Raw genomic sequence first — 57,671 nt, forward strand, 5'->3', positions numbered from 1 at the left:
TCCGATGTGTCGATGCCTTTGCTGCGAGGCAGAAAATGGATTAAGAAATGACCGTTGTTTGAGCCGCAGGCGAGTTTCGGGCATTTCCCATTTTTTGACTTGCAGCAAAGGGAACCCCCTTCAGGGGGCAGCGACGCCTCGGTCGCCTTCTTTGGCTTACTTTTCTTGGCGAGACAAGAAAAGTGAGTAGCCGCCGGTCTACCACCGGCCTGCAATCGTAGATTACGTGTGTAGGTATTAAGGGAGCAGATACGCAATCACGACGAATCTGAAATTAACTCGCACAAAGTTTGCCACTAACGCCGCTGGATTCCAGCCAAAAGCACGCTGAAATGACGTAGTAAAAAGAGCGACAACATTATCAATTTTTGCTTCGATAGAGGCTATGCGTACAAGGCATGGCACCAAGCGAGGCTATAGCCCCACCCAATCACAACCCCAACCGAATATAAGTAAACACCGCCATCCCAAAAAATATCGTCTGCAACATATTCTTGCGCACCAAAAAGAAAGCCGTTGCCAGCAAACCCGCCAATAAACGCGGGTTTTGCAAACCCACTTCGACCTGGCCATTGGTCAGCAACAAATCAGGTACGATAATCGCTGCCAGCGCGCAGGCCGGGGCGTAACGCAGGGCTTCCTGCACACGCTTGGGCAGGCTGATGTGGTGGCCGACCAGCCAAAAGCCGCTGCGGGCGATGAAGGTGGCGAGGGTCAAGAGGGCGATGACCAGCCAGATTTCCCAGTCACTCATACTTGCTCCTCTTCATTCTTGTCAGTGGCGGGTTCTTTTTTACCGTCCAGATATTCTTCCAGCATCATGGCAGTGCCCATGCCCAGCACCACAGCCAATAAGAGGCCCAGCTTGTAAGGGAAATTCACTGCCAGCAAGGCGCAAACGCCTGCCACGACGACACCGGCAAAGGCGGCGCGGTTGATGATGAGGGGCAACATGATGCACAGAATGGCCAGCGTGCCCGCAAAGCCCAGGCCCCAACTGGTAGGCACCTGGCTACCTAGCAAGATACCAATGACAGAACCGATTTGCCATGCTGCCCAGTTAGGGAATACCAGCGCCTTGAGATAGGCCAGCTTGCCTTTTTCATCGCCGAATTCAGGGTAGCGCTGCATGAACAAGCCGACGGAAATATCGCCCGTCAAAAAACCCAGCCAGGCACGGGTGCGCGCAGGCAGATATGAAAAATGCGGGGCCAGGATGGCAGAAAATATCAGGAAGCGCAGGTTCACCACCAGCGCGGTAGCAAAAATCACCCAGACCGGGGCATGCGCGGCAATCAGGGGTAAGGAGGCGAGTTGGGCTGATCCGGCAAAGACCAGCAGGGTCATGCCCATTGCTTGTGGCAGTGTCAGGCCAGCCTTGATCATGGCGATACCGACCACCAGACCCCAGGCACCAACCCCAAACCAGGTTGGCCCACCTACTCTCAAACCTTCCTTGAACGCGGCCTTGTCTGATTCAAATGACATGAGAGTGTAGATGTAGCGGGAAAGTGCATCATTGTAACGGGGAAACAGGAAGCTTGCCTGTGAGGGTGGATTTGTGAGCAGATTGATAAATCTCAATTTCCCTCCCGGCATCATGCATTCTCACTCGGCTCACTCTGAAGAGCCAGAATCCGTTAAAATCCCGTTGCAATGTCTAATTTGGAAGTAAACCGACGCCGCCAGCATGGCGCGCATGCTTCCTGCACCAATTTTATTTATGGAGTCTCCATGTCCACCACAGCTACAACCAATAACATCGTCGAACTGCAAGCCACGGATTTGCCTGCGCACTGCCCTAACCCGGCCATGCCGCTGTGGTCATCCCATCCGCGCGTTTACCTGGATTTGTCGCATGGCGGCACGGCCACTTGTTCTTATTGCGGCACGCAATACAAGCTGGCAGCTGGCGTTGTGCTCAAAGCCCATTAATCTCCTCCACAATTCATCATGGCCGCTAAAAAACAGTTGAATGGCAGTGCCGACGAAGTTGAGGCGGCCTTTTATGATGCTCTCAGCCGTGCTGACCTGGATGGCATGATGGCGCTGTGGGCCGAGGATGAGGAGATAGTCTGCATCCACCCGGGCGCAGCCAGGCTGATAGGCCATGCTGCCATACGCAGTTCATGGGAAGCTATTTTCGAGCGTGGCAGCGTGCAGATACGCCCTTTGCAACTGCATGCCACCCACAATATGCTGACAGCGGTACACAGCATCGTAGAAGAATTCCAGCGTCCCAATGACGGCAACCAGGATGTGCATATCCTGGCCACCAATGTGTATGTCAAGACGCCACGTGGCTGGCGCATTACCATGCACCATGCCTCGGTTGCGTCTGGCAAACCGCCGCTAGACATGTTCAAGGCCAGTATCCTGCATTAAGTCCCAACGTTTAAGTCACCAGCACTACCGGATTACCAACACATGAAATACTTGTCCCCACGCTGGTTACCAGGTGGCCACCTGCAAACAATCTACCCGGCCCTGTTTATCAACAAGCCGCACACACCCTTGCGGCGTGAACGCTGGACTGCGCCGGATAATGATTTTGTCGATATCGATTTTCTGGATGGTGAGCCGGGCAAACCTTTTGTGGTGCTGTTCCACGGCCTCGAAGGTTCCAGCGACAGCCATTATGCGCGCGCCATGATGGCCGCTTTACGCGCGCGCGGCTGGTCGGGCGCGATACCGCATTTTCGTGGATGCTCAGGCGAGCTGAACCAGGCACCGCGCTTTTATCATTCCGGCGATGCGCAAGAGATAGGCTGGATCATAGAGCGCCTGTACCAGCAATTCCACCACCAGCACGATGGCGGCAAGTTTTATGCAGCAGGTGTTTCACTGGGCGGCAATGCCTTGTTGCGCTGGCTGGGGGAATCACAACATCATGCAGATATCGTCAATGCAGCCTGTGCGGTTTCTGCCCCGCTTGATCTGGCACAGGGCGGTGCTTCGCTGTCCAGCGGTTTCAACATGATCTACACCCGCATGTTCCTGAAGACCCTGAAACCCAAGTGCCTGAAAAAACTCGATCAATTCCCTGGCCTGTTCAATAAAACCGCCATGCTGGAAGCCAGGGACTTGTATGAGTTCGATAATGTTGTCACCGCACCGCTGCATGGTTATCTGGATACTGATGATTACTGGCACCGGGCCAGCGCCAAGCATATACTGGGTGACATCACGGTACCTACCCTGGTACTGAATGCCAGGAATGACCCTTTCCTGCCAGCCCGGCATTTACCCCCCCAGGCAGCCAAGTGCGTGACGCTGGATTACCCTGAGCATGGCGGCCATGTTGGTTTTGCGGCAGGCAATGTGCCAGGTCATTTGAACTGGTTACCACAAAAAATCCTGAATTTTTTTGAGGCGAATAGCTGATGGATGAAATCGTCAAGGCAGCCATGGCCAAATGGCCCAATGTACCGCATTGCTATGGCTGGCTGGCACTTGACGCCCGTGGCAACTGGCGTATGCGCGACGACCGCAGCCAGGCGCTGAACCTGCCTGGCGACGTTATCCGCAACACCGCCCTGCTGGCTTTTATCACCCGTAACTATCAGTGCAGTGAAGATGGTTGCTGGTATTTCCAGAATGGCCCACAGCGCGTCTACGTCGATCTCGAAGCCACACCCTATATCACCAACACCACAGCAGATGGCCGCTTTGCCCTGCAACATGGCGAACAGTCCTTCACACCGGAACTGGCCTTCCTAGACCCGCAAGGCAGGTTGCAACTCAGCAGCGGCAACACCCTGGCACAACTCGATGACCGCGACCTGGCACTATGCCTGCCCTGGCTGACACTAGATGAGCAGCCAGTCAGTGACGAAGCATTATTGCAGTGGCTGGAAGATGCTGGCACGCCAGGCCAACTACAGTTGCGCCCGCCTGGTACGCCAGGCTTGAGCCTGGAAGTGCAGCGCTGTGAAGAAGGTCAATTGATGCGCGAATTTGGCTTTGTGCAAAAACCAAGGGCAGCACAGCAGGTTTGATCCTCTTGCAATGAGCTGCAATCAACTACGATCAACTACCATCCGCCTTCGCAGGTTTGTCGCCCGTGCCACGCACATTCATCTTGACGATACTTTGTAAAAAATCAAACCAGAACGGTGCACCCAGGCTGACCGCAAAGGCTGTGATCAGGCAACCCAGCAAAGCCATGCCGCAAGGAAAACTGGCAAAGAAACTTTGAAAACCAAACATGGTCAACACCTCGGCAGGCAATGCGGGTAAGGTATCCAAACCTTTTTCGACTGCCGCCGCAGCAGCGACTGAAGCCTGGTCCCTGAGTACCGGGCTACGCCATAAAGCGACACCAACAGCAAATGCGTCCAGCTTCATGCCCACCGCCAGAAAAGCCCCCAGGCCCAGACTCAGGTAACTGGCATAGCGCTTGTAGCGGCCAGACAGCCTGTCCATGGATTCATCAAACCAGGTGGCGACCTCTTGTTCCACTTTAGTGACATCACCCTGCGCACGGCTGGCGGCGAGTTGCAATACGCTTTTGAGGTTACCCGCAGGTAAATTGTCTATCGCAATATCAAGCCGGTTGAACTGGTCTTTTGAGGCATCGCCTATTCCACCCAGCACATGTATCGTGGCCGCAGCAAAGCTGGTGGATGAGATATACGACAATTTGCCATCCAGTGGTGACACCCGTGGATGATTGACGATGGCCTGTATCACGGGATCAAGATTCTTCTTTTGCTCCAGCAATTCATTGATGCCTGAAGAAAGTGTATTCGCCCTGAGCTTAAACGCAGTGGCAATAAACTCTTGCAAGGCCGTGACGAACAAAGACACCGCGAGAAAAAACAAGGCTATACCGATTGCTGTTTCTAATACCTGACTACCAAACATGATGACTTCCTTTTCTGGATGTTGCTGACGGGCTGGCGCAACAAAGCTGCATGCTGCACCTGCTTGTGCCAACCCGGCTTAATGGTGGTTATTCTTAACTACCGCGATTCATTTGGGATTGAGCAGTTTTGATTCCTGTATCGCGGCCTGTACCAGCTTGACCACCTTGTCAGCGGCCTTACTGCTCGCTATGCCTATCACCACTTTATAAGCCTGCCGCGCCAACCAGCCCGCGCTATCAACATGGGCAGCCACCCGCATCAAATTGTCTGCCCTTGCCTCTATCTGGTCTTCCAGGCTGGCAGGATCAAACTTGCCAGGTATCTCTGGTGCTGGCTGTTCCTGCAAGGCTGATCCATACAGGGGAATGATGGGTATTTCAAACTTACCGCTATCGGGCGGCGTCTCTACTGGTGAAGGTTTAAGGGCATTGAAGACGGCATTGTCCGGTTCCAGCGTCAACCAGGATTTTAAAAAAGCCTGACAATTCCTGCGCCCCAGCATGTAATCATGTTCGCGGTATTGCCTGGAAAAGAATCCCAAAAAAGCCGCCAGACCAGACGAGGCGATGGCATCGCCGCCCGTCAATGCCTGGCCTTTGGCATTCTTGCGGCTGGGTGTGATCAAAAAGCGGCTGAAGTCACTACCGTCTGAAAAAGCAGCCAGATCAGCCGAGTTGAAACGGTTGTTCTGGATCAGGCAATTAATGGTAGGGAAAAGGATGCTCACCAAATCAGCCTTGGGCAAGGCCGCAAAATTAGGGACATCGGTAAACGGGTCTATCAGCACGATGGCACGATTGACCAAACTGCCACTGGTTTCACGCGCGGGGGCTATACCAGCCAGCGCATCATGCGCGAGACCGATGGGGGCATTATCGGTGCAGCCACCATCAAGCGAAACAAAAGTATATTTACTGCCCGCATCACTATCGGGTTGTACAAACAGCGACCATTCCGGCCTCAGCCATTGCGGGCTATAGGTGCCCTGGCCAGTATTGGGCAGGATGTAGCGGTAAGCATAATGCCCGGCTGGCCTTGCCAACTGCACTGCTGGCAAACCCACAGGAAAAGCCGCCGTACCCAGCGCAAAGCTGGACATGGCAGACCAGGCCAACATGTCCTGTGCATCATTACCAACTTCAAACGTGTCTGGCGGCAAGGGGTATTTTGGCGTAGGCAATGCCCCCAGAATATCGATACCAAAACGCACATAGTCTGCATGGTTGACAAAATATTCGGCGCGGCCAGTCTGACCAGAAAACAGCTGCTTGTACGGGATGCCTGCGACATTCGTATAAGTCAGTATCACTGGCAAAGGATTGACTACATACTGCCGTGAGGCGGTCTGCCCGCTGTCAAATGAAGTACCGCTGGCTGCAGCCGCAGCGAGCGGCTTGCCGGACAATAATGAAGTAATCGTCGACGCACCAGCAAGATCATCCGTTGCCAGCAGGCCCTCAATAGAAATCGCATTCACCCAGATCTGGTAGAAAGGGTTTTTCGCCCTTAGCTCAGGCGCGGTATGAACACCAGCAGGTGGATACACATAACTCAGGGCGCGCGACAACAGCACGGCATTGACGCCACCGCCAGATGTACCAGTGACCACCCTGATCAAGATCTTGTGGCGCGGCACAGTCGGTGCACCTGGATGGTCTATATCGTCCTGCGCAATCGCCGCCGCCCACGCATCCAGTGCCTCGACCAGAAAATCCAGCACCCCGGCGGTATAACAACCCGCCGACACCGTGCCCCCAAGCACCAAGGCCAGCTCAAATGTATGTTCTGCAGGCGCAGGCTGCGTCAGCGGAAATATCTTGTCAACCGCCGGGTCACCGGAAATTGAAAAAGTCGTATCAGGCAAAATGCACTCCTGGATGATCAGCTCAGTGTCCAGCTAAAAAATAGCTGTATCTGGAAATATGCCTGACGCGATGAAGACAGCAAGCCAGCTTCACAGAAAAACATCAGGCACCGGGATACGCTTCACTATAAATGCCCGTCTTTTCAGGGAGATGACATTTTACAAATAAAGCAAACAAAAGATAGCATTTACTTGTGTAAAAGTCACTTGATTCAGACTTGATTCAAGATGGGTGTTGCATACATTCACAATTGGGAACTGTGCATGCTCTGGCTGATCATTGAAGGCTTATTGCAGCTTTTTCCAGCCCTCCTCGACGATCACCCAGGAAATATCTTCAGGATAGGCACTCGAGCCAGGGCGCATGGCCTGACAGGAAGCGATAAGTGCACTATTGCCGCGCCACAAGCCAAAGCGATTGCGCACGAGCATTCCCCAAAGAACGCCATAGTCTTTCAGTTCTGCATATTTTGTCTTGCGCAAAGCCTGCCCGCTGCTGTCATCGAGCTTCGCCAGGAATTGGCCTATGGCTTGCCCACAAGTTGCTGACCATGAAGGCGCATCCGGATAGGGGCGGCAAGTCTTGTCATTGACATCGTCAGTGCGCATGCACATTGCCGTTACCGGATCATAGCTGGGCCTGCCCGGCTCCGCCGTTGCATCCAGTTGCGCCTGTGCCGCGCCGGACAAAAACAGGGCTGCGATCACAGCCAGATACATCTTGCCAGTTCCTGTTTTCATGTTTATTCCTCCGCAAAAGACCAGAACTCATGGCTCGCAGGCTGATGACAGTGTCAGCCAGAGCAGCGCCGATAATAGCCATTAAACGCACGAAAAGCGCATGAACAACAGACGTGAAGAATAAGCATCATAGCAAACAGGCATCTTGCCCATGATGCTTGTTGCCAGTTGTTACATGCCGCTCATTCTTCCTGCCAGTGACCATCATCCCACCAGTCTTGCGCGAGTATGGTTGCGACGTCATAACTGCTACCCTTACTTTCCTGATACAAAGGCAAGCCCAAATCCGCAGCCAGCTCCTGATCATAGCTTTTGAACGCGGCCTTCAATTTTTGCGAAATGTTATCTGGATAAACTGCAAAGCAAACCAGTTGATCTGCTTCATCTATCGCCAGCAACTGACGTGCCACTACCTTACCCTGCGCATTACGCGCATACAGAACTTGCTTGTTTGCGTCCAGCAGGCAGGCGACCGCAGAATAATCACACAAGCCACCTATGCCAAGACAGCTTCCGGCATAGCTGCCTAGCATTAGCACCTCAAATGGATCATGTTCAAATGCCAGTGTTAAATCGCCTTGTTCCGTTTGCACTGTGCGCTGCAATCCGGCCTGCCATGTCGGCTGCCGTACACGCAGGTGCCTGCCATACCAAGCCCGATTAAGCGGGTGCTGAATATAAGACACGGTGTTGCCATCCCTGGCATGGCTGAGAAATCGTCGCAAGCCTTTGCGGTTACGACCAGAAAATTTGTCCAGACCCGCCAACAGGCGCAGGGCATGCCTGGTAGACGCAGACGTGTCACGCAAATTGAAAGAGCCATCCATTTCTACCCAAAGCGCAGCGTCAACAGCACGCAAACGTAGCGCTGGCAATCTAGACATACTCAGCCTGCAATGTCTGGCGATTTGCGATGGCGACAAACTCAGCCCGCCTTCAAGGTATTCGCGCAAGCGACGTGGCAAGGGACTATCCAGGCCAGCATCTTTACTCAGATCCAGCATGCGCTGGCAAGCCGCCAATGATGGCATTTCATGCCAGTCCAGCACAAACCATTCAGTATGGAGCAGTTTTTTCATGAAGAGTTGCCGACGCTCGAGATGCAAGCTCCCGAGCAAACTGCAAGTCTTAAAAAACCTGGCTGGCGCTGCCATCAAAGAAGTCCGTAAAAAAGCGGGGGCCACTTCAGCAAAGGAATAGCTACCATAGGTCAGCAAATTCATATTGTCTTCACGTCGGCATGCAAGTTCAAATTGCCGCCAGACGTTATCGTCGATAGCAATAATTTCCGCCCTTTTATCTATCGGCCAGGTCTCAACGATGTTCACAAAGCTATGACCATAATCAATTTCAGCCTTAAACGGCGGCAAACATAATTTATGCATCAGAGGCAAAAAGTCCTGCACAGCCTGCGGAAAACTCTGTACATCACCCCAGCCATCAATAAAGCGACGCCACATCAGCGCCAGCTTGTTTTGCCTGTCAGCGGGCAAATTGATCAGCACATCATGGCAGGCAGAGAACAGTGTTAAATACACTTGCCACTTGGCCTGCATTTTTTCTTTTTCATCTTCATTTATAAAAATGTAGAAGACATGAAGCCAGGTATCTGCGGCCTGCTCGTTCAATTTTTCCCATTGGGTTTCACGCAGATAATGTGCGAGACCAGGAAATTCGGCACAATAATCCCACAAGGACACCCGGGACTTTATGCCTGCGGCATTGCAAGCTTTTGCTATCGCGTCTAATGGCACATCCTGACAATCTTGCTTGGCCGCCAGCGCATAGTCGCTCAAGTCGCTGATATCACTCGTCTCATATAACATGCAACCTGTGATGCTATATTCCACACTGATTTGCCTGCCCAGGTTACGCAAAACATTGCGCAGATAGAATTCAAAGCGCGCATCGTCTTCTGTCAAACCATGCAGACGCATGAGCTGGTCGGCAGTCATCTGTTGAGGCGATAAGTTCCCCTGCACTTCCCGCATCAGCACACTCAAAAAAATAGCTTGCCGGTTTTCTGGCAAAAGCAAGGCGAGTTGTGCGGCATGAGTATTACCCGTATTCATTGCACAAAGGCGTGCCAATAGTGACAGTTTTTGCGAGCGTAAAACTTCATCTGCATGCTGGCTGCTGTACTGATGCCATATTTGCAGCCAGGCCAATTGCCGGTCTGCACTGCATGTACGCAATTGCCATAAGAAGGTGCGACGGAAGGTATCAGGAAAAACAGGCAAGTCTGGCGCAGGAGTTTGCCAATGATGGAAGTACAAGGCAGCACTGGTTGGCACTGCATCTGCTACCAGCGGCACCACCCGGCCTTGTGCGTCCAGTACAGGTAACTTAGTAAAATCATGCCGTGCAAAAAAGGTGTCCAGCAAGCGTGGATCAGCCAGCCACCGACACAAATCAAGCTCAGCCTGCGCGTGTTTGGGTGGCTGGTATTTTGTGCCGCGGTAAGCACGTGGATGGGCGGCAGTAGCTAGTGGTTTCTTTACCGCCTTGGTTTGTGGCACGGCCACCATAGCTGCATGCGCCGGATCAGGCACAGTCGCCCAGAACACCCGCCAGAATGCAGGCCAGACACTGTTCAAATCGGCAGCGCTTTGCAGGCTATGCCAGTCCACCAGCAAAGTGGCAGCTTGAGGAAATAAGTGTGCATCCAACTCAGCCAGATGCACCTGGCGCAGGCCTGGCTGCACCACGCCATCCACTTCATCGCTGAGCAAGGCAATAATGCCCCCAGGCTGGCGCAACAGGCTGACTAATATTGAATTAACGGATTTAACGACGGGCGGCTGAACCGCTGCCCTGGCCTTAACGGGATTAACGGGATTAACGGGATTAACTGATGGCATGTGACGATAAAATGAAAAAATCAGTAAATACGAAGAAGCGCAAACAGCAAGCGTGTCATTTATACGCGGAGCTGTCTGCGGCACTTCAACTGAGCGAACTGCAACTTGAATGCGCGGTTCAGTTTTTCATCTTGTATTTCACATGAGGGTAGTTTTTTTATGTTAGTTGTAGCATGCTTGGGGAAACTGCACTTGCTATTGCAAGTGAATATTATAAATTGCTATTACAGCTGCCTTCATATTATTTTTGAACAGATTGCGCGGTACCCTTCTCTACCTGTTCCATTGCCAGCAGTTTCCAATTCCTGTCGGGGTTCAAACCAATTTCCTTGATGAATTTTTTAACCTGGCATTGAAATTCAGAGGCGGTGAATATTTTGTACCATCCCATTTCTCTGACCCGCAGACAAAACAAATATCCAAACGGCTCACTAGCTTGTCACCATCGAAAAAACTCACCGTGTGATGTGGATCAAAAATGCATAAGGCAATTGCGTCTGGCATTTTATTAGGAACAGCGTTAACCATTTGTCTGAATTTGATTTTATCTTGCTCACTCAATGTCACCGTTTGATAAGTAATCTCTTCATGCTCTACGATTTTTCTGATTTTGTAATCAAAAAAATCGCATTGATTTGAGTGCTCTGTCACCACTATCCTGCCAGCCTGATCAATTGCCTTGATCAAATCACGCTTGCAAGCCGCACTCTCAACTGTTAATTCACTTGCCTGGACTGGTATTGCAGTTAAGCTGGCACACAAGGCCGCACATCAATATATAAATATTCTGAACATATCATATTCCTGCTTATTATTTCTCTGATCTGTATTCATAACTTCATTACAGCACATTGGTCATGATTTAACCCAATGTCAGCGGTTATCCAGGTATAAATTTTTAAAAAAATTCAACGTCTTTGCCTGACCAGATCCACCCATTCTCTTTCAGGATTTAATTTCACTGACTTGATGAATTGCTCCAGCCCTTCATAGATGGCTTCAGGCGGCTTATGTTTCGTCGCATTCCATTGCTGCTGCGAGCATTCAAAGCAAACATCGAGCTTGCTGCTCAGTTTGCCCTGTGCATAAAAATAAACCGTATGATGGGGATCAAAGATACAGGCGCTGACTAATTGAGAAGTCGCGTCAGATACTTGCTCAATCGCGGCGATGAAGTTTTCGCGGTCGCGTGAAGTCAATGTCACGCTGCGATAGACCCTTTCTTTTTGCGTGGCCGCTTGCCCTGCTTGTATGAAATCCATTTCGGACGAATGTTCGGTCACGACGATCTTGCTGGATTGTCGTATCGCATTGATCAAATCCGCCTTATAGGCTGCGCCCTCACCTGCATCACTCTTTTCAGGAGAGCAGGCGAATAACAGGCCACAAAGCAACAGCAAGAGAAATCGCTGAACCCTTAGTCCAGGCTGATGAAGTTGCCACATCATGCACTAGCGCCGCTTTTTCTCTTCCGCCAATTGTTCCTTGTGCTTTTCTTTCCATTCACGCTCACGGGCATCGATGACGGACAGTTCAAAATACTGCGCATCTTTTTCGCGGCGGGCGATGTCGAGTTGCTGCAGGGCGGCTGCGAGATTGCCTTCTATGCCATAAGCCTCAGCCAGGGCGACGTGCTGAGCGGCTTGCTTGCCTTGTGCAGCATAGACTTTGGCCAGCAGGTTATAGAGTTGCGCTTCTTGGCGGTACAGGACGATCTGGTCGCGTAAAAAGACGGCGGCTTGCTCTTCTTTGCTGTCTGCCAGCAAAGCTTCGGCATATTGCACGGCGACGCCACGTGAGAGCGGCAAATCACGCATGCCTTTTTCTGCTTCCTTGACGGCGGCTGCGGTTTGTTTGTCGCCGATCAAGATGTCGATGGACAGGTCGATATACATATTGCTGTAACTGAGCATGCTTTTATACGCAGGCACCTGTTCCAGCATTTTGCGCGATTGATCGAGCAGCTTGCGGGCGGTGACAAAGCCCAGACGTTTATAGGCGACAAAGGCCTGGCCATATTTGGCGGTGATCTGGTCTTCGAGTTTGCCGGTCTTGGCCTGGGTATCAAAAAAAGTACTGGCATCCATCAGGCCCTGCGTACTGCTGTCCTGCAAGACCCTGATCCTGGCCTTGGTAAGTAAAAATTCCAGGCTGTCGGCATGCTGGCGATAACGCTGGTCTGTCAGGCGCGATTGTATGTCGGCTATCCTGTCGCTGGTCAGGGGATGGCTGCGTAAATACGGCGGCAGGTTATCGTTATAGTTGCGCATGGAATTTTGCAGGCGGCCAAAAAAACTGACCATGCCAGACGGGTCAAAGCCAGAGTCCCGCAAAATCTGGAAGCCAACACGATCAGCCTCGCGTTCAGCGTCACGACCAAAATTCAATTGTTTTTGTATCGCCAGCCCCTGCCCGCCGGAGGCAATTGCCATGGCAGCATCGGGGCTGGATCGGGCTGCCAGCACGGCCAGCGCCAGTGCGGCCAACGGGATCAACGCGTCGCCGCGCTGACTGGTCAGCATGCGGGCAATATGGCGCTGGGCAACGTGGCCAATCTCATGGCCCATGACCGAGGCCAGTTCAGATTCAGATTGCGCTGCCAAAATCAGGCCAGAATGAAAACCGATAAAACCACCGGGAAAAGCAAAGGCATTCAACACCGGGTCACGCACGGCAAAAAATTCGAAATTGAAATTGGTTTCACCTCTGGCGTCAGGCCGGGCTTCGAGCATCTTGCTGCCGAGGCGGTTCAGGTATTCGCTGACTGGCGCATCGTCCATGAAATCCGGGTCGCGCCTGACCACGCTCATGATTTGCTCGCCCAGCTTGCGTTCAGCCAGGGGCGACAAATCTTCACGCGAGGTATCACCCAAAGTCGGCAGGTTTTGCGCCTGGACTAGTCCGGATGGCAGGTTCACGCTAGCCACACTGGTCAATAGCAGTACCGCCAGACGGATGGCCGGCAGGTGAAAAGCGCGTCGTAAAGGTTTCGCAATGCTATGATACTTGGACACTAATAGCTTCCTTATTTCGAGGGCTTATGCAAAATTGTTTCAACCTGGCATGACCAATGGTATGTGCCACTGGGCTGGAGCGATTTTTCTTAAGTCCTTATCTCTATTTTTATCTTTTTACACCATTATCTTTTTACACAATAATGAGCACAGATACAAGCAACCCCGGCAACCCCAGCAAACCCGAACTGCCTCAGGAATTGACGCACGAGCTGACCCATTTCGACGCAGGTGGTCAAGCCCATATGGTGGATGTTGGCAATAAAAACAATAGCCATCGCATCGCCATCGCCCGTGGCCATATCCGCATGCTGCCTGCCACACTGGCAATTATCCAGCAAGGCAATGCAAAAAAGGGCGATGTCATCGGCATAGCCCGCATCGCCGCGATCATGGCAGCCAAACGCACCAGCGACCTGATCCCGCTCTGCCACCCACTGGCACTCACCCGTGTCACTGTTGATTTTAGCATCGATGCAAGTAACAACACCGTTACATGCGAAGCGCAGGTTGAAACAGTGGGTAAAACCGGTGTCGAGATGGAAGCCCTTACCGCAGTGCAAGTCGGCCTGCTGACCGTGTACGACATGTGCAAAGCCGTTGACCGGGGCATGGTCATGACTGATATACGGGTGCTGGAGAAACATGGCGGCAAATCAGGCGACTGGGTGGCGGATATCGATAAATGATTGATTTTTATGATTGATTTTAAATAATGTTGTTTGTGCCTTAATGCTCATCTAGAGAAATGTACGAGCCGAGCCTACAAATGAAATTACCTAATTTCCCCGCATCAATAGAAAAGCATCGATTAATAGGCAATTGATCCACCAAATAAGTTCAATCGCAATGTCCACAATAACCAGCTAGAAATAGCACTGCACAAAGGCAAATAGTTATACCAATTCATGCCCTCAAGAATTACTACAATTCAAATCCTTTCCTCCCGAGTTTGTAAGGTGGTGCCCTAAATCACTTGACTCTCTGTTGAAACAAATAGAATTGACTATTTAAATCGTTCCGTTGTTTTCAAGGCATTTTTTGTTAAACATTGCATGATCATGAGCTTTGAGTATTTCAGATTTTACTAATAGGCCATATTATTAAAAAAATATTCAAAATACACACTCTTCTTCTGGAAATTAACTACGCAGTAATCCTATTGACGATGTCTAAGTGGAGGAGTTATGCAAAACAAAGAATTCGGCGTGTCATTTCGCTTCAAAAAAGGCGCGTCAATCGGAGAACCGGACGCAGAAAGTGACCATCGCTATTTAGCCGATTGTTTTACAGACACAGGGGACTTTGAATCACTCCGAGACTGTAATAACCCACAACGGATCATTGTAGGTCGCACCGGCACAGGTAAAAGTGCGCTGATTCAGAGACTAAAGCAATGCGAAGAGAACGTAATTGAGATAACACCAGAGAATCTTGCCTTAAACTACATTTCCAATTCGGACATATTAAATACGCTTGAAAAAGCAGGAGTTAAGCTGGATATTTTTTACGTATTACTTTGGAAACATGTATTTGCAGTTGAACTCATTCGGTATAAATATCATTTGTCAAATGAAGAAACAACTAAGGCGTGGTTCAGGAATTTCTTAAATATTCTTGAAAAGAAGGATAAAGGAAAAGAGATGGCGCTTGCATATCTCGGAGATTGGGGAGATAAGTTTTGGTATGAAACTGAATATAGAATTAGGGAAGTAACGCTGAAATTAGAGAATGATCTCAAGGCAAACTTGGGAACTAAACTTTCAATGTTGCATCAAGATTTAACGGTAGGAACCAAATCAACATCAGAAGAAAAATTAGAAGTAATTAATAAGGCTCAAAGTGTAATTAACTCAATTCAGGTTAGAGCATTATCAGATGTTATTCGTTTATTGGCTGAAGACATTTTCACCGATCCTAAGCAGAAATACTACATTGTAATTGACAAGCTAGATGAAAATTGGGTGGATGACAATTTGCGCTATCGTTTGATTCGTGCATTAATCGAAACTGTGAAAACATTCAGATCCGTGGGGAATGTGAAAATCGTTGTAGCATTAAGATTGGATTTAATTCGAAGTGTTTTTCAGAAAACCCGTGATTCCGGCTTCCAAGAAGAAAAATATCAGTCTTTATTTTTGCCTATCCGCTGGAGCAAAAAAATGCTTGAGCAAATGCTCGACAAAAGAATGGCAAAGCTCGTTAGCGAGCAATACACCACAAGGGCAGTGCAAATAAAAGAACTTTTTCCTGAAACGGTTTTTAAGTCAGATTTTATTGATTTTTTACTCGATAGAACCTTATGGCGTCCCAGAGACGCAATTGCATTCGTTAATGAATGTTTAAAGGGCTCCGACGGAAAAGGAAAGGTTACGTTGACGACGGTCACACAAGCAGAAGTTGAATATTCTGCGTTGCGCGTCGATTCCTTATGTTATGAATGGATGGCGCATTATCCTAGAATGAATGAATACATTTCGCTTCTGAACAAAAAATCGGCTCATTTTAAGTTATCAGCATTTAGTAAGGATGAAATAGATGAATTTTGTCTTCATCATAGTATGGCTAATGCAGAACATTCTCCCGACCCTGTGATAAGGGCTGGTTATGTTTATTTAAATGGTGGCTCACAACATGCTTTTATTATCTGTTTAGTTCAAGTTTTATTTGAGGTCGGGATTGTCGGTATAAAAACGGATTCATTCACATCGCAAAGTTGGAGTTTTCAGGATGCTCGCCCACCGTCAGAGGGCCAGATTAAACCATCCTCAGAAATTTATATTCATCCGATTGTTTGGAGTCGTTTTGGAATTAACCCAAAATAATATTGGCTAATATAAACAGTTTCTATGTCGGATTTTATTGTCAACGGGAGCACCGTATTCATTTCAGAGTAATGAATACGGTCAAGTCTAACATTACGACAATTCTATACTACAGAAATGCGTAAATATAAGACCCTCACTGTATTCGTTGAGGTGTTTCAGAAGCGATTCGCGCGTCGATTTGCCCCAAGAAAAACGGTCATAAATTCCTTACGACCGTTCTCGCCACAAACTAAAAAAACATCACTTCATCGTGAAACTCTGCTGCCCAGTATCGACTGCATAGTTTTTCGCGACGTCCCAATAAGTGAAGCTGTATTTCACCAGGTCCCCTGCTTTGAGTCCGCCAACTGCGTAGCTGTTGTTACCGTTGGATTGCGCCATGCGGACGTTTTGTTGGCCGCCAGAGTTGACCGTGTAATGCACGTCTGCCCACGACGAAGTGTTGATGCCAAACTGCAATGTGCTGGCGTTGATTTGTGTGGCACTGCTTGAAACCGGCGTGGGTGTTGGAGTCGGCGTTGGAGTCGGCGTTGGAGTTGGAGTCGGCGTTGGCGTTGGCGTTGGCGTTGGCGTTGGCGTTGGCGTTGGCGTTGGCGTTGGCGTTGGCGTTGGCGTTGGCGTCGGCGTCGGCGTCGGCGTCGGCGTCGGCACACCAGTGTCCCAGATAATATCGTCAACCGCCCACTGGAAAGTGCTGCCGGGCAGGCTGCCATCGACGCTGTAGATCTGGAAAAGATCAGACATCGATTGCAAGGCGATCAGATTACCCGCAAGTGCAGAAATGGGGATGGTCGCCGTGCCCCAATTGCCGTCGCGTACCAGGCCGTAGCTCGCCACGCTTGCGGGGAAAGTGACAGAACCCTGGTTGGTGTAGGTATCACCGATGCCAACTTTGAAGGCGACGTTGGCGGGTATCTTGATCTTGAATTTCAGCGTGCCATTTCTGTAGTTGCTCATGTCACGCACCTGGCGCGATTGTATGCTGCTGCCGAACCATTGGTTGGCAGCCGTGTAGTTCCAGGCGATGACATTGCTGCCTTCATACGGGGCAGTAGAGCCTGCCGACATCGATGCCTGGTTCCAGTTCCATACATCAGAGCTGACACCTGCCGTCTGTTTGTTATTGACTGCGGTGAGATCAGTGAACACGCCAAATTTGCCAACTTCAGGCACGTTGGGGTTACCCACTTTCACCGTGCCTTTGCCATCCAGTTCATAGACCCGCACATAATCGACATACATGGTGCCAGGCAAGGGTGTGGTCACTTGCGGTGGCGTTGCGGCGTCGGTGAAATTGCCGCCTACGGCAAGGTTAAATAATAAGTAGTACGGCGCTTGCAGCGAAGTTGAATTGACGGGCAAAGGGTTTTGATACATGTCGCGCTCTACACCGTTATCGATGACGGTAAAACGCATCTGTGCATCGGTCCAGTAAAGGCGGTAGGTGACGAAACGGTTGATCAAAGGTGTCGAAGCGATATACCAGTTTTTAGTCTGCCACGCGGTCGAAGCGGCGCAACTGGGGTTGCCCGGCACGCAAGCGGCTTCCTGATAGGTAATGACATTTGAGCCTACATAATTATTGATCGCCGGGTAGCCAGCCAGCGCTCTTCCTGCATTGCTATGCCCCATTTCCATGATGTCGATTTCGCCATTGCGCGGCCAGGTTTGCGGGCTGGTACCCAACATCCAGGCGGCAGGCCACAGCCCTGTGCCAACTTGTGGCGTGCTGATGCGCATCTCCACCATGCCGTATTGGACTTGTACTTTGCCTGCAGAAGAAATTTTTCCGGACGTGAAGACGTTGCTGCCAATGACCTGGTTTTTTGCCTGGATTGCCAAAGCGCGCGTACCAGGTTCAAACGGAACGTTTTGTATCGAGACATTGTTAGGACTGTAGTATTCCAGTTCCTGATTACCATAGCCGCACAAATTGATCTGGCAGCCATTGCCATCATAGGCGCTCCACAAGCCTGTGTTGAGGCTGGTACCATTAAACTCTTCGGACCAAATCAGCCTGCCTATCACAGGATTAGTGACGCTGGCATTGGCTTGCGCGCCATAGGCCAGCAAGATACTGGCAGCGATGGCTGTGAGTGTGCTGCTGCGTTTTTGTTTGTTGAGACGATAGTCCTGCCGTTTCATCATGCCTCCGTAATTTTCAATTTTAAAAACAGGAATTAGACGGATTGACATAGAAAAACACTGTCAACAACGTCTGTCTGAGCTATGTATAAAGACCATTGATATCAATTCCCGAACCTGCTCCCATTTAATTCACATCAAATTGGAAACGTTTCCATTCGAGAGTTTAAATATTGATATTATTTGTATTTTTTGTCAATGGGAATTTTTGCGCCTGAGTTTTATTGAACTTAAAGCAATGTTGGTGCACATGCGGGCAAAAGGCGCTAATTGTGTGAGCTGAGAATGGGCTACCAACGGAAAGCGATACTGGCAGAATAAAACAAAAAAGGGGTCGGGTCTTCATCCAGACATTTCTTTAATGTCGTAATGTAAGACTTCCCCCCTTTTTTGCACGATTCACGCAACCACACGTTGAAGCAAAAGGAATAACGGCATTTTGCAACAAGCGTGTGGTAGTGGGTAAATTTTATCGCGGTGTGTTGTTCGACTACTTGACTACCGGGGGCTAATAGGTGCCCCGGCTTTGGGCATTGTAGTTGACATCAAGCGGGTTGGTCGTCCTCTTGAAAGCTGATAGGCTCAGGTCCTTCAAATTGATACTTTCGATAGCCTTTTAAGGCCAAATCTTTTTCAATCGCATCATCTTTTTTCTTTCCACCATTGAAAAAGGTAATGCCACGCAAAGACGAGGGCATCTTTGCAGAACTAAATGCGTCATAATCCAGCGCCGTTCGAAAAAGCCATAATTGTTCCAACATAGGTAATCCTTCAAAGCCATCAATATGGGTCAATGTTTTGCATGTCGAGATATAAATGTCCTTCAGCAAAGGATTTTCGCCTAGCTTTAAACTATCTAATTGAATTTGATCTGATATTTCCAATTTTTCCAACTTGTGAAATCTACCTATATCCCCCAACTCTTTCAGTCCTCGTACTCTCAAAATTTTCAATTCTCTTAATTCTGGAGCATCAATTTCCGCAATTGATTCATAAGCTCCAAATTTAACTGATAGATCCTGTAAATTTCGAATTTTGGACACAAAGCTTAAGTCAAACGTATTTTTCATTTGGAATAATGACAAATTACGGAGTTCCGGCAATTGCGTGATGGCATCAATATTTTTGACTTGTCCTCCCGTACCAAAATCGCGTAACTTAAGATATTTTTTTAGATGAATCAAGTCAATATTTGATTTTTTGTTTTCGCCTATGAAGAGGGTATCTAATCCGTGAAGAGCTTCAATAGATAATATATCTGGAATATCAAACCCAGATGCGCCTAGGTTCAATTCTTTTAAATTACTCAAATATGAAAGATCACAAATGTTAATGCAATTATTCATATCATCAATAATGACATTTGTAGCGTCAGGAATAAAGCGCAGTATGGAGGCATTAAATTGCTCACTATAATGCCCCCAAAAACGTATCTGAAGGTCAGGGCCTATCAATTTCGCTACTTGATTTAATTCCGTAAGTAATTCAGGCGAGTATGACGACGTCGAGCCAAATTGAATGACGACACGCCGCCCAGAGGAAATCAAATTTTCAATCTCAGTTATATCAATTGCCTGAGGGCTTTCGATGCGATGATAGAAATACATTTTCATACTCCATGAAACCAAAAAATTACTCTCTGAATTATTAAAATTAGCTTTATTCCAAATAATTTAAGTTTTAAAAAATTAGATTTTTCTGAAAATTTATAAAAATTAATATGGTCAATTAATGCACTCATCACTCATAGATATTATTTTTTTAAAGACACTTAGCGCATCAGTCAGTTATCAATTTTCACCAAGGATCACATATATCTCACTGGAATCTTTATTTCCTCCCAACATATTTGATTCACCGCTTGCATCCGCAACTATCAGTTGCACCACTTGGGATACCCCACCTCGCCATGGCCGGGCCAATATAGAAAAAGTCACTAAAAATATTATCTGCTGCCCCACGAATTTTATTTCCCGAAGTGCCATTATTAGACTGAGCACGGCCATTTGCATCAATAAGAATTTGTTCACGACCTCTAATATCAAAGTAACTATCACTTGACTTATCAAGCACAGGATCTTTATAACCTAACCCTGTAAGTTCTGGCTCACTTTTCCCCCTATTTTGAACGTTAATTTCAGGATCTTCATATCCGCCGGTACGACCGCTATAGCACTTACCTGTTATTGGGTTATAACGTGTGTAAGTCTGGTAAGTATATTTTTCGTCATCGCGCATGCGATTGTCTATCCGAGTCAATATCCTATTAAGTCTCTCAGCCAAATTCTTTTGCGCTTGTGCTGAAATATCTGGAAAGCCAGGGTATGTTGGACGACGACCAAAATCTCCATCCATTTGCAGGCCAAACGAATCCAAATAACCGATTGGATCCCCCCCGACATACCCAAACGTATTGATGCCCCCTCTTAATCCAATCGGATCACTTTCGACATAACGACCCGCCTGCGGATCATAATCCCTGAAGTAGTTATAATGCAGCCCAGTCTCCTGATCATAATATTGCCCCGGAAACCGCTGATTAAACACAAACTTGGTTTGCTGGTTTGCTGGCTGCTCATTCGGCAAGGTCTCCCCAAACGGCGCACTATCCCAACGCCAGACTTCTGTTCCCGTATTGTCCGTAATCACCCTCGGTGTATTCAGATGATCCGCATGAATATCATACGCCTTCGGTGTATTCGCCGTCACTGCGACTGGCACTGCTGCTGAAGTCGTTGTTGCCCCCAGGTTGTCCGTAGCCTTTGCCGTCAGGCTGTAATTGCCCTGTGTGACGTTAGCCCAGTTCGTCGTGTACGGTGCCTGCGTGATTGTGGCAATGCTGTTGGTGCCATTCAGGAACTCGACTTGCGCAATCGTGCCGTCTGTGTCCGTTGCTATCGCATTCAGGATGATGGTTGCTGGTGCCGTGCCATTGGCCGGATTGGCTGTGAGGCTCACCGTTGGTGCGCTGTTGTTGATGACATTGACCGTCACTGGTGCCGTGGTTGCCGTGGCATTCTTGTTATCGGTCGCTTTGGCCGTGACGTTATAGCTGTTGGCCGTGACATTGCTCCAGTTGACGCTGTAGGTAGTGCCGTTTGCTACTGTAGGTGCTGTGGCTGTGCCTATCAGTGTTGCCCCCTGGTAAAACTCGACCTTTGCAATCGTGCTGCCGGATGCTGGTGTTGCAGTGGCTGCCAGGCTGATGCCTGCCGGGGCAATGAAGTTGCCATTGGCTGGTGCAGTCTGGGTAGTTTGCTTGAGCGCGGGTGTGAGGCTGACAGTGGGCGGTGTCGTTGCTGCAGCTTTGACCTGGACGCTGACTGCGGTACTGGTTTGTGTCAGGCTTTGGCTGTCGGTGACTTTGGCGGTAATGCTGTAAGTACCGATTGCGGCATTGGTCCAGCTGTAGCTGTAAGGGCTGGCTGTTGCACTGCCCAGCAGGGTTGTTCCATTGTAGAACTCGACTTTTGAGATGGTGCCTTTGCTGTCTGCTGCTGTGGCAGTGATGGCAATGGGTGTACCGACCGTGACACTGGCATTGTTGGCTGGTGCGGTAAGGCTAACAGTAATCGGGTTGGTGACGGTGATGCTGACCGGGGTGCTGGTCGTTGTGCCGCTGAGATTGTCGGTGGCTTTGGCGGTGATGCTGTAAGTACCTGGGGCTACATTGGCCCAGCTATAGCTGTAAGGTGCGACTGTGTCGCTGTTGAGCAGAGTGGCGCCGTTGTAGAACTCAACCTTGCTGATGCTGCCATCCGCATCTGTAGCGTTGGCCGTCAGGGTGATAGTGGCTTTGCCGGCAACACTGCTGTTGTTGGCAGGGGCTGTGATGCTAACAGTGGGGGCATTGTTGACGACGACGGCAATAGCTGTCGAGGTCTTGGTTTCATTGTGGCTATTTGTCGCTTTGGCGGTGAGGCTGTAGCTGCCTGTGACGACATTACTCCAGTTGTAGCTGTAAGGGGCTGTGGTGGCTGTACCCAGCAATGTAGCTCCTTGGTAGAACTCGACCTTGCTGATGGTGTCACCGGTGTTTGTCGCAGTGGCTGTCAGGGTAATGGCTGCGGGTGCACCGTAGCGGGCATTGGCTGCGGGGGCAGTCAGGCTGACGGTGGGTGCGACGGCCAGGGCCTGACTGCTGATCGTCAGGCCTGTCAGGCCAGTGAGACAGATCAGTGCTGCGCTGGTCACTGTCATGCGTAATCGTTGTTGGAACAAATTCTTCTCCCCTGCCATCAAGCCTGCTCTCGTGGGTAACTTGATGGCGGTATTTTTTCAGTAAAGTTTTTCTGGTAACCAGTTGGCGATTTGATTTAGCTATTCTGGTTGACCTGTCGTGTGCTGGTCAGTGGCGTCTTACTTGATCACTGCCACAGGCAAGTCACCGAGATAGATGTAATCGACATCGTTCTGTCCGGTACGCTCACTGATCAGTTTGCCACCCTGGTCGTAGTGATACAGGGTGCTGGTGGCGGGATTGCTGCCATTGGCGGGTACGTTCTTTTGTACGCGTTGGCCCAGGGGGTTGATGAGGTATTGCACTGTACCTATGCTGGTGACGGCAGTGGTCATGCGGCCACGGGTGTCGTAGGTGAACTGGTTGACGCCGTTGTTGGTGGTGCTGCCATTGGGGTCCATGACAATGGTTTTTGTCTGGCTGTCGGTTACCTGGGTGAGGCGGTTGCTGTTACCGGCATAGGTGTAGCTGGTGTTGGCTGCGCCATTGGTCTTGGTGTTGCGGTTGCCGACGGGATCATAAGTGAAGCCCTGGCTGACCTGGGGTGTCAGATAGCTGGTGAGGCGGTCGACGGTGTCATAGCCGTAGGTGGCCTGGCGGCTGGGGTTGTTGGTCTCATTGATGGCGGTGATGCGTCCTGCTGCATCGTAGCTGATGGCTTGTACTTTGTTGTTGAGGGTGTAGCTGGCAATGCGGCCTTCGTTGTCGAAGCTGCGGCTGGATGTTTGTCCGGCGCTGTTGCGGTAGCTTTGGACGCCGCCAAAGGGGCGGTAGCTGGCCTGACTGAGGATGGTCATGGCGATGCCGTCTTTGGTGGTGTCGATCTGGGTGATGCGGCCCAAAGTATCACGGGTGTAGCTGATCAAACGGCCATTGGGGTAGGTCGTGCTGCTGAGGCGGCCTGCGTTGTCGTACTGGTAGCGGGTGATGTTATTGGCTGCGCCTAACACGCGGGTCTCGGTCAATACGCGGCCACGGCCATCGTAGGTGTAGCTGATGGTGCCACTGGCGTCACTGATCTGGCTTAAGCGGCCTTTGGCATTCGTGCCCTGGTCGTAAGTGTAGGTGGTGACGCTGTTGTCGTGCCAGGTGATGCTGGTGATGCGGTCAATCACATCATAGGCATAGGTCGTGGTCTGACCTTTGGCGTCTGTCCTGGTCAATACATTGCCAGCAGCATCTACAGTTGTCGTGGTGGTGCCAGTGTCAGGACTGTTCAAGCTCAACTGATTACCCAGACCGTCTAAGGTGTAGAGAGTGCTGAAATTACGGGCATCGGTGACCTGGGTCAGTCGATTCTGTCCATCGTAGGCATAACTAGTGACCTGGTTATTAGCGTCTTTCTGGGTTTGCAGGCGATTTAACGCATCGTATGTTTGGCGTGTGGTTGCATTATTGCCATTAACGATGCTGGTGAGATTTCCAACTGCATCATATCCGTACAAGTAGACGGTCGATTGCGCCTGTGCCTGGGCAAACACGGTAGTGATGGCCACGGCCAGCAAGGCATTACGGAATGTCTGTTTCATAGTCTTGTTCATTGTGCTGCCCCTGTTACTTGTTGCAGGCGGTTCAGCGCGTCATAGATACGGGTGACCTGGAGCTTCAAATTGCCGCCGCCATCGGTGATGGTTTCATTAATGCGGTTACCGATGTTGTCCAGTGTGTAGTTGATACTGTTACCCAGGCTGTCACTGATTTTTGTGAGCCTGTGGGCGTCATCATAGGTGTAGCTGATGTAGCTGTTGTCTGGCAGGGTAACCTTGGTCATCTGGCCTACACCGTCATAATCATAGGTCGTGGTTTCTGATATACCATCCGCTGTGATGACACGCTGTTTTAACCAGCCGCGTTCTGTGTAAGTGAGGGTAGTAACAGCCCCATTCGGGTCAGTGATCTGGCCGGGTTTGCCATTGCCGTCATGATTCGTCAACGTCGTCACATGGCCTGCACCATTGCTGACGCTGACCAGGTTGCCCTGTGTATCGTAAGTATTGGTCGTTTTATTGAGCACATCAGTACGTGGGTTGGTGATAGTCAGCACTTGCCCTGCACTATTGTAAGTGTAAGTCCAGGTGCGGGGACTGCCAACAGGGGTTGCACTCGCGCCCTGGCTGCCGTCGGCATCAGTGGTTGCCTGCAAGCTTCTTGTCAGGATATTGCCGTTGGTGTCGTAGGTATAGGTCGTCCGCAATAAAGCTTCATTGACTTGGGTTGGTATATTCAATGTCGGGTGCCAAATGGTCGACACTGTTTGCTCCTGCGCAGTGCCACTGGCGACGACGCGCTTTGTCTCCAGGTTGCGTGCCAGGTTATAGGTATAGGCCGTCGCATTGCCTTTGAAGTCACTCTCGGTTTTTTTATTGCCGTTGTCATCATAAGTGATACTGCTCGTTGCCGGACCGCTGCCATAACCAGCAGGCTGACTGATGTAAATAATTTTAAAGTCATCTAGCACTGGCGTGAATGAATAAGACCTCATTGCGCCCAGTGGATCGGTGACATATTTTGTATACTGTCCGTGACTATAATCGACAGAGTATTTATCTATGCCAGTAGCATGTTCGCTTGAAATTGCCCGGCCCAGACCATCATACTTATAGGTGGCAAAACGTATCCCGTTTTCATCAACGATCCCCGTCAATGCATGTGGGAAGCTGGGGTTATCATAGACGTAGCTACGGATTTTGGCGTCAGGGTAAGTCACCGATGCCAGGTTGCCATTGGCGTCGTAGGCATAGGTGTAGATTTTGTTATCTGGCGTTGTCAATTGACTGAGGCGCGATTGCTGGTCATAAGCAAACTGCAATTGCCGGCCAAATGAATCGACTACACGTATCAACTGATTAGTCGCTTCGTTATAGGTCAATGTCTGCAAAACACCTGCGCGGCTTTTTTCAGAGACCAGACGGCCTTTGGCGTCATAGGTCTCGATGTCGTTCATTGACGAGTTATAGATCCAGCCAGTCGTTTTGCCATTCGCATCAGCCAGTTGCTGTAACCTGGCATTGTCGTCGGCATCACCTGTCCAGACGCCATTGGACAAGGTAAACGCATAGACACTGCCGTCACGGCGGGAGATGGTGGCAACCGACGCTGCCTTCTGCAGTACGATCGCTCTATGGAAGTTATGCTGCCAGCCATAGCCGGGGGTTGCGACTACGACTAACGCATTGCGCAAATTTTTGGAAGGGAATTCACTATTATAAGTACGGTAAAACTCAAGCCCACCAGCAAGAGGAGGCAAATCGACTTCTACCTGGTGCTTATTTCCCGTAGAAAAATTAATCGGGTTGCCGACGCAAGGGCATTTTTTATCTTTTTCTGGCGGAAGATAACACTGAGTACCAGCGAGTTTGTACGGGTTTGTACAAGCCCATTCAGGATTACCCTCTACGCCGGTCAGCAAGGTTGAAGGGCCAAATGTGCCATCTGCTTTCAATTCTTTGAAATAGCAACCATAGCCGGTGACGAGGCCAGAAGCATCTGGCGGGCCGGCTTTAATTTCTTCGAAAACCCAAGGCCAGCTTGGCGTTGAAGTTTTGGCATTGAGCGCATATAAACCACATGCCTCAAGAGGCGAACCCCCGACCAAAGTCCAGCCGGAACCATCCACACCCCAGTTCACTATCTCTTTTGTCGCAGGAATTGGAGACTTTAATTCTATGCTTGCATATGCCGATTGCGAAAATGCAGCAAATGCCACGAGAGAAATTAAGGCGGTATGAAACAGCCGCTTGCAGATATGAGATTCTTGAAAATTCATAAATTGAAATTAGTAAGTAAACCGAACACTTCCCAGAGTGAACAAATTATTTGTGCACTTGAAGTATTGAGCTACTGTGTGATTGACATACCGCTATACGACTCAGGGCATGTGGGAGGATTTTGAACCGGACGGTGCGTAATCAGTACATCAGAAAGCGACACCCGTTAGAACTAAACTTTGTTCAATTGTATTCTGAAAACAAGCTCTTTGTAAAATTTTATGGATTAATTTAACAGAATGGCAATTCTCAAAAGAACATTCTAATAGTGGAACGGAGACTTTGTTACCTGCTTTTATTAGCGTCTACGATTTTGTATATTTCAAATATTGTTATACGCCTTGATTGCAGTACATATAGAAAAATAGCTTTCTTTCCCAAAAAATTGATACAAGAATTTCGCTACGCAAAATTGAAAGGCATGGGCAAGAAAGCTTCGCCACAGGTCTTGAAATAACAAATTTCAGCCCACCACCTAAGGCGCATCCCGCGCTGGCATGGTCTCAAACACCGCCTGATAGCGCGGGTCTTCTGCCCCCTTGGCTTTCCAGTAGTCATAATATTCTGGATAAGGGATAGGGTGCAGGCGTTGCAGGGTGAGCATGGTGCGGGCGGCTTTTTTGGGTTGGCCGTTGAGGGTATACATCTCGGCTTGCTGGCTGAGGATGTGGACGAAGCCGAAGCGGGGGCTCCAGGTTTCTATGTAAGCGATTTCTTCTGCTGACATGCCTTCACGGGGTTTGATGCGGGTCAGTTTGAAGTATTCGAAGAACTGTGGGAACAGGGTGATGCGGGGTTTTTGCAGTAATTGTTCTTGCGACTGCTGGCCTGACTGTACGCTGCGCAAGGACTTGAAGCCGACGACGACACGCTGATAATCCAGTGTCACGGCAGCCATGACGACACAGGCCAAGGCAAAACCGGCCAGCACGATGCCGGGCTTGATCACAGTGCCAGCACTTGGCCAACGCAGCTGGTGCGCCATGCCCATGATGACGCCAACAGGTATCAGGACGAAGGCATACCATAGCGGGAATTCGACCATGCTATGCACGCCAACGGCAAACAGGCACAGGCTGCAAAATTGCAATGGCATGCTTTTGGGGGTTTTGTTTTCGGAGGAGCGGATGCAGGTCTGGTAAAACCACCAGCACAGGCCACTCATGATCAGTGCTGTTGCAGGCCAACCCAGTTCAGCAGCAAAATTAAGCAGCAAGTTGTGCGCATGTTCGGCATAGGTGCTGGATGAAAAATCTGCTGCGACACTGACCTGACCCGGGCCGTAACCAAACCAGCCCACACCCAGCCAGGGGTGCTCTGCTGCCAGTCGCCATGCGGTTTGCCACAAGACCGAGCGTTCTGAACGTCCGCCCACATGGTCAGCCACGGAACCGGCAGAAAACCCCATGGCCTGGCTGATTTGCGGCAGGCAGAAAGTCAGCGCTGCATATAGCATGACCAAGGCCAGCATGACGAGTATGCCATTGCGTCTGCCTGATTCCAGCTTGCTCACCATATAGACAAAAAACAGCGGCACCAGTATCCAGCCTATGCGTGATTGTGTCAGCACTGCACCCCAAAGAATAAGGGCGGCAATGGCAGCAGAACTAAAGGCAGAAAATGTGTGTGTGCGATAAAAATACCAAAGCCCTGCCAGCGCAAAAAAATACAGCAGGGCCAGTTGATTTGGCTGCGCCACATTGGCAAAGGGGCGCATGGCAATATTGGGGTCTTTGCCGATATACATGACAAATGGCGTCGCATCCAGGCCCATGATCTGAATGTGCTGAAACACCAGAGACACAGATGCCGCCAGCAAACTGGCCAGCGCTATTGCTGCCACTGCCATATCCAGCTTTGACTCATCCAGCGCCAGGCTGCTGCCAAACACGATGGCAAGCGCAAACAGCAGCAGGTACATGAGGGGAAAGGCGACAAAGGTGGCCGGTACTATCATACCCAATGCGACCTGCAGCAAGATCAGTAGCACGATCGCCATTGGCAATGCCAACAAGGCTGGGAAGCGCAAGCGCACTGCAAGCGCAGGCTCAGAGCGAATAACAAAATATGCCATTGCACCGGCCAGACCAAGGCAGATGATCAGGTCATGATAAAAAGTTCTGTAGGGATGGATATGATAGGGATGTGCGTAGCTGAAAAAAATTGCTACAGCAAAAATGATCAATGCCAGCTTGCCTTCCTTTGCGGATGCCATTCGGGGTACATTTCAAGAATGGGCCTGGTCAGACTTGCTGAGTCAAACCAGGCCGGGTGAGAATTACAGTTTAAGGACAATCGGCATGATGCCTTTATAGGCCGCCGTTTTTGCGTCGATCACAGCAGGGAAAGTCGAGACGCGTATTTTGATGGGCTGGTATTTGCAGGTCTTTTCGTCACAGTCATTTGACTTCAGCCATGCCTGTATTTCCGATTTTTTGTCTGCATTATCTTTTTCAAGATCTGCGAAATCCAGGGCATTCTTCAGTATCTCGTCCTTCATGTCGGCATAGGGGATATGCAAATGCGGCATGTGACCTTTACCGCCACCAACACTTTCCATGGCCTGGGCTGCGCTGACATCGGCGAATTCAGTAGGTTCTTTGACACTGACAAGCTTGGGGCCCCAAAAAGGCAGGGTGGTTTTTGCCTTATTCAGATTGGTGTCGGTAATTTCAGACGCTTGTATGACCTGAAAGGATTTTCCCAAAGCGGCGATATAGGCAGGGCGAGCTTCGAGCAAGGTGCTTACACCGTACAAGAATGCCGACATCTGCACGATAGCGATCACCGCCAGATCCAGCACCAGCCATTTCTTTTTGGGGTTGAACACCACCAGCGTCAACGCTGGGCCCAGCACCACATCGATACCAACGATCAGGAAAAAAATTTCATAACCACCAATGGCTCTTAGCATAGGGGTTGGATACCACATATACCAGCACATGAGGAGCAGGCAAAGACCTACCATGCAGCTCAAAATGAAATGCGTGGCACTGGCGCGATAGCGAGAGATAGATGTTTTCATAGTAGTTGACATGAATCGAAAGAAAAACCCAGGGGCCGGGTCCGGTTCTGTCACATCAGGGCATCTTAGCCTAATATGGCGCAGCGATTCCATCGACCTGACATCACCGACCGGGGCATCGGTCACAATCAAAGAAAAGCACGCATATTCTAATGAGCTTTTCCCGCCAAATCAAGACTGGCGGGCTATTCCAGCCCATAACGGTCATCCTGACGACTGGCATGACATATTAAATATGGAAGGGCAATTGCATTAAAATCAATACCACACCATACTTTAGCATGTCAGACGTTAAAGCAATGAATCAAAGCACCCGAGTTTTTGCATTTAAAAAGTGAGTCCGTATGAAAGTTTATCTCGACGATGAGAGAGTTACACCGGAGGGCTGGACCCGCACTTACTGGCCGGAAGACACTATCGATCTGCTAAAAACCGGTGCCGTAACTCACTTAAGCCTTGATCATGACCTGGGCGATGATGAGAGAGGCACCGGTTACGACGTCGTACTTTGGATAGAAGAAGCCGTCATGACGCATGGTTTTATACCTCCGCAGGAAATGCGCGTGCATTCTGCCAATTCTTCTGCCCGGCAAAAGATGGAAGCGGGCATACAGAGCATCTTGCGGCATCTGCAAAAGAGTTAGGAGCTTGCAGCTTGTACTGGCTTCACGGGCAGCACAAAACTCACTCTGGTCCCGAGTACCCTGACCTGCAATTTCCAGATGATCTTGATCTCAGTGCGTCCCAGGGCACCGCTGGCTGGCAGGTCTGCAGGCAGGCCAAGCGTGAAGTCCACGCTGCCTGCGCCTTGGGCAATATGCCTGTCCTTGAACTTTTGCGACCACAAGGTTTTCGTGCTCGCGTCCTCGCCGCTATCTTCCACATGGGTGCAGACAATTTCCAATGCCAAGGGATGGGTTGCAGCAGGGTGACGCATGCCCTGCCCCAGCCCGGTCATGAAATACAAAGTCGCTGGCACATCCCTGCAAGCTGGATGCAAGGGCTGCTGCAGTTGCAAGACCACCTCACCGAGGCGCTTGCGCAGGTAAATCTGCATGCATCCATACGCCAGCATCATGGCACCAACCAAGGGAGAAAGCATGAGCAGATACTCCCCCATGGCACAAGCACTGGCACAGTCTTTCCATATCTGCCAGCTAAAAGCTGCACTGACAATCAGCCAGATAACTGACACAACAATGGCAATAGTATGTTTTGCATCCTCCGCATATATATACCTGCCTGCTTGCAGGGGCTTTGCATTCCTGGCGACTGCTGAGAATTCGCTCATGGGCATCCCAGCGCCGTCGCTGCCTGCGGCTGTTTGAAGTACCTTGAATAGCCGCAGGCATCTTCACCGTACAAGTCTTTCTTGCTGCGCTCTGCTCCAGTCAGCAGCAAGAAACTGATCACGGCCAATTGATTGTATTGGGTAGCGATCATCAAGGGAGTAGAGCCGCGTCCTGCGGTGAAGGGCTGGTCGATGGCGACCCCGCGTTCATGCAGATAGCGCAGGCTTTTCAGCGCCCCTTTGTAGGCAGCATAGTGCATGGGTGTCCACAGTTTATTACTGGGACGACGCAGGTCAGCGCCGGCATCGGCCAGCATCTGCACGATCTCTACCCCGTCATTGCTGATGGCAGCAAACAGGGCGCTACGTTCGCCATTGCCATCCGCATCCAGCGGCGTGGTCAAATCTGCTTGCGCGCCTTTTTCCAGCAGGTAGCGCACTTTGGCGATGTCGTTGTCATCAGCAGCTTGCATCAGCAGGCTGCGCCCATCCGCATCTCTGGCGTTGACATCGGCACCGGCATCCAGCCTGGCTTTTAGTTGCGCCAGTGTTTCGGTTTGTGCTTCAGTCTGATCAGCATTTGCGTTACGCCTGTGCCTGCTGCTGTCACTTGCACTGTTGAAGATGGCGACGGCAGTAATCGCAATCAGGATAAAGAAGATGCCATAGGCCCAGAACCAGCTACGGGTTTGTTTGCTGGTATCCCCAGGTGCTCTTGGTAAGCCAAAGAGCCTGACAGGTTCACGGGGGTATTGTCTGGCAAGCACATCAGCGGCATTGACTTGCCCACCCACGCCCTGCCGTACTGGCAACTTAAAGATGAGTTCGGCATCCAGCGCCCTGATTCTGAGCTTCCAGATCACCTCTACATCTTTATGATCCTGGGTACCGCTGGCAGGCATGTCCGCAGGCAGGCTGATGCTGAAATCCATCCCCTGCGCAGCATGCACAACTTGCTGTTCCCGCAGTTGTTGTGACCATAGGGTTTTAGTCGTCGTGTCTTCACCACGCCGGTCTTCATGTTCACAAAGCACTTCCAGCTGCACCGGATAATGTGTTGCCGCCGTGCGCATGCGTTGCCCCAGAGGGGGATCAAAACGCAGCTGTAGCGGCAAATCGTCAATACCGGTATAAGGCTGTTGCGCCAGACTCAGCCAAGGATTGCCAATACGCCTGCGCGCAAGCCCCATGTGTATAGCGGCCCAGAACAAGCCCAACCCTGCCAGCGGAAACAGGGTGATAAAGGAGATCAACATGCCGCCTGCATTTTTTTGCATATACACCGTGGCAGCTATTGGCATGCAGATCAGGTTCCAGATCACGGCAAACACAGTCAGGGCGGCGGCACCACTGCGCTCTGGCTGTAGCTCCAGCTTGCCTGAGGAAGTATATGAGGCATGCTGCCCATTGCCCTTGAATTCGCCAAGCGTTTCTTCTTCGTCAGACTTGAACCAGATTGCCCACAGCGCCCACAAGGCCCCCAGGCTGACAGCGGGAAACAAGGTAGCAAAAGGGATGAGGAAGATGAGACGGTTCAGATGCACTTGCCTGTCGTACACGGCAAAGGCAGGGTTTTGCGGGTCCATCCAGAGGGTGACGCTTTGGTCGCTGCTACGGGCTTGCAGCAGGCTGGCGTGGGTTCTGTGATTGTACCCATTGAAGCCGTCGCTGCTGTCGCCACCGACACTGATGCGTTTGCTGCGATAAGTTTTGCCGTCGTACTGGTAGACAAATTCAGTATCGACTGAGTAGCTGGGGCCATCTTCAGAACGATGCTCGCGCAGTTCCAGTCTGCCGACTTTGGCCTGCACCGCCACCAGATCACCGGCACGCCACCAGCCATGCAGTTGCTGGGCCATCGGTAAAACACCACCGAACCAGCCCCCCGCACCAAATCCAACTAAAAACACCAGGGCAAATAAACTGGCACCTAATTTACTACTTATTCTTTTTGTTTTTGTCATGGCAGCAATGTAGCAAACCGCTTTGCGCACTGCAATATCTGCGATGCAACACTGATGGGTGGAAGCAACAGCATCAATTACTGCAAAATGTCATGCTGTTGTCATATTACTGAAGTAGGAATCGGCCCCATAAAAAAACCAGCTGATGAGCCGGTTTTTTATGGAAAATGACAGGATAGATATCAGGCAGCTCAACAAACTGCCGTTTAAAAATCTATCCCAGCCAGCCTGTGTATTCTATGCCGTTCTGTATCACGCCGATGACCAGTGCCTGGTTTTCTGTACTCTCGCAAAAACTGGCGAGTGCCCCGGCTGGAGTAATCGCACCACTGTTAAGAGCATTCGCCCAATAATCAAACCCCGCCTTGTCGGGAGTGCGGTGCAAGACATTGCTATAAAAATTGGTGATCAGGGTAGTGGTGCTGGGGGCGCTGCCATACAACTTCTGGAACTCGGCAGAAGAGAAAAAGCCCGCTGCTACGGTAGTCAGGCTGGAACCTTTTTCCATATCATTGATCCAGTAACCCAGCCCGGCAAAATCAGGTTTGCGGTCGAAGGCGGCCTGGTACAGGCGATACGCCTGGCCAGCAATTCCGTTGACATCAAATGAGACGTAGTGATCGTCAAACTCAAGCAACTCGACATTGCTCAGGGTATCAGTGCCGGCCTGTCCTGCACTGTCTTTCACGATGAAAGAATTAGCCGACTTAGTGACCTGGTAGCGGGATGCATTGCCGCCATAATAAACAGTATCCTTGCCTGCACCACCATCGATGGTGTCATTTCCAGTGGAGCCAGACATGACGTTATTGCCGGCATTGCCAGTCAGGCGAACGCTGGCGCTATCATAGGCGCGCAGGTTTTCAACATTCTCAAAACTGCTGAGCGCACTGTCAAAACTCACCCAGACAGTATCAATTCCTTCGCCTGCCAATTCCTGCACTTTGTCTAAGTTGTTGTCGAGCACATAGGTATCATTGCCCTTACCACCCAACATCAGGTCATTGCCATCGCGGGTGGTTTGCAGCCAGTCAAAGCGATCATCACCGTCACCGCCAAGCATGGTGTCATTACCTTCACCGCCTTCCAGGGAGTCATTACCCGCCTCGCCAAATAAAAAGTCGTTGCCGCTATTGCCGCTCAGAAAATCATCGCCGCCACCACTCTTGATATTATTGGCCAGAGAGCTTCCAACGATGATGTCTGACTTTGCAGATCCTATGGCATTTTCATATTCGCCATAAAACCAGCGCAAGCTGACAGGGTCACCGCCTTTGACGATGGTATTTGTCGCATCATCCCGACTCATGGCTACACCTACCAGATGTGGAGCACCAACAATGGTGCTACCCATGGCAAAAAATGCCCCCTGGGTGTACATAGTCAGATCGACAGTGTCTATGCCGCCTTTGTCGAAATAGGTCCGGTAACCGTCAGTGCCGGAAAGGATCAGGTCATCACCACTGCCACTGGTACCCTTGCCTTCGCCATAGGCCTGTTGCAAGGCAATCACATCCAATATCATGGGCGTGTAGGCATGCAGGTAAGCAGAATAATTCTGGTCGTCATAAGACATGACAGAAAAATATTCCTTGTACATGTCCATCGCGCTGTTGATAGTAAAGCCCAACGCATCAAACCCCAGAAACTGAGTGGCCGCATAATCTGAAGTAATGACAGGCACGCCATTCTTGAAATCACTATGCGGATGCGACAAGCCCAAAGAATGTCCCAGTTCATGGATCAGGGTTTGGGCCGCGTGGCTATACGGGTCCAGGGAATAGTCGCCCTGGAATTTAGCCGCTGCCTGATTCAGGGCGATGTCACCTGCACCGCCGACATAACCAAACGCTTTATCGGCATTTCCGCCTGACACGCCGCTATAGCTGAGGTCTTTGCGATTGAGCCAGTTGATATTGATGTCAGACAAATTTGCCTTGCCCACCACCGCTGGTGTCACCAGCGCATTACCTTCATACACGTCATAATCCACCACGCTGGAAAACGACAGGTTGGCAAACTGGGAATACATGTCCAGTATGGTATTGATATTATTCAATTGCTTTTGCGACCAATTCCAGTCACTGGACCCCGAGCTGACATCATTGGTAAAACTATCCGATACCGAGACACGGATGTATCCCGACAAGATGTAATTAATCAAACCGGAAGCAACCCCGTCAAAATTAAACATCGCCCTGGTGATGGGAGTCTGTGGGTAATACGGTATGTAAGTTGCCATTGTATGAAAATAGTTACCCGGAAAAGATTAGCTGCCGGATGTGTCAGCCCTGCTTGAAATCATAAAATTTCTGAAACTGGCATTGTACGTTATCTCAATACCTCTCACCACATAACTTATAGCCATGCTCATCGTGTAGCAAGGAGGACAATATCCCACCAATCAAGCCCGCGCCAACTCCCACGCATGGATTTCTGCCCGGGCTGCCTCTGCCAGTTTGGCGGGCTCTATCCCCATGGCACGCAAGGCGCGCACCGCCACACCATATTGCGCAGTGCATGCTGCCAGCAAGACATGCGCGCCCAGCAGTGCCAGGCCTGGCGGTTTTTGCTGGCTGGCCAGCGCTTGCATCAGGTTCTGGCCAGATGCTTGTGCCTGGTACAAACCACCAGTGGTGGGCATATCCCTCTGCGGATTGCTGGTTTTTAAAACGCTGACATCAACTTGCACGCCAACACTGTGCAAGGCATTTGCCGCCTGTTGCCTGATGGCCTCTTTATACGAATGCCCATCCACACCCAGGCGCGCAAATGCGGCTTGTGCCGTGCCATCCGGCATATCGAGTGCAGCCAGCACAAAATGCTCAGCTCCAGGCTCCTGGCCATTGCTACGGGCATGTTGCTCTGCCTGTTCGCATAAGCTCTTGATGCTTCTCATATCACGAAAGCGTTGCTGTATTTTTCCGAACATGGGTTTCTCCTGTTAAGAATCCGGTTTGATGAGGACGTGAGTGCTGTTGGCGCTGCTGATTATCAACTCACCATGCCCGACAGACGCTTGTGTGCCGCCTGCTTGGAAACACCAAGTGCCTCGGCAATCTGTGACCATGACCAGCCTTGCGCCAGTGCATTGCTGACGGCGGCAAGCTCCAGCTGATCTGCCATCTGGCGCAAGGCCAGCACGGCAGCCAAAGCTGCCTCAGGGTCGTCAGGTGATGGAAGTGGTTTGCTATTCTTCATGCGTCAATCTTAGTTGACGACAAGATGAATGTCAACTTTTGTTGACGAAAAAAATAGCATGGAGAGATAATCATCCGACGCAATAGATTGCACTTCAGGTATGCGTCATGCGCCGCGAAAATGCTTATCCCGGAATTTGGAACACCATACGGCGCATTGCAATGCGCCCTGCCTCGCTGTCACAAAAAAAAGCCAGGCATAAGCCTGGCCCAGTCGCGCTTGCTTAAACTGATCAATCGAAAATCAACCCGCCCACGTGATGTACACAATCCCTTGTTGAATCTGCCCCAGCACTTGCGCCTGGTTTTCTGCACTCTCGCAAAAACTGGCGAGTACCGCCGCAGGGTTAATCAAGCCATGGCTGAGTTGATTCGACCAATAATCAAAGCCTGCCTGATCTGGTACGCGGTGCAAGACGTTCTGATAGAGGTTGGTGATCAGGGTTGTGGTGCTGGGATTACTGCCATATAGCTGCTGGAATTCTGCTGACTGGACAAAGGCCCCCGCCACAGCATTAAGACTGGCACCTTTATCCATGCTCTGTATCCAGTAGCCCAAGCCTGCCTGATCAGGTTTGTGGCCAAATGCTGCCTGGTACAAACGATAGGCCTGACCCGCCACGCCATTGATATCAAAGGCCATGGCGGCATCAGAAAACTGCACCCTCTCGACTGCACTTAATGAATTTTTGTCGCCAAGACCGGTTGTATCCCTGATGCTCACATTTGCTGCTGTATTTGCTATTGCGTCAGCCGAGACCACATAGTTTGCCATCTTGCCCGAAAAGACCAGCGTATCCAGCCCGGCACCACCATTGAAATAGTCATTGCCACCACTGGCGATCACAATGTCATTGCCACCACCAGTAAAGAAACTCTCATTCCTGTCGGTGCCGATGAGGTAGTCATTCGCTTCAGTGCCATTAATTTGCAAAGACAGCGCATTAGGGTCAATCGCAATACCACCAATCGAACCAGTGACGGTAATGGCGGTATTTACCCCCATGGCTTTCAACTGGGCTGCGCTATAGCTGGTGGCATTGCCCGCTTTATCAAAGACTTGCGCACCCACTACCTGATACACGCGGTCCTGGTTAACCATCGTGATGGTATAGGTCTGGCTAGACTGGCCATCGGCCCAGGTATCGTCCTCACCATCCATTTCAAAGGTGCTGAGTGTGCCACCATGTCGTTTGACATTGTGGCCCAAAAACGCATCCAGCTCTATCACCACGCTGCTGACGCCAGAACCCTCGTCACTCGCCACGGCAGTGATGACCAGGGGTGTATCGCCATTCGACAAATTCACGCTGGCAGGTATGCTCAGTGATTTCAAGACCGGTGGCGTGGTGTCAACTGCCGCCATGATGGTCAGTGCAGGCACGGGCTGGAGAGCATTAATGCTGGCAGCAGGTGATACGCCTGCCGGATGTTCTGTTAGGTTGACTACTGCAGTGGAGTTTACTACGTCGAGGATAGCAGCATGCATCTTGGATCACCTTCGCAAAGTATCAGAAATACATGGCAAACACTGAGTTTTACCAGTCCATACTTGTAGGATAGGCAATATTTACAAATATAACAAGCATTTATTTTGCAATACTGAAACATTTATTAGATGGCAAGCATTTACTGCTATATGAGCGAATAAAAAAGGGCGGCACTAGCGCCGCCCCATTTCATTGCTCACTACTTACAGCACTGACTTGATCCCCAACTTGAGCCACCAACTAACCCAACCACTCAGTATAGACAACCCCGTTTTGGATTTGTCCTATCACCTGCGCCTGGTTTTCTGCACTTTCACAAAAACTGGCCAGCGCGCCTGCGGGTGAAATCATGCCCTTGTTCAGTTGGTTGGACCAGTAATCAAAACCCGCCTGGTCTGGCGCACGGTGCAAAACATTCTGGTAAAAGTTGGTGATCAGCGTCGTCGTGCTGGGGAAGCTGCCGTACAGTTTCTGGAATTCTGCCGACTGGAAAAAACCTGCAGCAACCTGGGTAAGGCTGACGCCATGGTCCATCCTGTCTATCCAGTATCCCAGTCCGGCCAGGTCAGGTTTGCGTCCGAAAGCTGCCTGGTACAGGCGATATGCCTGACCAGCCGAACCGTTGATATCAAAGGCCAGTGCAGAGTCAGTAAAGATCAGGCGCTCTACTTGCGAGACTGCATCCGTACCATCTTTACCTACCGTGTCCTTGACGGTAAAACTGGTGGTCGTGCCATTGATGGCATAGTCACCCAGCTTGCCCGCCAGCAGCAAAAAGTCCAGGCCACTGCCGCCGTCCACCACATCATTGCCTGCGCTGCTGACGATGGTATCGTTACCCGCGCCGGCAGCAATATTGTCGTCACCCACTGTACCCTGCAGATAATCATTGGCAGCCGTGCCGTAGATGTTCTTGCCAGGTACAGCCACATTCAGGCCCAGGATGTAGTCGGTAGCGGCATATGCCAGATTGCTGACGCGTACAAAAAAATCGCCGTGAGAATAGCCGCCCGTATAATTGAAGACGATGCTGCCATCGGTGGTCAGGCTGGCGTAGCTGGTATCAAGACCGGCCAGCGGGTTGCCTGCACTGTCAGTGATTTTAACCTCGATGCCGCTATAGGTTTCGCGCCATTCATTGGTGGAACTATAGTTATTGACGACGTCGGTGGACACCACCAAGGTATAAGTGCCGGGGCCATCCAGATTGAGCTGGTACCAGTCAGTCAAATCCGTTGCCGACAATTTGCCAAACGAGACCTTGCCCAGATTGACCTGGAAATTGGCGCTCAGGGAACTGGAGTCGTAACCCTTGGTTCTCTCATCGTACACACCATCATCACCATAGACGTATGCCATATCTCACTCCTTTGATTCCATTACTTTACAACTCATCAAACGGATGGAGAGCTCAACTGCATGTGACATTGCCGCATGGCAAAGCTACTCATCCATCCTCTTGCTGCAATAACGCAATCACAAGGGCAACGGATGACAGCATTGTCAAAAAGCTTTAAAAACTGAGGGGATTTTATGAAGGTATCGCCTGGCTATACCTTGGGTACTGATATGTGATAAAGGCCCGTAGCTTCGCCGCCACACGGTCATCATGCGCGGCGAAAGACCGGTGAAATCCAGCAAAGAAATATTGCCTGCATAGAACTCACGCCGATTACGGGCAGAGTTCCGTGCAACTTTCTAAGCTATTTCAAAAAGCCTTTGACCTCAGCCTGGAACTGCTCAGGCTGGTCCCACATGATGAAGTGAGCGCTGGCCGGGATACGCTTGAGCTGTATATCTTTCACGCCCGAATACGCCATCTTGTAAAAGCCATCCATTTGCTCTGGCGTCACCGGCGCACCATTCGGCACGACATACAAAACCGAAGTCGGCACAGTGATGTTTTTCAGTTCCGGCATCAGGTCAGTCGTGATCAATTCATGATAAGCACGGGCAGAAACATCCGGGTCACTCTTGAGTGCATCATCCAATGCGCCAGGGCGCATGGCAGTATTGTTGACCATGCTATTGATCGCCGCCCCGGTTCTTTGTGCACGGCCTTCAGGCGTGGATGCCCGCATTTTTGCCAGCATATCGTCTGCCATGGGTTTGATGCTTTGTACAGTCGTACCTGGCGGGCCAAACATCGCCCCCAGGAAAGGGAACATATCCACCACCATCAATTTACTGATGGCCTGTGGGTGACGCGCCGCCACCATCATGCCTATGGAACCGCCCATGGAATGCCCGATCAGCACAGGTTTTTCCAAACCATGCGGCACAAGCTGGGCAATATAACGCGCGACTTCTTCTGCCACTGGTGCCGCAACTGCACCCTCTGTATTGCCACCGGCAGGGTAACCAGCAAAGCCCGACACCTGCACCAGATGATAACGATAGCCAGGCACCGCCTTGACCAGCTCAGTCCACACCCGTGGTGAAGAGCCCAGGCCAGGCACCAGCACCACATCCCTGCCCTCGCCTTCTATCTTGACGCTGATGCGCTCAGAACTGAAAGCGGCAGCCCAGGCAGCCACAGGGCTGAGTGCAGCACAACTCAGTGCCAATACGGTTTTGAGCAGGTGACGACGTAGTATCATATAAAATCCTTTTATTAATATTCTGCTAGCATACTACAGTCTGATTCCATTTCTTTAAATCATCCATGCCCGCGACCAATCTACAAGCTGCCATCACCATCCAGCTCAATCTCTGGCTGGCAACGACCAGTTCTGGCGACTGGCAAGAACTCACCAGCACCCACGCACCACACCTGCCACACTTGCTCGCCGCGCGTTTTGATTATGATGTGCGCCAGGGCGGCTTTGCCCAGTTTATCTACAATATGCATGGCCATTTACTGGCACAAATCGAAGACATGCTGATCGCCGCCAATGCCCATGTCGCTCATGATTTTTATGTGCAGGCGATCAGCCTGTGCCTGAAAAATAAAGCTGATTACCAGCGTTTTTTGGACAGCAACTACAGCGATGCCAATCCCCTCAAAGACCAGCTGCATTTACTCAGCGTCGCTTACCTGAGCAAGAGAGTGGATTTCCAGACCGAGGCACATGCTTTTCTGGTGAGTGGCTTGCCTGCATAAGTGTTGATGATGAAAGGCCCCTAACCTGCATAGCCGGTAATAAAACAGGCATAAAAATGCTTGAGCAAAGGCTGCTCCTGGCACTTCATCATGCCACCAATTTTATCCAGCCGCGCCTGTTCTGGCGCATGCGCAGGGTCTGCTATATACAGAATGCCGTGATGCTCTGAAAACGGCACATGCAAGGCATAGGGGAAATACACATACACTGGCTTGCCATCGCCGACGTAACAATCATTTGTTTGCCCGCAATTTCCCGGTAAGTTACCGCTGAGTTTAGCAACTTCATTTTCATAATGTCCTTGAAAAATCCAGGCATCAACATGTTCCGCCAGCGATGTAGTGGGCACATAAAACCAGGCCGACCAGCATACTGTAAGCAGTGTCATCAACGCCCATGACCACCCGGCCAGCGGACCATCGAAAGAATGCCGCAAAAACCTCAAGGCACTGAAGCTGGCATACAGGCCAAGACCAAACATCAGCATCAATACAAAGAGGAAAATAGCCAGATGCATTTGTACGTACAGGGCAGAGAAGCCCAATACGGTAGCGGCGAAAATGAATGGGGACTTTGGTAAAGGTCTTTTTTCAGTATGCAGTGTCATCAATGATAGTCCGCGCAGGTGTGGCACCGACAGGCAATCAGCCCTGCCCCATCATCTTTGCAAACCTGATCCTCAACTCATCGTAAGAAACATCCTCCTTGCGAGTTGCCAATAGCCAGACATGGCCAAACGGGTCGATCAGCGTACCGCGCCTGTCACCATCAAACTGGTCGGCCACAGGCATGGCAACAGTCGCCCCCAGTTCCATCGCGCGGGCGAATACGGCATCCACATCGTCCACATACAGGTGTATGGATACCGACGAACCACCCAGCGACTGCGGGCCACGATAACCCATGTCCGGGAACTCATCGGCCAGCATCAGCAGTGCATCGCCTATGCTGATTTCTGCATGCATGATCTTGCCATTGCCGTCGTCCAGACGCACCAGTTCAGTGGCAGCAAATGCAGCCGCATAAAACTCAAGCGCAACAGCAGCACCCTTGATGATGAGATAAGGCGTAGCACCACGATAAGCGGCAGGTATGGAAATAGTTGACATGAGGATGTGCCCGATTGAGGTAAGAGAAGACTGCACTCAACAGCAAGTCAGTTCATCATGATTGACCGTGACTTGTCGTGAACTGCAGGCGTACAGTATGCAGATACTATTGCCGCCTCAGACGCCTGACCATCAGCACCTTGGGTATTTGTATTTTATCAATGATTTACGCAACCGGGTAAATTCGTTGCGCGCATGCGAAATACATTTTAAAAATTTGAGTAGTCATATCGCATACACAAATTTTCCGGCACATTGTGGGCGGCCTGCGTAGGTACGATAAACGCAGCGTAATCGTACGAATGTTGAGCCGGGCAGCCACAAAAGCTCATCTGATTGCCTGGCCTTTATCCACTGAAAAACAATGCGTTTGATATGATTTTTCGTGAGAAAATCAATGTTCAAAATTTGGAGCCTTAGCTAACATGCGTACGATTACGCTGCGCTAATCGTACCTACAGCCTTCTCTCTTGTGGCAGCTAGCATCTCCCTACCCTTTTGCGACAATGTCACCAAACCAGCAGAGCCGCCTTCGCAACTGATCAAGCCGTCTGCACAAGCATCCTCCCAGATACATAGCCTCGGACAGGTGCTGTGCCAGACCTCGATTACTTCTGCATAACTGTGTGGCCGCTGCTGTATCCATTCCAGCATTTGCAGGGTCAGGCTGGTGTGGGCGTCGGACATGATATTTCCTCCCTGGGTTGAGTTTAAATGAGATGCAACATCCCGGCGGCAGCCCCGGCTGTAATCAGGACGACGGGGTTCAGTTTGCTGCGCACAACGATGATGGCTGTCAGCACGGTAATCACATCAGTGCGCCAACTGGCGGTATCGAGTTGCATGAACAGGCAGGCGGTTGCCAGCAAGAATCCCACGGAGATAGGTGCGAAGGTGTCGCGCACGGCGGCTGTCAGGCGTTTGTTGTAGCTTGAGGTATCCAGGCTGATGACGGACAATGTCAATATGGTGGAGGGGATAATCACCGCGAGTGTCGTCAGTATTGCACCTGTCCAGCCGGCGATAAGCCAGCCCACTAAAGAGATGAACAAGAGATTGGGGCCGGGTGCGGCCTGGGCGATGGCATAGGCAGAGGCGAACTGGGCGCTGGTGACCCAGTGTTTTTCTGTGACGACAAAATGGCTGATGTCAGGTGCCATCATCACCAGCCCGCCGCCAACTGCCATCATCGACAGGATGGACAGATGCAGGCACAGGTCCAGCATGGGGGATTCATCACTCATTTTTTTCTTTCAGAAAATATGCGGCCACGCTGCCCGGCAGGGCCAGCAGCACGAATACAATAATCAAGCGAAACTTGAGCAGGGCCAGCCCAGCAAAGGCCAGCGCCATCAACAATGCCTGCAAGCTGGTGCGACTGTAGAGCAGCATGCTTTTGTCCGGAGCGTCAGTGGTACCAGCCTTAGCATTCTGTCCAAACAGCGACATCGCCATCTTGATCGCAGTTGCCAGCACCAGGCCTGCTGCCACTGCCGTCATGCCTGTCAATGCATCCTGCACCATGGCCAGTTTGCCAAAGCGTTGATAGGCAACACCTAGTGCAATCACCAGCAAAAAGGGGCCGATGATCAGACCTGCCATGGCAGCCAGTGCACCGGCGATACCGGCGTAGCGTTTGCCTATCATCAGGGCAACATTGCATATCGTGGGGCCGGGCAAGACTTGGCTGAGTGCCAGGTAACGGGCGAATTCTTCTGCACTGAGCCAGCGGTATTGTTCAACCAGTGCCCGGTAGGCAAAGGGCATGACGCCACCAAAACCAGTCAGCGCTATCCTTGAAAAGACCAAGAAAAGTCGTAAGGCGGAAAGGCTGGTAGTTTCAGCAACAGCAAGCGCGGGCAATGGCGGATTCAGCATAAGACACCCATGAAGACAGCGAAGAATATTTTTTACAAGAGCATCTTCGTACCTGGGCATTTAAAAGTACAATGAATTTATTTAGATGATTGATTCATTTTTCTTATGAAAATCGATATCCTCGGCGTACAGGCTTTTGTGGCGATTGCCGACCATGGCAGTTTTAACAAGGCAGCGGATGTGCTGTTTATCACGCAAACGGCGGTGACCCAGCGGCTGCGCAATCTGGAAATTTTTCTTGGTGTAACCTTGCTGGAAAGAACCACCCGTTCCATCGCATTGACCAGGACGGGGCAAGACTTTTTGCCGCAAGCCAGGCGCCTGCTGCAAGAACTGTCAGCAGCACTGACCGAGATACGTGAAACCGGCAAGGCCCTGCGCGGCGATGTGTCCATTGCCTGCATACCGACAGCAGGTGTACGTTATCTGCCGCAAGTCATCCGTGAATATTCAGCGCTATTCCCTGACAACCGTATCAAGATACTCGACCATGCATCTGCCGGTGTGGCCGAAGCCGTGTTGCGGCGCGAGGCGGAGTTTGGCATCAACCTGGCTGGACCGAATCATCCTGACCTCAGCGCGACACCTTTGCTGGAAGACCGCTTTGTACTGGTCTGCCGTGACGACCATGCGCTGGCCAGACGCAAGAGCTTATCCTGGGCACAATTGCAGCCACACCCGCTAATTTTCGCCGGACAGGCAAGCGGCAACCGCGCCCTGCTTGACGGCTACCTGGGTGCAGAAAGTCTGCATGCGGGCCAGGGTACGCAAGCTGGCCAGACTGGGTTAAGCTTGCAGATTCATTACGAAGTACAGCGCAACTCCACTGCCCTGGGCCTGGCAGATGCAGGTATTGCTGCTGCCATCGTGCCCAATCTTGCCATGCAAAAAGGCAATTACCCTCGCCTGCGCGTGATCCGATTGCAAGACCCGGTCATTTCCAGAACCCTGGTACTGGTCGCCCGCAAAGCCGCCCGCCTGTCACCGGCAGCACAGCTTTTGTACGACATGATCAGAAATAGCCGGGTCGTCAAATAGAAGGTGGAATGAAGAATGAGAAAAGAGACAGGCAGCGTAAATATCAAAAACCAGTCCACATCAGCCAGCTTGCCTTTATTCTGCAGGCACTTTCCTGATATCGATAATGACCAGGAACACAAACCCGGTCTCGAACGGCACCCGATAAATGCCCTTGGTTTTCAGCAGGTAATTAGCCACCGTCGCCATTTCCCATCCATCCGCTAATTGCGCTGGCCAGGTGCGATCTGTCAGTTTGTTGAAGTGATGTTTCGCGCCCAGGATTTTGAGTACATCCATGCGCTTGAACAGGGCTGGGGAAATGGTAGAGTTACCCCAACTCCATAACCATGTCTTGCTGCGTTCAGAATAAGAGCCGACAAACTGGATTTTGGCGCTTACTTTGATCACACCTTTATCTGAAAATGTCAGCTCACCCGTATCCTGATCAAGATCCCAGTGTTCGTAACTGGAAATTTGATAGTCGTCGTCAAGGTCTTTTTGGGTGCTTACTGAATATTCTGCACTGGCGATCAGGATTTGTTCCCAGCCTTGCTGGCGTGCGTGTGCGCTTGTTGTTGACAGGGTCAATGCGGTGATCAGCAAAAACAAGCGGCTGACACCGTGGGCATGAACGGCGTTTATGAAAGAGTTGCGGTATCGCTTTATTGCTGACATTTAATTCACCTCCCCCGCAACAAAGAGTTTTTCGATTCTGGCGCGTTTTCCATTCACACTATAAACGAATCAGCGTTCTCTACGCACAAGTAATATTCACACGCGCTGTCTTTTCACGCAAACGCGCGGCCTGTTGCTTATCAAAATCGATCCCGTCCAGCCAGATGTTTTTCAGCGAAGTAAGCACTTCCAGCTTGGGGATAAGTTCTGTCGCGTCAAAGCCTGGCTGATCATCAAAATTACCAAGTGACAGATATTCCAGATGTGGCAGTTGTGTGAGCAAATCAAGATCATCGAGCATGACTTGCGTTGCCCATAAATCCAGCGACCTGAGCTGCGTCATGCGGCACAGATGCGCAAGTCCCCTACCTGTGGTTTTTGTATTACCCAGATCCAGCGTGTGAATCTGCGTGCTGGTACTCAATGCTTCAGCCATAACATCATCAAATGCTGTTCCTTCCATATCCAGCGCAACCAGATATGGATGGGCCAGCATCGCAGCAATAACACCTGGCGACAGGTCTGCGCCCTGCATGCCCAGTTCTTTGAGCGCTGGCGCCTGCAGGATACTTGTCACGTCATCCTCAGACAAACCAAGATTCGCCCGTACGATCGCCAGATCAGATGCTGTAGCAAAGCTGCCCATCTTTCCTGGTCCTTTGATATCGAGTATGTCCAGCACACGCAAACCTGGGGTTTTTATGACATGGCACATGGCTTTGCGCGTGACATCGCACCATAGCCAGAGCTGTTCTACTGATTGCAAGCTTGGCAGAGCTTGCGCCAGTTTGACTGTCAGCGTGGGCAGTTTGGAGAGCTTGAGTTCATGTATCGCCCCCTTGCTGCGCAAGTTTCTGATGTCGACGGGGGTGATTTTGCCGCTTAGCGCAACATCATTTTCCTGCTTGTCTTTTTTTGTCATTGATGTATTTCATTCTCTTTATGTAGATCATCACAATCATGATGATTCTATACCCAACAACCTCGCCCCCGTCCCCTCTTCTGACAAAGCATCCAGCGGATTACGCAGCTTGCAGGCCTTGATAGACAGGCAGCCGCAGCCTATGCAGTCGCCCAGTTGTTCGCGCAATTCCATGAGCTGGCTGATGCGTTCATCGAGTTCAGTCTTCCAGCGTTTGGACAATCTGGCCCAGTCGGCGACGGTGGGTGTGCGGCCTTCGGGCAGTTCTGCCAGGGCAGCCTGTATGGAGGCGAGCGAGATGCCCAGGCGTTGCGCCACCTTGATGACGGCAATACGGCGCAAGACATCGCGCGCACAACGGCGCTGGTTGCCAGAATTGCGCTGGCTGTGTATCAGCCCTCTGGCTTCATAAAAATGGATGGCCGAGACAGCCACGCCACTGCGCGCTGCCACTTCGCCCACAGCCAGCGGTTTGCCTATATCTTGCGGATTGATCCTTGCCATGCAAATTCTCCTTGACCTCAAGTTAAGTTGAGGTTTTACACTACTCTCCACTTGGATTCAAGCCTGTATATTTTTGGAGAAATAAAGATGAAGACAACAAGCCAGATTGAACAAAACCTGCAACTCGTGCGCCGCCTGTATGAAGACTGCTTCAATACCGGCAAGCTTGATCTTGTGTCAGAACTGATCGCCACTGACTTTAGCAGCAACCGGGGCGAACATGGGCAGGTCGAGTTTGCCGCCAACATCGCAGGCTTGCGCAAAGCCTTCCCGGATGTGCACTTTGTGATTGAAGATATCTTTGGCGCAGCAGACCGGGTAGCAGTCAGGTGGAGCTTCACGGCCACCCACAACGCGCCGTTTGCCGGTTTCACAGCAACTGGCAAGGCCGTGACACAACAGGGCAATGTGATTTACAGGATCATGGATGGCAAGATCGCCCAGGCCTGGGTACAGATAGACAGACTGGGTTTGATGCAGCAATTGGAAAGAGCCAGTTAATCGGTAATCATGTTACGGTAAGCAACGATGCACCAGGCTCAATGCATGGCACCGGAAAGCAAGACAGTTTTGCCTTGCGCCTGCGGGACAGCCGTCAACAGCGCCTTGGCAACAGCCGCCGCCGCGATAGGTTGGTAGTTGGCAGGGATGAGAAAGCCGAGTACCTTGCTGAGCGCAAACCCCAGCTTTTCTCCACGCCGCTCCGGCTGCCCTAACACTTCGCGGTCGCCGACCAGCAGGGAAGGACGGACGACGACCACCCCTTCAAACGGCATTTTTTGCAGCGCATCTTCCAGTTCGCCTTTGACACGGTTATAGAAAACCTTAGAGTTGGCGTCTGCCCCCATGGCGCTGACCAGCCCCAGCTTCCTGACGCCTGCAGCCTGCGCTGCAACGGCAACAGCCAGGTTAGCATCGTAGTCTATGGCACGGAAAGCCTGTTGGCTCCCGGCGACCTTGATGGTCGTGCCCAGCGCCAGATACACTTCATCCGCCTGCGGTAAATCTGGCAAACTGGCGAAACTGAGGACATGCGCCCTCAGCTTGGGATGCTGTATCGCGGGCGGCCTGCGGCCAAGGCTGTGCACCTCGGCCACGCTGTCGTCAGCCAACAATCCTGCAAGAATCTCTTTCCCCACCATGCCGGTAGCACCGGCGATGATTACGGTTCGCTTTGCCATGCCTGATACTCCTTGGTGAAATGCTCAGTGAATTAATTTCATGCCCAGCTTTTGTCTGCGCTTCGTGAATGCTGCTATTCTAAGCTAGGTACATTAGAACTCATCAATATTGCCGGATATGCTGGCATGCTGCCTCCTGCAGTGTAAGCACACTATCGGCATTGTATCGGCATCAGCAGACGAGCATTTTTGCATTACACCAATTGCCTGAGAGAGGTATTCAATGGCTGAGATCATCCATCCCACCACCCATCCTTTTTACGAATCACATCGCGCTGCAATGGAGGCAGCCATGCGCCATCGCCTCGACCTTGCCGAAGCGATGTTGCGTGAGCGTGCGCACCTGTCCGACATTGATGCGATTGATGCGATCAGGCAAGAGGTGATGGACGAATTTGACATCGTGCTCACCCAAATGCCTTATGTAGGCGGCGCGGCAAGTCGCATGAGCGATTTCTTCATGCGCCTGCTGGGCTTCATTGCCATCAGCCGGGTGCTCCGTCGGCATGGCGTGGCGCTGTCCGTCATCGGCGACATTGAGCGAGAAACCTACCAGGCGCAATTGCTCACCGTGGCAGAAGCAGAACGCATGGCCTCAGGGCAGCAATTCATGTCAGCAGAGAACCAGGCTTTGTTGCGCGAGCAGGCTGCGCAAAGCGCGACAGAAAATCATCAGCAAGAGTTTCCGCAGGATTTTGTTTACGACTTCGTAGCACCAGGCCCGGGTGACGATTTTGAATTCGGTATTAACTACAAAGCCTGCGGTTTTTGCAAATTCGCGGCCTGCCATGGGGATAAAGAAATCCTGCCAAATATTTGCGGGCTGGATTTCGTCGCCTATGCAGCGCGAGGCATACGTTTGGAAAGAACACAAACCCTGGCTGGTGGTGCGAGCCACTGTGATTTCCGTTTCTCACGGCTGTTGCCAGATTAAGACCATGCAAGCGTGCTTAGCTCAACGTGCCAGCGATTGAGCACGAAGCCAATGCCGCAGGTATGACAATCTGGTGTAGCTGCGCCATATCTGCTGCTGGTCATACCTATTCCCAAGTCACATCCACCACATCGCAAACCAGGTCTGCGATAAGCCTGCCACCTGGTGCCTGAATCTGCATACCTTGCCTGGCTCTCACAAGCATTAAATTTAAGCGAATATTTATTCTCTTAAAAAGCTAATTTTCCTGGATAATACTCACGCAGGCCACCGCCATACCTCCTGGCAGCAATCGCTAGCTCCGTATCAATAGATGGCAAATAGGTATTTTTAATTCAAATTATGCATTAAACATGCACATCAGCATTGATACGGCGGCATGGCCTTTCATAGAGGAGCGGGATCAAAATCATGGATGTCAGGTGATAAGGGGCAAACGCTGACTTGCATATATTGATCAAGCAAGCCGGCGGCAGACGAATGCCCGCAGCCATCATCTGCTTCGCCGAAATTAAATTCAACAAAAGTATTTACAAACGAAAATATTTTCGGTTATTATTCATTCTATGAAACCTAAAGACGAAAAAAAACTGGATGCAGTCATCGCGGCGACATGCCGCCTTGCCACCGAACGTGGCCTGCTCGGACTGACCCTGACTGACATCGCCAGGTCAGCGGGTATAGGCACCAGCACGCTGTACGTCTATTTCGCCGACAAAGAGGCGCTGTTCAATGAGGTGTATCGGCACGCCAAGCGCGAAGCCATTGATTTCTATGGTGACGGGATAGACCCGACGATGCCGGTCAAAGGGCGCGTACGCAGCTTGTGGCACAGGATGCTTGATCACCGTCTGGGCAAATACGAGCAGGTGAGTTTCATGGAGCAATTTGTTGGCTCGTCCTTCATGAGTGAAGAGAGCAAGGCCTATACCAGTCAGCTTGGTGAAGGCTTGATGCACATCGTCGTTGAAGGTCAAAAAGAAGAAGTACTGAAGGCTGTGCCTATCCCCTTCCTGTCTTCGATTTTTATAGGCTCTATCCGCGAAACTGCGCGCATGATGCGGGCGGGGACGATCGCCGATTCTGAAGAAAATCGCGAGATCGCCTTCCAGCTCTGCTGGAACGGTATCCGCAGTTGAGCTTTTAGTTTTGTGTAATTTCTTTATCTGACATTTTTGCTAAAAGGAGCAATGCCATGTCTACTGAATCTTCCCCTGTCGTACTGATTACAGGTGCCTCATCCGGCATAGGCCAGACTGCCGCACATCTATTCGCTGAACGCGGCTGGCGCGTGGTTGCCACCATGCGCAAACCCGCCGATGGAACCGAATTGGCGAAGCGCCCGGGGGTCACCGTGCTGCCGCTGGACGTCACGGATCCCACCTCAGTCGCAGCAGCAGTCGCGGCAACGCTGGAGCAATTCGGCAAGATCGATGTGCTCATCAACAATGCGGGTTATGGCTTGTTCGGCCCTTTCGAAACAGCCACCGATGAACAGATACGCCATCAGTTTGCCACCAACGTGGACGGCATTTTTACAGTCACCCGTGCAGTATTACCAGCCATGCGGCGTCAGGGCAGCGGTGCCATCATCAATGTTGCCTCACTTGGCGGCCTGATCACCCTGCCCCTGTTCTCGCTGTATAACGCGACCAAGTTCGCCGTGGTGGGCTTCACAGAATCACTGTCTTTTGAACTTGCACCGCTAGGCATACGCGCCAAGTTCATTGCACCAGGCGGAGTAGCGACCGAATTCACCGGCAGGTCACTGGCACGCACCTTCGATGAAAGTAGCAACGCATATAGCGACACCGTGTCTAAGGTCATGACAGCGATGGGCAACCGTCGCGGCAATTACTCCACTGCCGCCTCGATTGCGGAAGTCATCTTCACGGCAGCAACCGATGGCACCGGCCAGGTGATGTATCTCGCAGGCCAGGATGCAGAGCAGATTTATGCCATGCAGCGAAACCTGCCGGAGTCGGAAAAACTGAAAATGGTGCGGCAACATTCGGGCTTGTAAGAGGTCGCCACAATTTTTTTCGCAATCCACATTGCAAGCGTGCTTGTATTGGCGCGTGTCATGCTTATTGCAAGGCCTGCTGGATTGCTTCAGGGCCCAAGCTGCTTAACTGATCAAGTCTGGTGGTGCAGATAGTCCTGCTATTCACCATGCCATCATTCCTCGTTTTTAGACAATATTTCTATCATTGCCCTCGACGCAGCCGAGAGGCGTTTATGTGGTGGGTAAATGAGCGAGAAGCGGCCACTATAGCCACGCAGTTCTGGCAAGACTTCCACGAGTCTGCCGCTGCGTATGCGCTCCTGCACAATGAAGTCATAGATCTGGCACAGTCCCAAGCCCTGCTCTGCCAGGGAAACCACGCCCAAAATGTCCTCCGAGACCACCAGGGCGGCAGGTGGCAGCCATTCAATTTCTTCATCACCTGAGCGGAATACCCAGGAGTTGGTACGGCCAGTGCTTGGCATCAGGAACGACAGACAGGAATGGCTCGCCAGGTCTTGCAGGCTTGCCGGTTGTCCGGCACGCGCCAGGTAAGATGGTGCTGCCACCAGGCATTTTGGTGCGTCTTCCAGCTTGCGTGCGACCAACCCGCTGTCAGGCTGATGACCAACCCGGATCGCCATGTCAAAGCCCTCGGCCACCAGGTCAACATTGCGGTTACCAATATGCAATTCGACTTTCACTTTGGGGTAGAGCTCATGGAAATGCAATAGCTTCGCAGGCAGGCGATAGTGCCCATAAGTGGTGGGCGCGCTCAACCGTACCAGACCGGTCAGCTCACCATCTTGCCCCTGAATCGCACGCTCGACCTCACCAAACATCGAGAGTGCGATCCGTGCTTGTTCCAGATACAGCCTGCCCGCATCAGTCAGGCTCAGTTGGCGTGTGGTACGTCTGAGCAATTGCGTGCCCAGCCTGGCCTCAAGCCTGGTGATAGCCCTGCTTGCTACCGACGGTGTCGTGGAAAGTGCCACCGCCCCAGCAGTGATAGAACCATGTTCCATCACGGCTACAAAGGTTTCAACGTCGGGAAGGTGATCAAACTTGCGACTCACTTTATCCTCCAGAGCAAAAATGAATTGGTTGGCGGGTAGTTTATCACTGACGGAGTATGGAATAAAGTAGCGGCATACCACCACTAGCCGGAACGACAACTGTTCCGGCCCACATCAATGAATCAGGAGTACCTTATGCGCTTTAGATCCACCCTCTTTGCCCTCATCGCTTCCGGCATGATCGTCACCGCTGCCCAGGCGGCCAATGTCCTTGTGGTCTTGTCAGATGAAAATCATCTTGATCTCAAGGATGGCAAGACATTCGAGACCGGTTTCTATCTCAACGAGCTGATACAGCCGGTAGAAATACTGCGTGCAGCAGGCCATCAACTGACATTTGCAACGCCCAAGGGCCTGGCACCCTCCCTGGACAAGTCCTCGGTAGACCCCATGTACTATGGCGGCGATACCAATGCACTGGCAAAGAGCCAGGCAGTGCTGGAGCAGCTGGGCCTCACTGACGCCAAACGCTCCCCGGTCATCAGTCTGGGACGGGTCGAACAATTGGGCTACCAGCAGTTCGATGCAGTCTACATCCCCGGCGGGCACGCACCGATGCAGGATCTGTTGTCGAATACCGCGCTGGGTAAGTTGCTCAAGCACTTTCACCAGCAAGGCAAACCGACTGCACTAGTTTGCCACGGCCCGATCGCACTACTGTCAACCCTGGACGATGCTGCCGGGTTCACCAGGCAAATGGCTGCCAATGATAAGGCCAGCACATCCACCTGGATTTACAAGGGCTACAACATGACCGTGATCAGCAATCTGGAAGAAGAAGCAGCGAAAGCATCGCTACACGGCGGCAGCATGAAATTCTACCCACAGGATGCGCTACAGGCAGCAGGTGCAGCATATGCCAGCAACACCAAGCTTTGGGAGCCGAAGGTCGTTGTTGACCGCGAACTGATTACTGGCGAGAACCCGGCGTCAGCGGTACAGGCTGCACAAGCATTGCTGGCAAAGTTGAAATAAGCAATTTTGGCAATATTACTTCAGGTTGACCGCAGTTACTGTCCCCCCACACAATATTTTGGAAAGTTAATATCATGAAAATTCTTCTTGTCTTGACCTCACACGACCGCCTTGGTGATACTGGTCAAAAAACCGGATTCTGGCTTGAGGAGTTCGCAGCTCCTTACTACGTATTCAAGGACGCGGGTGCCTCAATTACTCTGGCCTCACCAACTGGAGGTCAACCACCTATCGACCCTAAAAGCGATGAGCCTGGTGCACAAACCGATGCAACCAATCGCTTTCGCCAAGACGCAAAAGCGCAATTGCAATTGGCGTCGACGCTGCCGCTTGCGTCGATCACCCTGGCCGACTTCGATGCTGTCTTCTACCCAGGTGGTCATGGTCCATTGTGGGATTTGGCTAATGATGCGGCATCGATTGCCTTGATCGAAGCTGCCGACCGTGCCGGCAAGCCACTTGGACTGGTCTGTCATGCGCCAGGGGCACTGATCAAGGCACGTGGCGCAGGCGGGCAGCCAATGGTCGCCGGTCGCAAGGTAACTGGTTTTTCCAATAGCGAAGAAGCTGCCGTGGGATTAACTGCCGTCGTACCTTTCCTGATCGAAGACGAATTCCAGCAGCTTGGTGGCCACTACGAAAAAGGCCCCGATTGGCAACCCCATGTGGTGCAGGACGGACACCTGGTTACCGGACAAAATCCAGCCAGTTCTGCTGCCGTGGCCCATGCCCTGCTCGCGCTGCTGGGTTGAACATCGCCGGGTTGAACATCTCCAGCATGACAAAGCCTATGAAGACCAAACGCATACTGCACGTCGTCACCAACGTCAGCCATTACAACGATACCAGTCATGCGACCGGTCTTTGCTTGTCCGAACTGACACATGTCCATGACACCGCCTACACCGCGGTCACCACAGGCAACAAAGTCCGCAGGCGCAGGGTAATCATCAAGCCTACGCTGAGTATGCCACCCAACAGCATGACCACGCCCGCCCAGCCGTGGCTGGCCCACACCACACCGGTGAAAGAGCCGATGAGGCTGGAACCCAGATAGTAAAAGCACAGGTAGATCGCAGAAGCAACCGCCTTGTAGCCTTGCGCACGGCGGGCCACCCAGCTGCTGGCGACTGAATGCGACGCAAAGAAGCCAAAGGTGAACAAAGCCACACCTGGGATCATGATGAACAGGGAGTTCGACAGGCTCAGCAGCAAGCCCGCCATCATCACCAGCAAGACTACCCACAACACGCCACGGCGGCCTATGCGGTCTACCAGCCGCCCTACCCAGACTGAGCTGCCCATTCCCAGCACATACAGCAGGGCAATCGCGCCCGCCGTACTCTGGCTAAAGCCAAACGGCGTGCCTTGCAAGCGGTAGCCTATGTAGTTGTACACACTGACAAAACAGCCCGTCAGCATGAAGGCCAGGCAAAACAGCATGCACAGGCCACCATCGGCCAGGTGCAGGCGCAGGCCCTGGTGCAGGCTGCCCCAGACCCTTGCAGCGGGCTTGAAATTGCGCGCCAGCGGCAGGCTGCGCCAGAATTCCCACGCCGCATAGATGCCAGCAACACCGATCACCGCCATGGCCGTACGCCAGCCAAAGTGATCGCTTAACAGCGCAGACAGCAAGCGCCCTATCATGCCACCCATGGCGCTGCCTGCAATATACAGGCCCACAGCCGTGCCCATGGCAACTGCCTCGATTTCTTCTCCCATATAAGCCACCGCCACTGCGGGCATGCCACCCAGGGCAAAGCCCAACAAGCCGCGCAAGAGCAACAACTGGCTAAAGTCTTGCGTCAGAGCACACAGCACAGTGGCTATCGCCGCCAGTGCCAGCGCCGCCACCATCATGGGCTTGCGACCTATGCGCTCGCTAATGGCACTGCTGATCAGCAAAGAGAACGCCAGCGATAAAGTTGAAATCGACAAGACCCAGCTGCTTTGCGCCGGGCTCAGGGCAAATTGCAAAGCCAGCGAAGGCATCAGCGGTTGCATGCTGTACAACAGAGAAAAGGTAGAGAAGCCACCAAAGATCATGGCGCGGGTGATATGCCGGAATGCTGGCGTGCCTGCAGCGATGCGGGCTGGCTGGCTTATTTGCTGCGGCGGGATAGTGCTGGCGACGGTCATGATGGCGAGACTGGACGATCAAGGAGCCTTCATCTTATATTTGCGCTTTTATAGCGTCCAATATATATTTAAGTCATTAGTAATACATTTTTTAGATGATTGATTAACGAATAAAGTTCACTCCTGTAGGTTGGGCTACGCTTTACCAGCCCAACACTCGGCGCTTGAATAACGTATACGTTTGTTGCGGCCCAGTGTTGGGCTGGTAAAGCGTAGCCCAACCTACGAAAAATCGCGCTCCTTCAGAAATTCATTTGCAAACACCAAAATAAAAATGGAACTCCGCCACCTCAAATACTTCATCGCCGTCGCCGAAGAACTCCACTTCACCCGTGCGGCGGAACGTCTGCACATAGGTCAGCCACCGCTCAGCCATGCCATACAGATGCTGGAAGCCGATGTCGGTGCGCAGTTGTTTGAACGCAGCAAGCGCTGGGTGCGCCTGACAGAAGCAGGCAAGCTGTTCTTGCAAGATGCACGACATATCCTGGCCCTGTCCGAGCAAGCCAGCGAAAACGCCCGCCGTGCACAACGCGGCGAGACGGGCGAGCTGCGCATAGGTTTTACTTTCTCTACCCCGTTCACACCGCTGTTTGCCGCCGTCATCAACAGCTACCGCCAGCAATACCCGGACGTGACACTGACATTGCGCGAGATGGCGACCAACAAGCAGCTCGAAGCACTGAGCCAGCATCACCTTGATGTCGGCTTCATACGCCCGCCAGAAGGGGGCGAACTGGCACGCGGCGTATCCTCACCACTACGCTTTCGCAAGCTGCGTGAAGACCCGCTGGTAGCCGTGCTGCCCAGCACCCATGTTTTGGCAAAAAAGAAAAAAGTGCCCATGAAAGACCTGGCACAAGAACCCTTCATCATGTACCCACCCAGCGCAGGCACCGGCATTTACCCGCATATCTTGCGGCTCTGCCACGCCGCAGGCTTTGCCCCAAAAATCGCACAAGAAGCCAATGACGCCTCCACCATCATAGGCCTGGTGGCCGCAGGCTGCGGCATCTCCATCCTGCCCGGCTCGTTCTACACTATTCATTTTGATGGTATCTGCTACCGGCCTATTGCTGATGCGGGGGCGACCACCTCACTACTGCTGGCGCAGCGCAAGGGCGAGGTGTCGCCGCTGGTGGATGCGTTTGTGGGGTTGGCGGGGGGATTGGTGTAGTGCCACAATGCTCAGTCAATAGGGACAAGCCTATTTTTCTTCTTCGTAATAATCATAATACGGCCAATAATCCGTATCACTATCACGGACAATATTTGTGAGGCAGCGATGCTTTAACAAATTGATACGGTCTGGTGTGCTTATATCCTCCATAACCTCAGTCTCGGGTATCGGATGACGCAAATCGACAATCGTTGAACCACCATCGACGTTGTAAGCATAACGATCACCCAGGTCAAAATCTCGCCGGAAATCTGTACCCCATTGTGAATTACCGCCCCATCCATGGGAAAGGTCATTCGCATGACGATATTTTCTGCGATACGTCCAATACAGACATGAACGATCTGCGATGCCTTTGGTCAGTATATGACTGGGGGCCTTCACCCTGACACCGGCGCGGGCAAGCATCATATTGCCCAGCATGACGGCTGGCCACAGTATTTCAATTATTTCCGTAGCGGCATCGTCACTTTGAACGACCTCCACAACTTCACATGAAAATGCGTGAAATTGTCTGGGTTCCGTCAAATCAAAACCAAGGTGCGTGAATAACTCTGCATAGTTTTCAATTGTTGTGCCGATGCCGTCACAATCAAGATCACCAGGCTGAAAGGACAGCAACATCAGATCGCTCAAGCGTGAAGCGCAATACAGATTCATGCTCTCACCTCCCAGCAATTCTGGCCAGGGATTCATATTGCAAACCCGATCACGGATTTCTCTGAAATATTGTCCGGCAGGCTCAAGTGCTACCCAATTGGCCAGGAAAACCTCTTGCCAGATTTGCTCGCCCTCATATTCATACACCGCACGATATAATTCACGCAGGCTGCCAGATTCGTGCCTTTCAGGATCAAAAGCAATTGATTGTATCGTCATAAATTAAGCGATTTCCTGATTAGTCTCTGGCACGGTTTCAATATCTGCCGCTTCCCACACCAAATTAACCGACTTGCAGCGCTGGCAATCGACAATTGCGCCCTCACCCAATGCAGACTTACACCAGTGGCAGCGGCGTCCCGGCAAGGCGACATGCATGAAGGTGGCCTTGGCTTCGCCGATAGAGCATGAAGTCATCGTCCGTATTGCAGGAACAAAGCCCAGAAAATCAGCTTTTGCGACCTTGGCATACAAAGATGCCCTGGCTGCATCGTCTTTGACCCAGACAAGTTCGGAAGAACAGGCACATTGATTGCAGCGTGGTTTGCGTTGGTTAACTTCGTCGATTGTCATGATCTGCTACTTTCAATCAAACAAATCCAGATTAGCAGGCACAATAATCTGCGGCTTTTTCGGCTTGATGATCTTCGCCACCTTCTCCACCTTCGGCTTAGGTGCAAACTCGGCAAACATGCGATCTGCCGGATAAGGCCGCAAGAATGCGCGGGCGAATTCCGGGTCGCGGCAGGATAGCCAGTCGTCGAAGTCTTCAGGCGGCACGATGACGAGCGAGCGTTTTTCTTCGCCGGGTTTGTGGAAGCGGCTCATCAATGGGTGCTCGTCAGCATTGATGGTAATCTGGGTGAAGGAATAGCTGACGCTGCCGTCTTCCTGCGGCCATTCCTTGTACAAGCCCGCAACGGCAAAATCAGGTTCTTCGATGAGGCCTATGCGCCAGCGTTCTGCCTCGCCGCTTTCATAATTGGGTTCAAAGAAGTTTTGCATGGGCAC

54 protein-coding genes (1 of these 54 running past the window's edge) are annotated in these 57,671 nt (G+C 51.4%); 16 read left to right on the forward strand and 38 right to left on the reverse strand.

Going from position 1 to position 57,671, the window contains the following annotated elements; genetic code table 11:
- Positions 1-430: 430 nt before the first annotated feature.
- Complete coding sequence (locus tag AC3WQT_RS00005) at positions 431-754, reverse strand: AzlD domain-containing protein (RefSeq protein ID WP_110256735.1); 324 nt, start codon at positions 752-754, stop codon at positions 431-433.
- Positions 751-1,488 carry an AzlC family ABC transporter permease gene (locus tag AC3WQT_RS00010; RefSeq protein WP_492700992.1) on the reverse strand — a complete coding sequence of 246 codons (738 nt, stop codon included), beginning with the start codon at positions 1,486-1,488 and terminating at the stop codon, positions 751-753. Before AC3WQT_RS00010 ends, AC3WQT_RS00005 begins: the two co-directional genes overlap by 4 nt.
- Before the next feature lie 246 nt (positions 1,489-1,734).
- Here AC3WQT_RS00010 and AC3WQT_RS00015 point away from each other — a divergent pair, with 246 nt between their 5' ends.
- From AC3WQT_RS00015 to AC3WQT_RS00030, 4 genes are read left to right on the forward strand one after another with little or no spacing between them, the layout of a single operon-like run.
- Complete coding sequence (locus AC3WQT_RS00015; RefSeq protein WP_492700994.1) at positions 1,735-1,935, forward strand: zinc-finger domain-containing protein; 201 nt, start codon at positions 1,735-1,737, stop codon at positions 1,933-1,935.
- 18 nt (positions 1,936-1,953) lie between these two features.
- Complete coding sequence (locus AC3WQT_RS00020; protein WP_492700996.1) at positions 1,954-2,385, forward strand: YybH family protein; 432 nt, start codon at positions 1,954-1,956, stop codon at positions 2,383-2,385.
- A gap of 42 nt (positions 2,386-2,427) precedes the next feature.
- On the forward strand, positions 2,428-3,384 hold the full coding sequence (locus tag AC3WQT_RS00025; protein ID WP_492700998.1) for a YheT family hydrolase: 957 nt from the start codon (positions 2,428-2,430) through the stop codon (positions 3,382-3,384).
- The gene (locus AC3WQT_RS00030) at positions 3,384-3,998 is read left to right on the forward strand and encodes a DUF2946 family protein (protein ID WP_492701000.1); all 615 of its coding nucleotides are present in this window, start codon (positions 3,384-3,386) and stop codon (positions 3,996-3,998) included. The genes AC3WQT_RS00025 and AC3WQT_RS00030 overlap by 1 nt, the downstream gene beginning before the upstream one ends.
- A 31-nt stretch (positions 3,999-4,029) precedes the next feature.
- Here the strand turns inward: AC3WQT_RS00030 and AC3WQT_RS00035 are convergent, their stop codons facing one another.
- The 7 genes from AC3WQT_RS00035 to AC3WQT_RS00065 all read right to left on the reverse strand — a co-directional run bounded on the left by AC3WQT_RS00035 (position 4,030) and on the right by AC3WQT_RS00065 (position 13,348).
- Positions 4,030-4,938, reverse strand: coding sequence for a hypothetical protein (locus AC3WQT_RS00035; protein WP_492701001.1), 909 nt, complete (start codon positions 4,936-4,938; stop codon positions 4,030-4,032).
- A gap of 36 nt (positions 4,939-4,974) precedes the next feature.
- Entirely contained in the window at positions 4,975-6,732 is a 1,758-nt protein-coding gene (locus AC3WQT_RS00040; RefSeq protein WP_492701003.1) for a hypothetical protein, read from the reverse strand.
- A 288-nt stretch (positions 6,733-7,020) separates the two neighbouring features.
- Positions 7,021-7,473 carry a DUF6794 domain-containing protein gene (locus AC3WQT_RS00045; RefSeq protein ID WP_492701005.1) on the reverse strand — a complete coding sequence of 151 codons (453 nt, stop codon included), beginning with the start codon at positions 7,471-7,473 and terminating at the stop codon, positions 7,021-7,023.
- A 182-nt stretch (positions 7,474-7,655) separates the two neighbouring features.
- On the reverse strand, positions 7,656-10,334 hold the full coding sequence (locus AC3WQT_RS00050; RefSeq protein ID WP_492701007.1) for a hypothetical protein: 2,679 nt from the start codon (positions 10,332-10,334) through the stop codon (positions 7,656-7,658).
- Positions 10,335-10,649: 315 nt separating this feature from the next.
- Positions 10,650-11,096 (reverse strand): hypothetical protein, encoded by a 447-nt coding sequence (locus AC3WQT_RS00055; RefSeq protein WP_492701009.1) that lies wholly within the window; start codon positions 11,094-11,096, stop codon positions 10,650-10,652.
- A 146-nt stretch (positions 11,097-11,242) separates the two neighbouring features.
- Positions 11,243-11,782 carry a hypothetical protein gene (locus AC3WQT_RS00060; protein ID WP_492701011.1) on the reverse strand — a complete coding sequence of 180 codons (540 nt, stop codon included), beginning with the start codon at positions 11,780-11,782 and terminating at the stop codon, positions 11,243-11,245.
- A 3-nt stretch (positions 11,783-11,785) separates the two neighbouring features.
- A complete protein-coding gene (locus tag AC3WQT_RS00065; protein WP_492701012.1) occupies positions 11,786-13,348 on the reverse strand; it encodes a beta-barrel assembly-enhancing protease in 1,563 nt (520 codons plus the stop codon).
- A 143-nt stretch (positions 13,349-13,491) separates the two neighbouring features.
- Here AC3WQT_RS00065 and moaC point away from each other — a divergent pair, with 143 nt between their 5' ends.
- Both moaC and AC3WQT_RS00075 read left to right on the forward strand, forming a co-directional pair.
- On the forward strand, positions 13,492-14,037 hold the full coding sequence (gene moaC / locus AC3WQT_RS00070; protein ID WP_492701013.1) for a cyclic pyranopterin monophosphate synthase MoaC: 546 nt from the start codon (positions 13,492-13,494) through the stop codon (positions 14,035-14,037).
- 498 nt (positions 14,038-14,535) lie between these two features.
- Positions 14,536-16,173 (forward strand): P-loop ATPase, Sll1717 family, encoded by a 1,638-nt coding sequence (locus tag AC3WQT_RS00075; RefSeq protein WP_492701015.1) that lies wholly within the window; start codon positions 14,536-14,538, stop codon positions 16,171-16,173.
- 243 nt (positions 16,174-16,416) lie between these two features.
- On the opposite strand, the gene AC3WQT_RS00080 is transcribed toward AC3WQT_RS00075, so the two are convergent.
- The 7 genes from AC3WQT_RS00080 to AC3WQT_RS00110 form a co-directional block, all read right to left on the reverse strand.
- Complete coding sequence (locus AC3WQT_RS00080) at positions 16,417-18,324, reverse strand: glycoside hydrolase family 16 protein (RefSeq protein WP_492701017.1); 1,908 nt, start codon at positions 18,322-18,324, stop codon at positions 16,417-16,419.
- Positions 18,325-18,866: 542 nt separating this feature from the next.
- Entirely contained in the window at positions 18,867-19,928 is a 1,062-nt protein-coding gene (locus AC3WQT_RS00085; protein WP_492701019.1) for a leucine-rich repeat domain-containing protein, read from the reverse strand.
- 247 nt (positions 19,929-20,175) lie between these two features.
- Positions 20,176-22,542 carry an Ig-like domain-containing protein gene (locus AC3WQT_RS00090; RefSeq protein WP_492701021.1) on the reverse strand — a complete coding sequence of 789 codons (2,367 nt, stop codon included), beginning with the start codon at positions 22,540-22,542 and terminating at the stop codon, positions 20,176-20,178.
- A 138-nt stretch (positions 22,543-22,680) separates the two neighbouring features.
- Positions 22,681-24,090, reverse strand: a complete 1,410-nt coding sequence (locus AC3WQT_RS00095; protein ID WP_492701023.1) for a hypothetical protein — start codon at positions 24,088-24,090, stop codon at positions 22,681-22,683.
- Between the two features lie 8 nt (positions 24,091-24,098).
- Positions 24,099-26,189 (reverse strand): DUF6531 domain-containing protein, encoded by a 2,091-nt coding sequence (locus AC3WQT_RS00100; protein WP_492701025.1) that lies wholly within the window; start codon positions 26,187-26,189, stop codon positions 24,099-24,101.
- A 614-nt stretch (positions 26,190-26,803) separates the two neighbouring features.
- Positions 26,804-28,543, reverse strand: coding sequence for a PglL family O-oligosaccharyltransferase (locus tag AC3WQT_RS00105; RefSeq protein ID WP_492701027.1), 1,740 nt, complete (start codon positions 28,541-28,543; stop codon positions 26,804-26,806).
- Positions 28,544-28,606: 63 nt separating this feature from the next.
- Entirely contained in the window at positions 28,607-29,353 is a 747-nt protein-coding gene (locus tag AC3WQT_RS00110) for a hypothetical protein (protein WP_492701029.1), read from the reverse strand.
- 344 nt (positions 29,354-29,697) lie between these two features.
- Here AC3WQT_RS00110 and AC3WQT_RS00115 point away from each other — a divergent pair, with 344 nt between their 5' ends.
- The gene (locus AC3WQT_RS00115) at positions 29,698-29,997 is read left to right on the forward strand and encodes a cyclic-phosphate processing receiver domain-containing protein (protein WP_492701031.1); all 300 of its coding nucleotides are present in this window, start codon (positions 29,698-29,700) and stop codon (positions 29,995-29,997) included.
- On the opposite strand, the gene AC3WQT_RS00120 is transcribed toward AC3WQT_RS00115, so the two are convergent.
- The 8 genes from AC3WQT_RS00120 to AC3WQT_RS00155 form a co-directional block, all read right to left on the reverse strand.
- Complete coding sequence (locus tag AC3WQT_RS00120) at positions 29,994-30,644, reverse strand: hypothetical protein (RefSeq protein WP_492701033.1); 651 nt, start codon at positions 30,642-30,644, stop codon at positions 29,994-29,996. The genes AC3WQT_RS00115 and AC3WQT_RS00120 overlap by 4 nt on opposite strands.
- Positions 30,641-32,608, reverse strand: a complete 1,968-nt coding sequence (locus tag AC3WQT_RS00125; RefSeq protein WP_492701035.1) for an ankyrin repeat domain-containing protein — start codon at positions 32,606-32,608, stop codon at positions 30,641-30,643. The genes AC3WQT_RS00120 and AC3WQT_RS00125 overlap by 4 nt, the downstream gene beginning before the upstream one ends.
- 214 nt (positions 32,609-32,822) lie before the next feature.
- A complete protein-coding gene (locus AC3WQT_RS00130; RefSeq protein ID WP_492701037.1) occupies positions 32,823-34,850 on the reverse strand; it encodes a DUF4214 domain-containing protein in 2,028 nt (675 codons plus the stop codon).
- 162 nt (positions 34,851-35,012) lie between these two features.
- The gene (locus AC3WQT_RS00135) at positions 35,013-35,540 is read right to left on the reverse strand and encodes a Clp protease N-terminal domain-containing protein (protein WP_492701039.1); all 528 of its coding nucleotides are present in this window, start codon (positions 35,538-35,540) and stop codon (positions 35,013-35,015) included.
- A gap of 62 nt (positions 35,541-35,602) precedes the next feature.
- Complete coding sequence (locus AC3WQT_RS00140; protein WP_492701041.1) at positions 35,603-35,809, reverse strand: helix-turn-helix domain-containing protein; 207 nt, start codon at positions 35,807-35,809, stop codon at positions 35,603-35,605.
- A gap of 243 nt (positions 35,810-36,052) precedes the next feature.
- Positions 36,053-37,297 (reverse strand): DUF4214 domain-containing protein, encoded by a 1,245-nt coding sequence (locus AC3WQT_RS00145; protein ID WP_492701043.1) that lies wholly within the window; start codon positions 37,295-37,297, stop codon positions 36,053-36,055.
- 241 nt (positions 37,298-37,538) lie between these two features.
- On the reverse strand, positions 37,539-38,657 hold the full coding sequence (locus tag AC3WQT_RS00150; RefSeq protein ID WP_492701045.1) for a DUF4214 domain-containing protein: 1,119 nt from the start codon (positions 38,655-38,657) through the stop codon (positions 37,539-37,541).
- A gap of 344 nt (positions 38,658-39,001) precedes the next feature.
- Positions 39,002-39,898 (reverse strand): alpha/beta fold hydrolase, encoded by an 897-nt coding sequence (locus tag AC3WQT_RS00155; protein WP_492701047.1) that lies wholly within the window; start codon positions 39,896-39,898, stop codon positions 39,002-39,004.
- Positions 39,899-39,963: 65 nt separating this feature from the next.
- Between AC3WQT_RS00155 and AC3WQT_RS00160 the strand changes: the two genes are divergently transcribed.
- Positions 39,964-40,401 (forward strand): DMP19 family protein, encoded by a 438-nt coding sequence (locus AC3WQT_RS00160; protein ID WP_492701049.1) that lies wholly within the window; start codon positions 39,964-39,966, stop codon positions 40,399-40,401.
- Positions 40,402-40,421: 20 nt separating this feature from the next.
- On the opposite strand, the gene AC3WQT_RS00165 is transcribed toward AC3WQT_RS00160, so the two are convergent.
- From AC3WQT_RS00165 to AC3WQT_RS00185, 5 genes are all read right to left on the reverse strand, one after another.
- Complete coding sequence (locus tag AC3WQT_RS00165) at positions 40,422-41,009, reverse strand: hypothetical protein (protein ID WP_492701051.1); 588 nt, start codon at positions 41,007-41,009, stop codon at positions 40,422-40,424.
- Positions 41,010-41,046: 37 nt separating this feature from the next.
- Positions 41,047-41,511 (reverse strand): VOC family protein, encoded by a 465-nt coding sequence (locus AC3WQT_RS00170; protein ID WP_492701053.1) that lies wholly within the window; start codon positions 41,509-41,511, stop codon positions 41,047-41,049.
- Between the two features lie 435 nt (positions 41,512-41,946).
- On the reverse strand, positions 41,947-42,198 hold the full coding sequence (locus AC3WQT_RS00175; RefSeq protein WP_492701055.1) for a hypothetical protein: 252 nt from the start codon (positions 42,196-42,198) through the stop codon (positions 41,947-41,949).
- Positions 42,199-42,221: 23 nt separating this feature from the next.
- Positions 42,222-42,755 carry a chromate transporter gene (locus AC3WQT_RS00180; RefSeq protein WP_492701057.1) on the reverse strand — a complete coding sequence of 178 codons (534 nt, stop codon included), beginning with the start codon at positions 42,753-42,755 and terminating at the stop codon, positions 42,222-42,224.
- Positions 42,748-43,389, reverse strand: a complete 642-nt coding sequence (locus AC3WQT_RS00185) for a chromate transporter (protein WP_492701059.1) — start codon at positions 43,387-43,389, stop codon at positions 42,748-42,750. The genes AC3WQT_RS00180 and AC3WQT_RS00185 overlap by 8 nt, the downstream gene beginning before the upstream one ends.
- A gap of 105 nt (positions 43,390-43,494) precedes the next feature.
- Here AC3WQT_RS00185 and AC3WQT_RS00190 point away from each other — a divergent pair, with 105 nt between their 5' ends.
- The gene (locus tag AC3WQT_RS00190) at positions 43,495-44,427 is read left to right on the forward strand and encodes a LysR family transcriptional regulator (RefSeq protein WP_492701061.1); all 933 of its coding nucleotides are present in this window, start codon (positions 43,495-43,497) and stop codon (positions 44,425-44,427) included.
- 75 nt (positions 44,428-44,502) lie between these two features.
- Here AC3WQT_RS00190 and AC3WQT_RS00195 read toward each other — a convergent pair whose 3' ends face one another.
- The 3 genes from AC3WQT_RS00195 to soxR all read right to left on the reverse strand — a co-directional run bounded on the left by AC3WQT_RS00195 (position 44,503) and on the right by soxR (position 46,510).
- A complete protein-coding gene (locus AC3WQT_RS00195) occupies positions 44,503-45,084 on the reverse strand; it encodes a DUF6882 domain-containing protein (protein WP_492701063.1) in 582 nt (193 codons plus the stop codon).
- A 79-nt stretch (positions 45,085-45,163) separates the two neighbouring features.
- Entirely contained in the window at positions 45,164-46,006 is an 843-nt protein-coding gene (locus AC3WQT_RS00200; RefSeq protein WP_492701065.1) for a hypothetical protein, read from the reverse strand.
- Between the two features lie 36 nt (positions 46,007-46,042).
- On the reverse strand, positions 46,043-46,510 hold the full coding sequence (gene soxR / locus AC3WQT_RS00205) for a redox-sensitive transcriptional activator SoxR (RefSeq protein WP_492701067.1): 468 nt from the start codon (positions 46,508-46,510) through the stop codon (positions 46,043-46,045).
- An 87-nt stretch (positions 46,511-46,597) separates the two neighbouring features.
- Between soxR and AC3WQT_RS00210 the strand changes: the two genes are divergently transcribed.
- The gene (locus tag AC3WQT_RS00210; RefSeq protein ID WP_492701069.1) at positions 46,598-47,011 is read left to right on the forward strand and encodes an ester cyclase; all 414 of its coding nucleotides are present in this window, start codon (positions 46,598-46,600) and stop codon (positions 47,009-47,011) included.
- A gap of 38 nt (positions 47,012-47,049) precedes the next feature.
- Here AC3WQT_RS00210 and AC3WQT_RS00215 read toward each other — a convergent pair whose 3' ends face one another.
- The gene (locus AC3WQT_RS00215; protein WP_492701071.1) at positions 47,050-47,691 is read right to left on the reverse strand and encodes an NAD(P)H-binding protein; all 642 of its coding nucleotides are present in this window, start codon (positions 47,689-47,691) and stop codon (positions 47,050-47,052) included.
- A gap of 223 nt (positions 47,692-47,914) precedes the next feature.
- Here AC3WQT_RS00215 and AC3WQT_RS00220 point away from each other — a divergent pair, with 223 nt between their 5' ends.
- The 3 genes from AC3WQT_RS00220 (at position 47,915) to AC3WQT_RS00230 (ending at position 50,648) form a co-directional block, all read left to right on the forward strand.
- Positions 47,915-48,625, forward strand: a complete 711-nt coding sequence (locus AC3WQT_RS00220) for an L-2-amino-thiazoline-4-carboxylic acid hydrolase (protein ID WP_492701073.1) — start codon at positions 47,915-47,917, stop codon at positions 48,623-48,625.
- A 566-nt stretch (positions 48,626-49,191) separates the two neighbouring features.
- Positions 49,192-49,764 (forward strand): TetR/AcrR family transcriptional regulator, encoded by a 573-nt coding sequence (locus tag AC3WQT_RS00225; protein ID WP_492701075.1) that lies wholly within the window; start codon positions 49,192-49,194, stop codon positions 49,762-49,764.
- A gap of 56 nt (positions 49,765-49,820) precedes the next feature.
- Complete coding sequence (locus AC3WQT_RS00230; RefSeq protein WP_492701077.1) at positions 49,821-50,648, forward strand: SDR family oxidoreductase; 828 nt, start codon at positions 49,821-49,823, stop codon at positions 50,646-50,648.
- A 155-nt stretch (positions 50,649-50,803) separates the two neighbouring features.
- On the opposite strand, the gene AC3WQT_RS00235 is transcribed toward AC3WQT_RS00230, so the two are convergent.
- Positions 50,804-51,706, reverse strand: a complete 903-nt coding sequence (locus AC3WQT_RS00235; RefSeq protein WP_492701079.1) for a LysR family transcriptional regulator — start codon at positions 51,704-51,706, stop codon at positions 50,804-50,806.
- 135 nt (positions 51,707-51,841) lie between these two features.
- Here AC3WQT_RS00235 and AC3WQT_RS00240 point away from each other — a divergent pair, with 135 nt between their 5' ends.
- Entirely contained in the window at positions 51,842-52,681 is an 840-nt protein-coding gene (locus AC3WQT_RS00240) for a type 1 glutamine amidotransferase domain-containing protein (protein WP_492701081.1), read from the forward strand.
- Positions 52,682-52,755: 74 nt separating this feature from the next.
- Positions 52,756-53,433 (forward strand): type 1 glutamine amidotransferase domain-containing protein, encoded by a 678-nt coding sequence (locus AC3WQT_RS00245; protein ID WP_492701083.1) that lies wholly within the window; start codon positions 52,756-52,758, stop codon positions 53,431-53,433.
- Positions 53,434-53,581: 148 nt separating this feature from the next.
- Here the strand turns inward: AC3WQT_RS00245 and AC3WQT_RS00250 are convergent, their stop codons facing one another.
- The gene (locus tag AC3WQT_RS00250) at positions 53,582-54,820 is read right to left on the reverse strand and encodes an MFS transporter (RefSeq protein ID WP_492701085.1); all 1,239 of its coding nucleotides are present in this window, start codon (positions 54,818-54,820) and stop codon (positions 53,582-53,584) included.
- Positions 54,821-55,094: 274 nt separating this feature from the next.
- On the opposite strand from AC3WQT_RS00250, the gene AC3WQT_RS00255 reads away from it, so the two are divergent.
- Positions 55,095-55,997, forward strand: coding sequence for a LysR family transcriptional regulator (locus tag AC3WQT_RS00255; protein ID WP_423009683.1), 903 nt, complete (start codon positions 55,095-55,097; stop codon positions 55,995-55,997).
- A 30-nt stretch (positions 55,998-56,027) separates the two neighbouring features.
- On the opposite strand, the gene AC3WQT_RS00260 is transcribed toward AC3WQT_RS00255, so the two are convergent.
- The 3 genes in view from AC3WQT_RS00260 to AC3WQT_RS00270 are tightly spaced (at most 12 nt apart) and all read right to left on the reverse strand, a layout consistent with a single transcriptional unit that may run on beyond the window.
- Positions 56,028-56,879 carry a hypothetical protein gene (locus AC3WQT_RS00260; protein ID WP_492701088.1) on the reverse strand — a complete coding sequence of 284 codons (852 nt, stop codon included), beginning with the start codon at positions 56,877-56,879 and terminating at the stop codon, positions 56,028-56,030.
- Positions 56,880-56,882: 3 nt separating this feature from the next.
- Entirely contained in the window at positions 56,883-57,233 is a 351-nt protein-coding gene (locus AC3WQT_RS00265; protein WP_492701090.1) for a hypothetical protein, read from the reverse strand.
- Between the two features lie 12 nt (positions 57,234-57,245).
- Positions 57,246-57,671, reverse strand: the 3' portion of a protein-coding gene (locus AC3WQT_RS00270) for an SOS response-associated peptidase (protein ID WP_492701092.1). The gene runs 288 nt beyond the window's last position; 426 of the gene's 714 nt are visible here — the last part of the coding sequence; its start codon lies beyond the right edge, outside the window; the stop codon is at positions 57,246-57,248.

Source organism: Undibacterium sp. FW305-107 (assembly GCF_058788535.1).

What these genes read in the sequence shown, in the direction of transcription:
- AC3WQT_RS00005 (WP_110256735.1), bottom strand. Translation starts at nt 754, where the DNA reads ATGAGTGACTGGGAAATCTGGCTGGTCATCGCCCTCTTGACCCTCGCC.
- AC3WQT_RS00010 (WP_492700992.1), bottom strand. Translation starts at nt 1,488, where the DNA reads ATGTCATTTGAATCAGACAAGGCCGCGTTCAAGGAAGGTTTGAGAGTA.
- AC3WQT_RS00015 (WP_492700994.1), top strand. Translation starts at nt 1,735, where the DNA reads ATGTCCACCACAGCTACAACCAATAACATCGTCGAACTGCAAGCCACG.
- AC3WQT_RS00020 (WP_492700996.1), top strand. Translation starts at nt 1,954, where the DNA reads ATGGCCGCTAAAAAACAGTTGAATGGCAGTGCCGACGAAGTTGAGGCG.
- AC3WQT_RS00025 (WP_492700998.1), top strand. Translation starts at nt 2,428, where the DNA reads ATGAAATACTTGTCCCCACGCTGGTTACCAGGTGGCCACCTGCAAACA.
- AC3WQT_RS00030 (WP_492701000.1), top strand. Translation starts at nt 3,384, where the DNA reads ATGGATGAAATCGTCAAGGCAGCCATGGCCAAATGGCCCAATGTACCG.
- AC3WQT_RS00045 (WP_492701005.1), bottom strand. Translation starts at nt 7,473, where the DNA reads ATGAAAACAGGAACTGGCAAGATGTATCTGGCTGTGATCGCAGCCCTG.
- AC3WQT_RS00050 (WP_492701007.1), bottom strand. Translation starts at nt 10,334, where the DNA reads ATGCCATCAGTTAATCCCGTTAATCCCGTTAATCCCGTTAAGGCCAGG.
- AC3WQT_RS00060 (WP_492701011.1), bottom strand. Translation starts at nt 11,782, where the DNA reads ATGATGTGGCAACTTCATCAGCCTGGACTAAGGGTTCAGCGATTTCTC.
- moaC (WP_492701013.1), top strand. Translation starts at nt 13,492, where the DNA reads ATGAGCACAGATACAAGCAACCCCGGCAACCCCAGCAAACCCGAACTG.
- AC3WQT_RS00075 (WP_492701015.1), top strand. Translation starts at nt 14,536, where the DNA reads ATGCAAAACAAAGAATTCGGCGTGTCATTTCGCTTCAAAAAAGGCGCG.
- AC3WQT_RS00080 (WP_492701017.1), bottom strand. Translation starts at nt 18,324, where the DNA reads ATGATGAAACGGCAGGACTATCGTCTCAACAAACAAAAACGCAGCAGC.
- AC3WQT_RS00085 (WP_492701019.1), bottom strand. Translation starts at nt 19,928, where the DNA reads ATGTATTTCTATCATCGCATCGAAAGCCCTCAGGCAATTGATATAACT.
- AC3WQT_RS00095 (WP_492701023.1), bottom strand. Translation starts at nt 24,090, where the DNA reads ATGAAACAGACATTCCGTAATGCCTTGCTGGCCGTGGCCATCACTACC.
- AC3WQT_RS00105 (WP_492701027.1), bottom strand. Translation starts at nt 28,543, where the DNA reads ATGGCATCCGCAAAGGAAGGCAAGCTGGCATTGATCATTTTTGCTGTA.
- AC3WQT_RS00110 (WP_492701029.1), bottom strand. Translation starts at nt 29,353, where the DNA reads ATGAAAACATCTATCTCTCGCTATCGCGCCAGTGCCACGCATTTCATT.
- AC3WQT_RS00115 (WP_492701031.1), top strand. Translation starts at nt 29,698, where the DNA reads ATGAAAGTTTATCTCGACGATGAGAGAGTTACACCGGAGGGCTGGACC.
- AC3WQT_RS00120 (WP_492701033.1), bottom strand. Translation starts at nt 30,644, where the DNA reads ATGAGCGAATTCTCAGCAGTCGCCAGGAATGCAAAGCCCCTGCAAGCA.
- AC3WQT_RS00125 (WP_492701035.1), bottom strand. Translation starts at nt 32,608, where the DNA reads ATGACAAAAACAAAAAGAATAAGTAGTAAATTAGGTGCCAGTTTATTT.
- AC3WQT_RS00130 (WP_492701037.1), bottom strand. Translation starts at nt 34,850, where the DNA reads ATGGCAACTTACATACCGTATTACCCACAGACTCCCATCACCAGGGCG.
- AC3WQT_RS00135 (WP_492701039.1), bottom strand. Translation starts at nt 35,540, where the DNA reads ATGTTCGGAAAAATACAGCAACGCTTTCGTGATATGAGAAGCATCAAG.
- AC3WQT_RS00140 (WP_492701041.1), bottom strand. Translation starts at nt 35,809, where the DNA reads ATGAAGAATAGCAAACCACTTCCATCACCTGACGACCCTGAGGCAGCT.
- AC3WQT_RS00145 (WP_492701043.1), bottom strand. Translation starts at nt 37,297, where the DNA reads ATGCATGCTGCTATCCTCGACGTAGTAAACTCCACTGCAGTAGTCAAC.
- AC3WQT_RS00150 (WP_492701045.1), bottom strand. Translation starts at nt 38,657, where the DNA reads ATGGCATACGTCTATGGTGATGATGGTGTGTACGATGAGAGAACCAAG.
- AC3WQT_RS00155 (WP_492701047.1), bottom strand. Translation starts at nt 39,898, where the DNA reads ATGATACTACGTCGTCACCTGCTCAAAACCGTATTGGCACTGAGTTGT.
- AC3WQT_RS00160 (WP_492701049.1), top strand. Translation starts at nt 39,964, where the DNA reads ATGCCCGCGACCAATCTACAAGCTGCCATCACCATCCAGCTCAATCTC.
- AC3WQT_RS00165 (WP_492701051.1), bottom strand. Translation starts at nt 41,009, where the DNA reads ATGACACTGCATACTGAAAAAAGACCTTTACCAAAGTCCCCATTCATT.
- AC3WQT_RS00170 (WP_492701053.1), bottom strand. Translation starts at nt 41,511, where the DNA reads ATGTCAACTATTTCCATACCTGCCGCTTATCGTGGTGCTACGCCTTAT.
- AC3WQT_RS00175 (WP_492701055.1), bottom strand. Translation starts at nt 42,198, where the DNA reads ATGTCCGACGCCCACACCAGCCTGACCCTGCAAATGCTGGAATGGATA.
- AC3WQT_RS00180 (WP_492701057.1), bottom strand. Translation starts at nt 42,755, where the DNA reads ATGAGTGATGAATCCCCCATGCTGGACCTGTGCCTGCATCTGTCCATC.
- AC3WQT_RS00185 (WP_492701059.1), bottom strand. Translation starts at nt 43,389, where the DNA reads ATGCTGAATCCGCCATTGCCCGCGCTTGCTGTTGCTGAAACTACCAGC.
- AC3WQT_RS00190 (WP_492701061.1), top strand. Translation starts at nt 43,495, where the DNA reads ATGAAAATCGATATCCTCGGCGTACAGGCTTTTGTGGCGATTGCCGAC.
- AC3WQT_RS00195 (WP_492701063.1), bottom strand. Translation starts at nt 45,084, where the DNA reads ATGTCAGCAATAAAGCGATACCGCAACTCTTTCATAAACGCCGTTCAT.
- AC3WQT_RS00200 (WP_492701065.1), bottom strand. Translation starts at nt 46,006, where the DNA reads ATGACAAAAAAAGACAAGCAGGAAAATGATGTTGCGCTAAGCGGCAAA.
- soxR (WP_492701067.1), bottom strand. Translation starts at nt 46,510, where the DNA reads ATGGCAAGGATCAATCCGCAAGATATAGGCAAACCGCTGGCTGTGGGC.
- AC3WQT_RS00210 (WP_492701069.1), top strand. Translation starts at nt 46,598, where the DNA reads ATGAAGACAACAAGCCAGATTGAACAAAACCTGCAACTCGTGCGCCGC.
- AC3WQT_RS00215 (WP_492701071.1), bottom strand. Translation starts at nt 47,691, where the DNA reads ATGGCAAAGCGAACCGTAATCATCGCCGGTGCTACCGGCATGGTGGGG.
- AC3WQT_RS00220 (WP_492701073.1), top strand. Translation starts at nt 47,915, where the DNA reads ATGGCTGAGATCATCCATCCCACCACCCATCCTTTTTACGAATCACAT.
- AC3WQT_RS00225 (WP_492701075.1), top strand. Translation starts at nt 49,192, where the DNA reads ATGAAACCTAAAGACGAAAAAAAACTGGATGCAGTCATCGCGGCGACA.
- AC3WQT_RS00230 (WP_492701077.1), top strand. Translation starts at nt 49,821, where the DNA reads ATGTCTACTGAATCTTCCCCTGTCGTACTGATTACAGGTGCCTCATCC.
- AC3WQT_RS00240 (WP_492701081.1), top strand. Translation starts at nt 51,842, where the DNA reads ATGCGCTTTAGATCCACCCTCTTTGCCCTCATCGCTTCCGGCATGATC.
- AC3WQT_RS00245 (WP_492701083.1), top strand. Translation starts at nt 52,756, where the DNA reads ATGAAAATTCTTCTTGTCTTGACCTCACACGACCGCCTTGGTGATACT.
- AC3WQT_RS00250 (WP_492701085.1), bottom strand. Translation starts at nt 54,820, where the DNA reads ATGACCGTCGCCAGCACTATCCCGCCGCAGCAAATAAGCCAGCCAGCC.
- AC3WQT_RS00255 (WP_423009683.1), top strand. Translation starts at nt 55,095, where the DNA reads ATGGAACTCCGCCACCTCAAATACTTCATCGCCGTCGCCGAAGAACTC.
- AC3WQT_RS00260 (WP_492701088.1), bottom strand. Translation starts at nt 56,879, where the DNA reads ATGACGATACAATCAATTGCTTTTGATCCTGAAAGGCACGAATCTGGC.
- AC3WQT_RS00265 (WP_492701090.1), bottom strand. Translation starts at nt 57,233, where the DNA reads ATGACAATCGACGAAGTTAACCAACGCAAACCACGCTGCAATCAATGT.